At 65.5% G+C, this 57,671-nt stretch carries 45 protein-coding genes and 1 riboswitch (1 of these 46 running past the window's edge); of the genes, 24 read left to right on the forward strand and 21 right to left on the reverse strand.

Annotated features, from left to right (window positions below; genetic code table 11):
- Window positions 1–31: 31 nt before the first annotated feature.
- The 16 genes from RCO38_RS21215 to dnaA form a co-directional block, all read right to left on the reverse strand.
- Window positions 32–631: a hypothetical protein gene (locus tag RCO38_RS21215; protein WP_308330439.1), complete on the reverse strand. Its 600-nt coding sequence runs from the start codon at window positions 629–631 to the stop codon at window positions 32–34.
- Between the two features lie 557 nt (window positions 632–1,188).
- Window positions 1,189–2,151 carry a TniB family NTP-binding protein gene (locus RCO38_RS21220; RefSeq protein WP_308330440.1) on the reverse strand — a complete coding sequence of 321 codons (963 nt, stop codon included), beginning with the start codon at window positions 2,149–2,151 and terminating at the stop codon, window positions 1,189–1,191.
- A complete protein-coding gene (locus RCO38_RS21225) occupies window positions 2,148–4,133 on the reverse strand; it encodes a hypothetical protein (protein ID WP_308330441.1) in 1,986 nt (661 codons plus the stop codon). Before RCO38_RS21225 ends, RCO38_RS21220 begins: the two co-directional genes overlap by 4 nt.
- Entirely contained in the window at window positions 4,130–4,894 is a 765-nt protein-coding gene (locus RCO38_RS21230; protein WP_308330442.1) for a hypothetical protein, read from the reverse strand. Before RCO38_RS21230 ends, RCO38_RS21225 begins: the two co-directional genes overlap by 4 nt.
- 489 nt (window positions 4,895–5,383) lie before the next feature.
- On the reverse strand, window positions 5,384–5,629 hold the full coding sequence (locus tag RCO38_RS24295; protein WP_374694575.1) for a DUF6988 family protein: 246 nt from the start codon (window positions 5,627–5,629) through the stop codon (window positions 5,384–5,386).
- Window positions 5,581–6,009 (reverse strand): DUF6988 family protein, encoded by a 429-nt coding sequence (locus tag RCO38_RS21235; RefSeq protein WP_308330443.1) that lies wholly within the window; start codon window positions 6,007–6,009, stop codon window positions 5,581–5,583. The genes RCO38_RS24295 and RCO38_RS21235 overlap by 49 nt, the downstream gene beginning before the upstream one ends.
- Window positions 6,010–6,125: 116 nt before the next feature.
- Window positions 6,126–7,799, reverse strand: a complete 1,674-nt coding sequence (herA, locus tag RCO38_RS21240) for an anti-phage-associated helicase HerA (RefSeq protein WP_445297934.1) — start codon at window positions 7,797–7,799, stop codon at window positions 6,126–6,128.
- Window positions 7,800–7,867: 68 nt separating this feature from the next.
- Complete coding sequence (locus tag RCO38_RS21245; protein WP_308330445.1) at window positions 7,868–9,130, reverse strand: SIR2 family anti-phage-associated protein; 1,263 nt, start codon at window positions 9,128–9,130, stop codon at window positions 7,868–7,870.
- Between the two features lie 63 nt (window positions 9,131–9,193).
- Window positions 9,194–13,030: a helicase-related protein gene (locus RCO38_RS21250; protein WP_308330446.1), complete on the reverse strand. Its 3,837-nt coding sequence runs from the start codon at window positions 13,028–13,030 to the stop codon at window positions 9,194–9,196.
- The gene (locus tag RCO38_RS21255) at window positions 13,030–16,296 is read right to left on the reverse strand and encodes a DUF1156 domain-containing protein (protein WP_308330447.1); all 3,267 of its coding nucleotides are present in this window, start codon (window positions 16,294–16,296) and stop codon (window positions 13,030–13,032) included. The genes RCO38_RS21250 and RCO38_RS21255 overlap by 1 nt, the downstream gene beginning before the upstream one ends.
- Window positions 16,297–16,316: 20 nt before the next feature.
- Complete coding sequence (locus RCO38_RS21260) at window positions 16,317–16,901, reverse strand: DUF7680 family protein (protein ID WP_308330448.1); 585 nt, start codon at window positions 16,899–16,901, stop codon at window positions 16,317–16,319.
- A gap of 12 nt (window positions 16,902–16,913) precedes the next feature.
- Window positions 16,914–20,135 carry an ATP-binding protein gene (locus tag RCO38_RS21265; protein WP_308330449.1) on the reverse strand — a complete coding sequence of 1,074 codons (3,222 nt, stop codon included), beginning with the start codon at window positions 20,133–20,135 and terminating at the stop codon, window positions 16,914–16,916.
- Window positions 20,132–20,380 (reverse strand): hypothetical protein, encoded by a 249-nt coding sequence (locus RCO38_RS21270; protein ID WP_308330450.1) that lies wholly within the window; start codon window positions 20,378–20,380, stop codon window positions 20,132–20,134. The genes RCO38_RS21265 and RCO38_RS21270 overlap by 4 nt, the downstream gene beginning before the upstream one ends.
- Before the next feature lie 267 nt (window positions 20,381–20,647).
- The gene (gene gyrB, locus RCO38_RS21275; RefSeq protein ID WP_308330451.1) at window positions 20,648–23,266 is read right to left on the reverse strand and encodes a DNA topoisomerase (ATP-hydrolyzing) subunit B; all 2,619 of its coding nucleotides are present in this window, start codon (window positions 23,264–23,266) and stop codon (window positions 20,648–20,650) included.
- Window positions 23,267–23,347: 81 nt separating this feature from the next.
- Window positions 23,348–24,454: a DNA polymerase III subunit beta gene (dnaN, locus tag RCO38_RS21280; protein WP_308330452.1), complete on the reverse strand. Its 1,107-nt coding sequence runs from the start codon at window positions 24,452–24,454 to the stop codon at window positions 23,348–23,350.
- A 132-nt stretch (window positions 24,455–24,586) separates the two neighbouring features.
- On the reverse strand, window positions 24,587–25,993 hold the full coding sequence (dnaA, locus tag RCO38_RS21285) for a chromosomal replication initiator protein DnaA (protein WP_308330453.1): 1,407 nt from the start codon (window positions 25,991–25,993) through the stop codon (window positions 24,587–24,589).
- Between the two features lie 248 nt (window positions 25,994–26,241).
- Here dnaA and rpmH point away from each other — a divergent pair, with 248 nt between their 5' ends.
- The 8 genes from rpmH (at window position 26,242) to RCO38_RS21325 (ending at window position 33,097) form a co-directional block, all read left to right on the forward strand.
- Window positions 26,242–26,376, forward strand: a complete 135-nt coding sequence (rpmH, locus tag RCO38_RS21290; protein ID WP_066096666.1) for a 50S ribosomal protein L34 — start codon at window positions 26,242–26,244, stop codon at window positions 26,374–26,376.
- Window positions 26,377–26,458: 82 nt separating this feature from the next.
- Window positions 26,459–26,854, forward strand: coding sequence for a ribonuclease P protein component (locus tag RCO38_RS21295; RefSeq protein WP_308330454.1), 396 nt, complete (start codon window positions 26,459–26,461; stop codon window positions 26,852–26,854).
- Entirely contained in the window at window positions 26,851–27,138 is a 288-nt protein-coding gene (gene yidD, locus RCO38_RS21300; protein ID WP_308330455.1) for a membrane protein insertion efficiency factor YidD, read from the forward strand. Before RCO38_RS21295 ends, yidD begins: the two co-directional genes overlap by 4 nt.
- A complete protein-coding gene (gene yidC, locus RCO38_RS21305) occupies window positions 27,135–28,847 on the forward strand; it encodes a membrane protein insertase YidC (RefSeq protein WP_308330456.1) in 1,713 nt (570 codons plus the stop codon). Before yidD ends, yidC begins: the two co-directional genes overlap by 4 nt.
- Window positions 28,848–28,930: 83 nt before the next feature.
- On the forward strand, window positions 28,931–30,352 hold the full coding sequence (mnmE, locus tag RCO38_RS21310) for a tRNA uridine-5-carboxymethylaminomethyl(34) synthesis GTPase MnmE (protein WP_308330457.1): 1,422 nt from the start codon (window positions 28,931–28,933) through the stop codon (window positions 30,350–30,352).
- Between the two features lie 68 nt (window positions 30,353–30,420).
- Window positions 30,421–31,812: an LpqB family beta-propeller domain-containing protein gene (locus tag RCO38_RS21315; protein WP_308330458.1), complete on the forward strand. Its 1,392-nt coding sequence runs from the start codon at window positions 30,421–30,423 to the stop codon at window positions 31,810–31,812.
- A gap of 114 nt (window positions 31,813–31,926) precedes the next feature.
- Window positions 31,927–32,418, forward strand: coding sequence for a Crp/Fnr family transcriptional regulator (locus tag RCO38_RS21320; protein ID WP_308330459.1), 492 nt, complete (start codon window positions 31,927–31,929; stop codon window positions 32,416–32,418).
- 52 nt (window positions 32,419–32,470) lie between these two features.
- A complete protein-coding gene (locus RCO38_RS21325) occupies window positions 32,471–33,097 on the forward strand; it encodes a hypothetical protein (RefSeq protein WP_308330460.1) in 627 nt (208 codons plus the stop codon).
- A 22-nt stretch (window positions 33,098–33,119) separates the two neighbouring features.
- Here the strand turns inward: RCO38_RS21325 and RCO38_RS21330 are convergent, their stop codons facing one another.
- The 3 genes from RCO38_RS21330 to RCO38_RS21340 form a co-directional block, all read right to left on the reverse strand.
- Entirely contained in the window at window positions 33,120–33,665 is a 546-nt protein-coding gene (locus RCO38_RS21330) for an adenine phosphoribosyltransferase (RefSeq protein ID WP_308330461.1), read from the reverse strand.
- 106 nt (window positions 33,666–33,771) lie between these two features.
- Window positions 33,772–34,734 (reverse strand): MBL fold metallo-hydrolase, encoded by a 963-nt coding sequence (locus RCO38_RS21335; RefSeq protein WP_308330462.1) that lies wholly within the window; start codon window positions 34,732–34,734, stop codon window positions 33,772–33,774.
- An 87-nt stretch (window positions 34,735–34,821) separates the two neighbouring features.
- The gene (locus tag RCO38_RS21340; protein ID WP_308330463.1) at window positions 34,822–36,810 is read right to left on the reverse strand and encodes a cation:proton antiporter domain-containing protein; all 1,989 of its coding nucleotides are present in this window, start codon (window positions 36,808–36,810) and stop codon (window positions 34,822–34,824) included.
- A 41-nt stretch (window positions 36,811–36,851) separates the two neighbouring features.
- On the opposite strand from RCO38_RS21340, the gene RCO38_RS21345 reads away from it, so the two are divergent.
- The 4 genes from RCO38_RS21345 to RCO38_RS21360 are packed head-to-tail and all read left to right on the forward strand — an operon-like array spanning window position 36,852 to window position 39,889.
- Window positions 36,852–37,850 (forward strand): KpsF/GutQ family sugar-phosphate isomerase, encoded by a 999-nt coding sequence (locus tag RCO38_RS21345; protein WP_308330464.1) that lies wholly within the window; start codon window positions 36,852–36,854, stop codon window positions 37,848–37,850.
- Window positions 37,851–37,875: 25 nt separating this feature from the next.
- Window positions 37,876–38,442, forward strand: coding sequence for a KdsC family phosphatase (locus RCO38_RS21350; RefSeq protein ID WP_308330465.1), 567 nt, complete (start codon window positions 37,876–37,878; stop codon window positions 38,440–38,442).
- Window positions 38,439–39,083 carry an LPS export ABC transporter periplasmic protein LptC gene (gene lptC, locus RCO38_RS21355; protein WP_308330466.1) on the forward strand — a complete coding sequence of 215 codons (645 nt, stop codon included), beginning with the start codon at window positions 38,439–38,441 and terminating at the stop codon, window positions 39,081–39,083. Before RCO38_RS21350 ends, lptC begins: the two co-directional genes overlap by 4 nt.
- Window positions 39,080–39,889 (forward strand): SDR family oxidoreductase, encoded by an 810-nt coding sequence (locus RCO38_RS21360; RefSeq protein WP_308330467.1) that lies wholly within the window; start codon window positions 39,080–39,082, stop codon window positions 39,887–39,889. Before lptC ends, RCO38_RS21360 begins: the two co-directional genes overlap by 4 nt.
- Before the next feature lie 67 nt (window positions 39,890–39,956).
- Here RCO38_RS21360 and RCO38_RS21365 read toward each other — a convergent pair whose 3' ends face one another.
- Window positions 39,957–40,352, reverse strand: coding sequence for an RNA recognition motif domain-containing protein (locus RCO38_RS21365; protein ID WP_308330468.1), 396 nt, complete (start codon window positions 40,350–40,352; stop codon window positions 39,957–39,959).
- Window positions 40,353–40,613: 261 nt separating this feature from the next.
- Window positions 40,614–40,684, forward strand: a riboswitch (SAM riboswitch).
- Between the two features lie 61 nt (window positions 40,685–40,745).
- Between RCO38_RS21365 and metX the strand changes: the two genes are divergently transcribed.
- Both metX and metW read left to right on the forward strand, forming a co-directional pair.
- Complete coding sequence (gene metX, locus RCO38_RS21370) at window positions 40,746–41,915, forward strand: homoserine O-succinyltransferase MetX (protein ID WP_308330469.1); 1,170 nt, start codon at window positions 40,746–40,748, stop codon at window positions 41,913–41,915.
- Window positions 41,912–42,493 (forward strand): methionine biosynthesis protein MetW, encoded by a 582-nt coding sequence (gene metW, locus RCO38_RS21375; protein ID WP_308330470.1) that lies wholly within the window; start codon window positions 41,912–41,914, stop codon window positions 42,491–42,493. The genes metX and metW overlap by 4 nt, the downstream gene beginning before the upstream one ends.
- Window positions 42,494–42,517: 24 nt before the next feature.
- Here metW and RCO38_RS21380 read toward each other — a convergent pair whose 3' ends face one another.
- Window positions 42,518–43,186 carry a transglutaminase family protein gene (locus RCO38_RS21380; protein WP_308330471.1) on the reverse strand — a complete coding sequence of 223 codons (669 nt, stop codon included), beginning with the start codon at window positions 43,184–43,186 and terminating at the stop codon, window positions 42,518–42,520.
- 230 nt (window positions 43,187–43,416) lie between these two features.
- Here RCO38_RS21380 and RCO38_RS21385 point away from each other — a divergent pair, with 230 nt between their 5' ends.
- The 10 genes from RCO38_RS21385 to RCO38_RS21430 all read left to right on the forward strand — a co-directional run.
- Window positions 43,417–45,150, forward strand: a complete 1,734-nt coding sequence (locus RCO38_RS21385) for a methyl-accepting chemotaxis protein (RefSeq protein WP_308330472.1) — start codon at window positions 43,417–43,419, stop codon at window positions 45,148–45,150.
- A 19-nt stretch (window positions 45,151–45,169) separates the two neighbouring features.
- The gene (locus RCO38_RS21390) at window positions 45,170–45,694 is read left to right on the forward strand and encodes a chemotaxis protein CheW (protein ID WP_374694571.1); all 525 of its coding nucleotides are present in this window, start codon (window positions 45,170–45,172) and stop codon (window positions 45,692–45,694) included.
- Window positions 45,695–45,756: 62 nt separating this feature from the next.
- Entirely contained in the window at window positions 45,757–47,682 is a 1,926-nt protein-coding gene (locus tag RCO38_RS21395; protein WP_308330624.1) for a methyl-accepting chemotaxis protein, read from the forward strand.
- Between the two features lie 157 nt (window positions 47,683–47,839).
- Window positions 47,840–48,364, forward strand: a complete 525-nt coding sequence (locus tag RCO38_RS21400; protein ID WP_374694572.1) for a chemotaxis protein CheW — start codon at window positions 47,840–47,842, stop codon at window positions 48,362–48,364.
- Between the two features lie 3 nt (window positions 48,365–48,367).
- On the forward strand, window positions 48,368–50,323 hold the full coding sequence (locus RCO38_RS21405; protein WP_308330473.1) for a methyl-accepting chemotaxis protein: 1,956 nt from the start codon (window positions 48,368–48,370) through the stop codon (window positions 50,321–50,323).
- Between the two features lie 34 nt (window positions 50,324–50,357).
- Window positions 50,358–52,148 (forward strand): methyl-accepting chemotaxis protein, encoded by a 1,791-nt coding sequence (locus RCO38_RS21410; protein ID WP_308330474.1) that lies wholly within the window; start codon window positions 50,358–50,360, stop codon window positions 52,146–52,148.
- A gap of 51 nt (window positions 52,149–52,199) precedes the next feature.
- Window positions 52,200–53,750, forward strand: coding sequence for a methyl-accepting chemotaxis protein (locus RCO38_RS21415; RefSeq protein WP_308330475.1), 1,551 nt, complete (start codon window positions 52,200–52,202; stop codon window positions 53,748–53,750).
- A gap of 15 nt (window positions 53,751–53,765) precedes the next feature.
- Window positions 53,766–55,328, forward strand: coding sequence for a methyl-accepting chemotaxis protein (locus tag RCO38_RS21420; protein WP_308330476.1), 1,563 nt, complete (start codon window positions 53,766–53,768; stop codon window positions 55,326–55,328).
- Between the two features lie 88 nt (window positions 55,329–55,416).
- Entirely contained in the window at window positions 55,417–56,919 is a 1,503-nt protein-coding gene (locus tag RCO38_RS21425; RefSeq protein ID WP_308330477.1) for a M20/M25/M40 family metallo-hydrolase, read from the forward strand.
- Between the two features lie 13 nt (window positions 56,920–56,932).
- Window positions 56,933–57,671 carry the 5' portion of an alpha/beta hydrolase gene (locus tag RCO38_RS21430; RefSeq protein WP_308330478.1) on the forward strand. It continues 113 nt past the right edge of the window, so only the first 739 of its 852 coding nucleotides appear in the window; it begins with the start codon at window positions 56,933–56,935; its stop codon lies beyond the right edge, outside the window.

Here is a 57,671-nt window from a genome sequence, read left to right on the forward strand (position 1 = left end):
TGAAAACTGGTTCGACTTCTTGCTCATGGCTCTATCCTCTCAGGGAAAAGAGCCTCCTCAAAACCCGGGGCGGTTCAGCGTCAATAGAAATCCAGCGTTCGCGTTCCGACTTCAATCGACCAACTTCGTCCTTGGGCATTTCATAGCAAAGGCCCCGCGCGCCAAGGCGTCGAGTGCGGTAGTTGGCTTTGCCCTCCTTGAGGTGTTGAACCAGGCTGTCTCTGCCGATGCCAAGTTGTTTTGCTGCCTCTGCCACAGGGAGGTAGGAGTCCAAACCAACCTCAGCAGCAACCAGATGGTCGACGATGCCGTTGAAGTCACGAGCAGCCACCTCGATAACCACCTTGAGAAACACCTGTAGCGGACCGCTGGTGGTGACTGTCTTGAGTTGTTGGTACCAACGACCCAGCAGTGCGTTGAGCGTTCTTGCCTGCGGTGAGCCGGCGGCTATGCGCTCAGCGACATGTGTTTCAAAGCTGTACGGCCAGTCACTGAGCAATGCATCCAGTGGTCGCAAGAAGCTCACAGCGCCCTGGATGGAGCTTGGTGCCGCAGCTCTCTGCCTCGGGCCCGGAACCGTTGCATCGAACTGTTGGCACAAGACGCGGACCAACTGAGTGACATCGCTCATCTGAGCTCCGGCGATGCGCGGTTCTATGCCACCTGAGTGCGCTCCTGCCGTGCTCAGCAAACTCGCTAGCCACAGCTGCGCTGGGGTGGCGCTCGGAGTTTGAACGAAGCGCAAGTCATGTCCACACTGGCAGAGTTCGATTCGTTCGCGGCTGTGAGAAAGATAGTCTCCACACGCCGGGCATTGGTCGACAAGTTGCCTGCCATGGTGGTGACAGGCGACTGCATAGCAGTGTTCCCATACCGACCGCAGGTGGACAGAGGACATCAGGCATTGAGGACAAACGGCGTCATGACCGAATCGGTGATGACTGCGCCAGGTCCTTGCGGTCGCTTCACGCTCGGCAAGGCTCTGCGTCCAAGCTGAGTCAAGTTGGAGGGCGCTGGCCAAGTAGTCGGGTTGTGCAAGCAAGCCCGTTCGCGTTGGCGAGACGCCTGCCATTTGCGCGAGCTCCTTCCAGTTCCAGAGGGCGTTGTTGCAGGCCAGGCGGCGGTAGTAGCCCAAAGGGGCCTCGTCGCTAAGCGGTGGGAAAGTGACTGTGAGTTCCATGGTGATGCTTAAGAGACGGCGCGGCGAGCACCCATTTCGTTGAGGGTCAACACACTCCCGTGCGCCTGGTCAAACTCGATGGGGGTGATGTGTTCGTTGGCGAACGCTGGGTGATTGGGGTGACCCGCCGTTTCAATGGCGAGTGCAGCTTGCTGGCAATGGGTCAAACCCAGAGGTCCAGGTGGTATGTCTTCGGTCAACGCAGCCAGCTCCTGCATGAACGCTGCGACGATTCCGATGAGACCGCCGCTGAGCAGGTAGCAGTGACCAATCAACTTCTCCCGGGTCAGGTCTAGAGGCCATCCTGCTTCATCAAACATCTTGGCGTAGGTCAAGACACAGGTCGCAAATGCCCTGCGCTCCTCGTCGTCTTTCCAGCGGTAAGGGCGAAACTCTTTACAGGCGCTGGCACGGAGTCGCAACTGCTCGTTAGCTTCGAAGAGGCGCTTCAGGCGCGGGACGCCCAGAAGAATCAGGGTGATATTCAGTTCATCGTGTACTGCCTTGAACCAGTCTGCGGCAGCGCGCGGAGGAACTTTTGACCCGGGTTCCACCAGGTGACTGGCTTCTTCAAAGATGAGTACGCGAGTGCCGGCCAGCTTGAGCTGCTCGTACATGCGCGTCAGCATCACACCAGAGGCGAGGCCGCGCTGCGGCAGCGGCACGCCCAGTGCTTCCAAGACACTCAGTGGAAGCAGCTTGGGGGACACGCCTGGGGGCAGCGGAACGCGAAGGACGGGAACAGCACGTCGTCCGTTTTCTCGCTCAGCAGGAAATAGGCGTGCAAGCGCCTTACCCAGCATTGTTTTGCCGACTCGCGAAGGACCAACCAGCCACACGATGCGCGGAACAAATCCGCTCAAGGTGTCGTCGATGAGGCGTTTGAGCAGCGCGTGCAGATGCGCGAACTGAAGATGTTGCAGCTCACAGGACTCGACGCGTCGTCGCAGTTGTCTCGCTGGGTTGTTCATCCGGCCTCTCCCGAGCGTCGGTCAAGAACAGCCAACGTTTCCACGTCAGAAAAGTCTGCGACCACAGCGTCTGCACCAACGGCTTCTCCCGGCGCGGTAGTCTTCAACGGAGAGGCTTTTGCACGCGAAACTGCCGCTGTGTGCTTGGCTTTGGCCGAAGTCTCCTTTGTGGTCTCTGGCTTGCTGGCCTTCCTGGCGCCTTTGGCGGGCCTCGTCGGCTTGGAAGCAGAAAACTGGAACAACTCGAGTTGGAACTGAAGGCGCTCTGCGTCACTGGCACTGTCATCAATGTCCGCTTCCTTCAGCAGCTTCAAGGCCTGGTCAAAGCTGTACGCCGGCGTGGTCTCATCGGCGGCAACGTTGACCAGTTCGATGAGCTCTTCCGAAGGCCCCAGAACCAACACACGCCGAAAATCATCCGGGTCAACGAGTACGTCCACCGGGTTTTCTCCAACCAGGCTGACAAGCTTTGGCAGGTTCTCTCCCTTGAAAGAAAAGCCGCGGTATGTGATGCCCGTTTTGCGCGACACGGTGCGGCTCTCATAGACGTACATGGTCTTTTGCCACTCTTGGCGCGACGGAGGCAGCGAGACTGACTGACCACGCACGTCTGCGGCGTGATGCCACCTTTTCCAGGGCGTGTTGCCGCGGGCCTCAGGGTCGGTAAACACCGTCATGAGCAAGCGCTTGAGCTTGCGGTTGGCCCAGTCCTCGAAGTACCAGCGCACAATCCATTTCTCGATTTCCTCGAGTGTCATGGGCAGGTCGTTGAGCTTCTCTGGGTCTCTCTCTCCGTCAACATCGTCGAAGCGGGTGCATCCGGGCAAGGTCTGCAGTGCTTCCTTCAGGGCGCGATTGAGTCGCTCGATGTATGGCTTTTCTTGTGGCGTGTTGGCTTTGCAGTGCATCACGTCGATGAAGAGGTGCGCAAGCTTGGAGATGCGTTCTCCTTTGTTTTCTGGACCGTTGTCCAGCACGAGCAGCATGGGTGTGCCGAAGCAATCTTTCTCTGTCGAGAGGCCCAGACCGGACAGGTAGCCTTCTTTCGAATAGAGGATGGACTCAATGCATTGAAGCGTGTTTGTGACGTTGGGGGAACCCACTACGAGCTTCCACCCAACAGGCATGCCGGTATAGCAGTCAACCGCATGCAGCCAGTAGATGCTGTGGCTCACGCCGTCGGGTGTGACGATGCGCCAGGGCAAGTGCACGGCGTCTTGCTCCACGCGTTCCATGAGGTATGACGTGGTGATGGGCGTCTTGGCCACCGACTTGAACGAGTTCGCTGTCCTCGGGTCCATCCGGTCAATTTCAAGCTCAGGACCGAATTCCTCAAACAGGACGTTTCTTACGTACGTTCTGCTGATAGGGTCGTTGGCCGAGACATAGCCGTTCGCTGCAGCTACCGCGTTGATGCTTATGACCAAGTCGCGCAGCGTCCAGCGCGATTCGGACTGTAGAAACTGGTTCTTGGCCAAAGCGACGACGAGTTGACGTACCTCTCGAGAACGCTTGGGCAGGCGATTTCCCTTGTTTTTGTGTCCGCTGTAGAGCGGGAGGTCGTTTCGGTTGCGCGTGAGCAAGCGATAGATGGTGGGATTTGAGGGAAACCGTCCAGCAGCTCTGCCCTTGTTGTGGTTGGCACGTACTCGCTCGATAGCTTGCAGAACGGAAATGGAAGCTGACTTCGTCAGGCGTCTGATTTCTTGAACGATGCTCAGGATGTGCCTGGTCTTCTCGTCCAGTGCAGTGTCTTTTTGGACCTGGGGGCTGACTTTGGGCGGCCTGTAGCCTGGACGCTCGTGGACCCATTCGCCACTGGCGACATTCTTCTGGAGGTCGGATAGCTTGAAGAACACCTCCTTCTCTGAGCGTTCGTCGAACAGCCGTATGCGACCTGCGGTCGGGATTGCGTCTGTGACCACGTAGCGCATGTCATCGCCGCGGACATACAGGTGGTCGTTTCGAAGGAGGTGCTTCATGATTCGAACCCTCCAATCAACTGCAGGTGTTCCAGGCAGCCGTAGGCCGGCTGAGCAGACATTGACCAGCAGATGCGTGTTTTGAGAAGTTCAGCCGAGAGATATCCGCGCACAAGAAGTTGCGTCATGGCATGAGGTGGCACGCCCAACTCCTTACCGAAGTCGCCCAGCGTCACAGCGCCTTTCTGTTGAGCTGACTCCACAGCATCGCTCGCAAGAAGCTCAAGCGGCTGGAACCGAAATCCAGCTGCGCGCTTGAGCAACTGGACATTGACATACGCGGGATGAGCTCGGTTGTTGGGCAGGACAATCCTGCGCAGGCGATAGCCAAATCCATGCAGCACGCTGCGGGCCTCTTGCAGCTTGAATTGGTAGTAGCCATCCCCTTCAAAGGCCTCCAGCTTTACCTCAAGTGCTTCTGAGCAGCGATTGGCTAGCTGGATTTCGAAGTCAGGGGTGTAGAACACGTCACCATCTCGGAAGCAGTGCCGCACGCGAGCCTCTGCCACTTCTTCTCTGGTGCGCAAGATGCGCCGGTCGACGATGTCGACCGTGAACGGCTGCGTCTTAAACGACGCGACCGACGGGTCGATGCTGAGCATGTGAGCGACGATGCGCTCTGCTTGGCTCTCAGGTGCGACCAGCCCTCCTGCCTTGTCCGAATGTGTTGCAAACGACCGTTTGCCGTAGGTCGGCGCGACATCCCGCACGCCTGCTTCCAAAAGGCGCCGAAGCGGGCGCCGCGCGTAGGTGCGCTTCATGGTGATTTCCTCCGATTGCTGTCACAGGCCCAAACCAAGCCTGCGTGGACGTCTAGCAATCGGTGGTGACGTTCTAAAGTGGCGCGCGACTTTAGATTCGCAGCGAATCACGAGAAAAGCTGCAATAGAGACTGCATACGACGTTGGCCTCAGTCGAGTGACCTGTGGAGCGCCAGGCACAGACAAGCTGAACCCAACTGCATGCTGCGCGGCCTGTTCGCTTGGCTGGTGGGCAATGTGATGAGCAAGCTACGGGAAAGTGAGCACATGCTCGCACAAAACAGGTGCTTTGCTACCTCGTTTTCGAACCCTTGCTGCTGAATCCTTGCTCAACATTCCGCTCTCCTATCCAATTTCGTTTCAGGGGGATGGAAGTTAATGCAGTAGCACGAAACGGGTCAATCGAATTTATTGAATGAATAGCCCTTGCTTGATTGACTTTGGTGATTTAGATTAAAGTCATTTGGTATGACTTCCAGGGCTTTAAATTTAGAATCGTTGGCTTGATGCAGCTACAGGCCAATTAATTGGATGGAAGCAGTCCGAGAACTCATCGATAAGCTTGCGCCAGCGGGCCTGGTTTTCAGGAATGCCGTTCGAGTTGCTCAAGGAGTCGTAGACGAGCTTGGGGGGATAGCCCGTGACGAACTTGGACAACTGATGCATGCCGCCATGTGTGTAGCTGTTCAGGGTTTTCCACGCGATGTCTTTGTACGCTTGAAGCTGCGCGACGATGTGCTTCGGGGCTTCTGTACCACGTCCAGGCGTTTCAGCATGTCGGCCAGCATGGGCAGGTCGTCTCCGCGGCGTGCGGTCTCCACCGTCAGCGGCAAGGACAACTTTTCGACTTGAGATTCAGTGGCCGCGAACTTCAGCCAAATGCCACGCACCAGGGTCTCAAACTGAGGTCGCAAAAGCGTGATGGCCGAGGCAGGCATACCGCTTTGCATCAAGAGCATTGCTGCCGTTGCGTGCTCCAAAGAAAGGAGTCCTGACTGGAATGCGAGCTCAAAGCGCAGTTCAGGGTACGGCTCTAAGTCGTCGACCAAGTCATGCACAGTCTGGTGCAACTCCAGACTCTTCTCCAACGTCGTTTGGAGCTGCTCATCATTCATACTTTTCAGACCGCGTTGTTTCGCAGCTCTCTAGGGTGACGTAGTCTATAAAGTTGAGGTGCTTAAGCGACCAGTGCACCTATAACCCTGGAGAGAGTGAAAGCGTTCATTGCCATTCAAGGCAACGCCTGGCCCCATCCCGAGAAGTTGCCATCATCTGATTTCGGGCGTGGAACAGCATCGGGCGCTCTAAGCATTGTTGGCATGGAGATGCTTCCGCCAAAGACGATGGCGGTTTGTCGAGCAAGCCCGGCGATACGACGAACCTCTCGGCGGTCTGCCCACTCGCTGGCCGTTTGAACCGCGTTAAGGTCCTTCTCCGAGGTCAAACGGAACGTCACCCAGTTGTTGCATTGAGAGAGAACAGTTGGCGAAATCTCCGATGGTCGCTGTGTGCTCAACCAGAGGGCGAGACCGAACTTTCGTCCCTCTTTCGCGAGGCGCTCGTAGGCCAGTGAATTGACGTCGGCGTCTTCACCTGCCCCAACGGGTCGCATGTAGTGGTGAGCCTCCTCCAAGACCAACAAGGTAGGGGCGGCATGCTCCTGACCGCGGCGGAAGAGTTCGTAGGCATAAAGCTCGAGCAACGAGCCCAAGACAAACGGCGTCAAATCGTGCGAGACGCGACGCAGGTTGACGATGTGTACGCGCCAATCGACCTGGGCTCCGCCAAAGATTTCCTCGACGAGTGCCGTGGACTCCGCCCGCCAGTTCAGTCCTGCGGCTGTCGGCGGCCCTCCGCGAACGTCCACAACGTCTGTAAACATGGGGTCTTCGACGAAGCGGTGTATCCGCGTGAGCAAAGGTGAGACGTTTCCATAGAGGAACGCATCTCGGGTAAGGCCCCCGTTCTTATGCTGAATCGCATGACTCTCCGCGACAAGCGCGGCGAGCGCCACCATCGGAGGCCATTCCGTAACCGCTGGCAGTGCACCCCCTGCCCTCAGTCGCTTGAGGGCAGCATCTGCGGCGTCAGCGCCATGCGACCGGCAGTCATCGAACAGCACGGCCCGCGGACTATCGCCAAGGCCAGCACCTCGGTCTGCTGGGAACCATTTCAGCTTACTGATGTTTTCTAGGGCGAAGGAGAGCGCAGGACGTTGAGTCTTCTCGCTGGGGATAAGCAGTCGGTTGAGTCCAAACCGACCCAGGGCGTAGTACGGCACTTTCAACGAGTTCGCCTCCGTCCCTCCCAGGGTTGTCAGCTTCACTGCTCCGGCAGGAAGTTCTGGCAGGTCGAACGCCTCTGGGTACTCGCCGTTGATATCGAAGATGACGATGCGCGCTCCTGGCAGTCGAACCACCTGCTGCAGCACTGCTGCCGTAAAGCAGCTCTTGCCTTGTCCCGAGCTTCCCAGTACTGCGACATGCCTCGATATCAGGCTCTCCAGCCCGACGCGCAGCTGCCCGCCACCTCGCAAGTCCTCGCCCAAGGAAATAGGTAGGGCTGCATCGATAGGGTTGCCAAGCGCAGCCGACAGCTCAGAACTCGTCAACGGGAATGCCTCCGCCCCGAGGGGCGGTGTGGGCAGGGAGTCGCTGACGAATGTGGTGCCGCTGGCCTCACGGGCCAACCGCCCGACGACCACGCCCGTCACGTTCCGCAGAGGTTCAGACTGATGGGAGCTTGACCCCACGCCGAGCCGGTGAGCCTCCTTGGGCTCAGCGAAGCTCAGCGAGAGGACCTTCATCACTAGCAAGCGGCTCCCCGCGTCCAGTGCCAGCAGGCTGCCGACTTCGGTCACGGGCGAGACGCCCTGGAGGTGCGAGGCGAATTGACCGCGGTGCATGTCCAAGAGGTTCAGCGTTACCTCGGGACCGTCAATCTGCACCACATAGCCGATGGGCTGCCGGCTCCTCACACCAAGTCTCCCAGGCCGAGGTCATCCGGGCCGTCCAGACCTTCGGCAGGCTCACGCAGCGTCTTCTCAAGCTTGCGCATGTCCTCGTCGTACAGCAGCGGGTCGGGGAGTTGGGCAGCCAACTTGTCGAGATACGCCTCTGCGCTGCCACCGACCACTGTCACGCGCGGGTTCTTCAGCGACAGAAGCTTGCGCACGGCGTCGGGCAAGGTGGCAGCCTTCACATCCCCGTTAAATTCCGGGAAATAGATAACTAGCTGCAGCGTCGGATTCAGAAGTGCAGAGCGGAGCAGTCGATTGATGTGCTCATCGCCGAAACCGTAGCCACAGACCACAAGGGCTGCCTGCGGACGGGCGAGGAACTCCGAGAACCGGCGGAACAGCTCACCGAGCACGTAGCCCACGGTCTGCATGTACTTCGCCGCCCTGGGCATGACCATGAGGCCGAGCTCAGTCCTGCCTGCGTCAGTGAGGAACATGTGAATGCGCCTGGCTGCAAGGCGCGCCTGTACCTCGTAGACCTGGTCGGCCTCTTCACGCCAGCTCAGTGACCCGTGCAGCTTGGCCAAGTAGATGTTGTAGACACCAAAGCGAGCCTCGCCTCGCGCCTGGGTGTTGCGATACCCAAGGTCAAAGCTTTGAGGCGAGAACCGCCGTCCATGGACACCCAGGAAGCCATTGACGACCTGCAGGTCGATGGACTCTGCGGCCCACTCGATAGCAAGGTCATAGTTGGTCGTAAAAACCCAGGGTGCCGCCTGGCCGGGCTGACGTGCGGCCACGAGCTTCTGCAGCACTGAGCGGTGGTTCTCCAACTGCTCTGCGTCAGCTTCGGCGCCGCCTGGTGATGCCCACCAAGCTGGCTGTAGGAGCGCAGCGCGCACGACGGCGCGTGAAAGTTGGGCTCGAACTGCGGCGAGCCGGTCAGCCTCTGCATGTCCCTGGCGGCGCCATTCGACGTAGGCAATCTCCAACGCATCGCCCAACTCTTCAACGTTGGGAACCTCGCGCAGGCCCGGGTCGCCTTCCAGCGCGCCCTCTTTGACAAATTCTTGGTCGACGAGCCATTGGGCCTCGTCTGGAGACGTAGCCAGGAAGTCTCCCCATAGGCCTGCCATCGTCTTGCCACCGGCTGCCACGGAAGCTCCGGCACCCAGCAACAGGCCAACGTTCTCAAGGCGCAGCAGGGTCGCCAGATGCGCCCTCAGCTCGACTTCATCCTTCAGCGGGGTCGCCCCGCGGACAGCTACAAATGGCATTCAACGCTCCCTGAATTTGGTCTGCTTGGTTGTCTGAGCCGAAACCTTGAACACTGGCCTCGCTCAGCTAGCCTCCTTGGCTAACTTGACCATGCGCTGTACGAGGTCCGACAGCGGAATGTCATCGTCGCCACTGCCCCGCCTGGCCTTCTTCAGACCGACGCGCTCCTTCTTAAGCGTGTTAGCGATGTAGGGCTGATAAAAGGCGGGAACGTACAAAGACGCGCCTGATGCCTCCAGCAGCCCTAGGGCAACCTCAGCGTTCACCACGGTCGTTTCGAGCTTGGTCGTTCGCAGGGTTCTGCTTGCGTCGGGAAGGTACTGGCCCAGCTCGCTCAGCCGGGCTCCTGCTGGAGCGCTGGCAATCAATGAGCCGGCAGACTGCAAGTGGGCTCGCTGATGAGCCATGCCTGCCGTAGCGGAAACCTTTTCGGCGCGTGCCCACCGCTCGAGCTCTTGGCGCGCCTCCTGGGCCGAGCTGGCGGCCTGTGTGCTGGCAGCGCCGGCAACTGCCACCGCCGTCTCAGATACGGTCGCTGGCAGTTGCTCGAAGCGCTCGATGGGCACCTGTTGTCCATCCTCCAGCGCCAAAGACCACCTGACCACCGTTCCGCCCTGCGGCACGGCGATTTCGGACCGCTCCAGAGCGGTGCAGTCTTCTCGCAGCGAGACGATGAACTTGAGGACGCTCTCGAACTCTGGCACTCCCCAGGTGGCGAACTTCACCTGCTCCGAGTGCCCTGGCACACCGCGCTCATACAGCGCCCGCGAGGCTGTAAGGATGCAGGGCTCCAGCCCTGGGATGCCTCGAACCAGCAGCCCCTCGCCATGCTCGGTTTGAACAACCTCGGAGCCCAGTGCCTTCAGAGTCATCGACGACACCAATGCCCCGTACATCTCGTTCAGCGAGATGGGCAACTTTTCAGTAGCCGTCTCCTCGTCGAGAGACGCGTACACTGAGTAAAGCTCGTCCGGCGTCAGTTCCATCGCCTGGGCACGCTCCTGAGCTTGCTGCAGACGCTGCTTGACGCGCTGCTCCAGCTGGTCCCGGGTGATTTCCTTAGTCGCCAGCTGTCGCAGGTCGTTCGGCATCACAGGCAACAGGATGGTTTGCTGCGCACCGACAGTCCCCGCCGCCCCGCCTATGCGGCTTTGGAGCCTGACGTACAGCTCTTCCTCTGCTGTTCCGGGGTAAGCCAGGTTGGCAACGTAGATGACGTTGTGGCGTTGCCCGATGCGGTCGATGCGGCCGATGCGCTGTTCGACCTTCATCGGGTTCCAAGGCAGGTCAAAGTTGACTAGCAGGTCTGCAGTCTGCAGGTTCAAGCCTTCGGCGGCCGCGTCCGTGCACAGAAGCACGTCAATTTCACCAGCTACGAAGCGGCGCTTGACGTCCTCGCGCGTGGCACCGCGCCAGACAAGCGGTGACCCGGTCATGAACGCGCATCGCGGTCCGGCAAAGACGCCCAGACGAACCGCTGGAGCACTGCGCTCAATCCACGATTGGATGTCCAACAGCGTGTCGTAGAAGCGTGTGAACAGAACCAGCTGCCGAACACGACCATTGGCAAGCGAGCGGCTCTGCAATACCTGCAGCAGCGCACGGACCTTCGGTGAAGGCTTCTGAGCCAGCGGTTCCAGTTGCCCGATGAGCTTGGAGAGCTCGTTGCGCTCCCACTCGAGGTCGTTCTTGCTACGGGTGTGCAGGCCGGCGAAAGTCACACCCTCACTTGCGGCTTCGGCCTCGTCATCAACCTCTTCTTCCCACTCTTCTTCATCCAGGGCTAGCTGCTGCGGCAGCTGCCCTGCAATGGCTAGTTGCACCTTCTCATGCCGCCGGCGGAGTGTGTCCAGGATGGCCTTGTAGCTTGATGCGAATCGCAGGTTGAAGAAGCTCAGCATGAAGCCCACAGCCGTGCGCTGCTGGCTGTGGGTCTTCACCTGCTCCGAGAGCTCCTGGCAGTAGGGCTCGAAGGATTCGTAGACCGCCCGGTCTTCCGCGGTCAGTTCAACTGCCGGCAGCAGGACTCTGCGCTCGGCGAGATTTCCAGCAAGCTTTCCGTGCTCGCGATACTTCTGCAGCAGCCCTCGGTTGTGCCGCATCATCACCCGCGACAGGGGTGCTACAGCGAAGAGCAGACGGGTCACTGCCCGTCGGGCTGGGGCCACCGGCGCAGCAGGTGAGGACTCGATGGATTTCAACCACTGTTCGAGGTCACGGCGGTCCCGCCCGCGCAGCATCGTCCGGCGGATGAAACCAGCGACCGCGTCGTCGTTGGCCATCACGTGCCGCACCACGCGGCACATGAACGCCCATTCAAGCTCCTCGAGGTTTGCCCCTCGACGAAGCTTGCCGAGCAGGTGGTAGTAGGCCAGCGCCACCTGCGTCTGCTGTCCGAATGGGCCAAGGCGGCGAGTCAGCGAGGCCAAGTCCACAGCCTCAATCGGCTCAATCTGCATCGGCGTGGCAGTGGCGAGCCACAGGCTCCGTGCCTTGGGTCGCAGCACCTCTTTGGTGACTCCGAAGAGCTTGTTCCACTCAGCACCACGTTCCGCCCACTGTGTGGGGTTCGAGCGCCGGGCGTAGTGAGCTTCATCCAGAAGCACAACATCCCAGTCGGCAGACGCTTTCAAGTCCTGCTGACGTTGGTCGCGGACCAGCAGGCCCGTGGAGACGATGTTCAGGTCAACCGAGAAGAGAGACTCAGCGGGAATCTCGACCTCTTGCGGCCAAAGCAGCTTGTGGCGGTTCTTGTTACCAGTCAGCGCTCGTGAGAAGGGTAAAAAAAACTTTTCAGCCAGCTCTCGCTGCCACTGTGGAGCCACGCTGGCAGGGGCAGCAATCAGGACGCGCTTGACCTTGCCCGAAAGCACCAGCGACCGGAGGGCAAGACCGGTCTCAATCGTCTTGCCCAGGCCGACCTCATCACAGAGCATCCACGAGAGCGGCCAGCCGTCAACCAAGCGGCGCGCCACGATGCGTTGGTGCGGCCAAGCCTCAATCGGGGCTGTCTCGATGCCCAGGTACTGCCCGTTGCGCATGAACGGTGCGTCCTGGATGAATTTAAAGGAGAGCCACTCAGCCAGCGTCGGCTTGAGGTCGACTGGCGCCGCGCTGGTGCCGTCCACTTCAGTCGGCGGGTAGCTTGGCGGCAGCAGACCGGTCGACGTACCTTCGGCGAACGAGACCAATTTCGCTCGAACTGCGTCTGGCAGCGTAAGGACTCGGAACGCAGGATGCTCGCTGGCCCAGAGCGTTGCGAACTCTTCCTCGGCCTCGTCCGCACGCTGGCGTGCGTCTTCGCTCCGCCAGGCGCAGTGAACGTCGATGTTCTCGGCGTTCAGAACGAGGGCAGTCTTGGACTCGTTGAGCGAGCCGGAGATGTACATCCGGTCGCCAGCCGCATCAGCCAGCACCGCCCACTTTTCATGCACGTACCCGTCGACCTGCGACTCCAGCGGGATGGCCTTGCCGGTCTGGACGTGCACCCGCAAGGCAACGCGCACCTCCAGCAGGCCAGCCTTGACCATCCAAGCCAGGAGCTCCACCCCCCGTGCTTCAGGCTCTGACCAATTGGTAGGCTCGCCCAGTGATGCCTCGAGCCCCTTGACCAACCGTTCCTGCTCGCCCTGCAGGATGGCCTCGACGTCGTGGGCCTCCAGGTCAGCGCCTACCAAAAGACGCATCTTTCCCTGACGCTCAGCGAACGCCGAAAAGCCTTGGGAAGCGGCAGCCAGCGAGGTGGACCTGAAGTAACCCGCCACCCGGTCGTAGCGAGTGGCGCGCTGCAGAACCGGGATGTAAAAGTCATGCAGGATGCTGACGGCCTTCAGCCCGGAGGTCTTGTAAGACAGCCTCCAGTTCCAGTCACGGAAATTTCCGGGGGCCGTAACCATCATCACACCACCGCAGCAGACCGCATCCGGAGGCCGAACAGCAGACCATCGGCAGCCTTCTTCAGAGCTCGGTCACCGCACTCCAGGGCCCACACCTCGAGCAGGTCTGTCACTCGCTCGATGTTGTCCTTCGCATGTGTCTCCAGGTACGCGCGGGCCACCGGAATGTCGCCCTGCTCGTACTTGACCAAGGCCCCCTGCATCACATCCCAGAGGCTCTGTGGTTTGTCCAACCGCTTGACGGAACGCTCGGAAGGCAGTGTCAGGCGAAGCTTGGAGCCCTTGCGCACCACGGGGGCGTGGTATCCGACGTCATCCGATGCTTGCGCTTGGCCACGGCGACCCGTCGCCTCTTGGTTGTACCCGAGCATGCGGTCGCCGTCCTCCAATCGATAGCCAGCAGCCTTGGCTTCCATGCGAACGTTGAGAGACTTGGCTACGTTGTTGGCTTCGTCAAAGGCCATCGCACCCAGGCCGAAGATGCCGAACAGCGTCAGGGCCATGGAGGTCTCCGGGTCCAAGTCGTCCACAGATAGGCGGCCGTGCGTGATGCGGCTGATTTCCTGAGCGGCGACAACGCGGGCGGCCTCGTTCATGGCGCGGACCGGGCCCACCGGCTCGTTGCCATCCACAACGGGCCAGGCCTCCGACAGCACCTGCAGTGCGCGCCCGTAAGAGGCCACCATCCGGTCAACTGGGTTGAGCTGCAGTGGCTCGAAATCGTGCAGCGCTTGCCGCACGGACTCGCGGACCTTGTTGGCCACACCGGTACCGCCAATGCCGGTCCAAGTGGACGGCAGGCGGTCTTCAATCGGGCGCTTGCGGCAGGTGATGAAGATGGAGCTGGCAGCCGCGGCCACGTCCTTCTGATGCATCGAGTTCTCGCCCTCGGATTCGACCGGGAAACTGGAAGTGATTTCCCACCCGGACTCGATAAGTGAACGCGTCAGCGTCTCCCATGCCTCCTGCTGCTTGTGGGTGAACATCATCGTCATGAGTCCGTCGTCGCGTAGCACGCGGCGACAGTCTCGGAAGATGTCGGTCATCAGGCGCTCGTAGGCCGTCGAAGCAGCCGAAGCAGACCCATCGCGGACTGGATTGGCCACTGCCTCGTCGGCCTTGTTGGTCATGCGCCGAGTGAACAAGGAGGGATACTGGTCAGCAAGGGTGCGCTTCTGCCAGACATAGAAGAAGTCAGACAGTTCTGCGTACTGCACGTTGTTGTAGTACGGCGGGTCAAGCGCCAAGAGGTCGACGCTCCCGTCCGCAACAGCCGTCATAGAGGCGGCAGAGCCGTTGTTAATGGTGACTGGGGGCTTGCCGCCGGTGGCCTCGAAAACCGGCTTCACGAGCTCGGAAATCCCGCGGTATGCGTCCAGAACCTGCGACAGACCCCAGGCTGCGCCAGAGTTCGGCCCAGAGAAAATCATCTCCCCGAAAGTCCACTTCATTGAGAAGTCATGGCGCGAGAAGGTCCCTTTGATGACTCCTCGCGTGAATTCCCATCGGGTGTAGGCGCTGTTGTAGTCGATTCCCTTGTCCAGCGCGAACTGGAGGTACGTGATGACTGCGCGCGCGCGCTCAGTCCCGAGCTCTTCGATGATGGTCGGCTGGAGGCGATTCAGTTCCTCCGTCAAGACCAGGTGCCCAAGCAACTGGCGTGGCGTGAACATGTCGCACCACCGGGTAATGCCGTAGAGGCGGTGCCCCCGGTTGTAGTTGCTCTGCTCAGGAATGCTCTCGGTCGGAATTAGGCCGGCCTCATCCCAGCGCTCCCAGTTCTCTTTCAGCTTGGCTTCAGCCAAACGCAGACCTTCGAAGTCGCACTCGTTTGGCGCCCTGAAGTAGCGAACCTTTTCCACCTTGAGTTGACCCGCACGCGCACCTGTCGAGAACCGCTGCAAGTTGCCGTGCTTGTCGAGCTTGGGTTGCAGGCGGATGGCCACGACGCTGTAGAGCCGGTCCGTCCATTTGCCTTGCGGCGACTCGCCTCGGGCTTGCGCCTTGATTTCGTCGCCGTCGATGGCTTGCTTGCAGTGCACGCACTGGCCAACGCCGTCACTGACGGTGTATCCATCCGGGTCTTCACCTCGCGGCCCGCGTCCGTTCTTCACGCGGTATGTCTCAAAGTGGACTTTGCCCTGCTTGGAAGCGCCGTTGGGAACCACCCGCACGCCCCATGGGTCGCCCGCCTCTTTAGATAGCCAGTAGGTGTTCAGCAGCGGGGCTTCTCCGCCGCAGTGGGGGCACGTGACTTGACGGGTGTACAGAAACCCCATGAAGTCGTGCTCTCTGGAGAACTGAGCAACAAGGTCCTCATTGTCCTTCACGCAAGACTTCAGCGACTGGAGCTCGCTTTCGGGGATATCCGAGAACTCGCAGTACGGCGCCATTTGGCCTTCAACCCGGGAAAGCAGGCGCTTCCCCCAATGTTCTATGTCCGCAAAGAGGCCGGGGCCAAAGCGCGCGGGGTAGTCCAAGGTGGCATGAAGAATGGTGGTCGCTACGGGGTTGAGCTCGTTCGCGACCACTGTGTGCCCGAGTCGCAGTGCCTCGAACGGGATGGAACCGCCACCTGAGGTTGGGTCCAGCACGACCAAGCCACTTGCTTTCGGTGGATGGTCATTGGCGAAGGCACGGCCGTAGGCATACAAGTCTTCGGAGGACCAGCGTAGCTCTCCTCCGAGGAGTTGCTTCACCTCAGGCAACTTGGCGAACTCGATGCGAGCTGCGACATGGGCCGGGTCGCCCATGATGCGAGAGACGGGCCATGCATCACCCAAACTGAAGTCAGTGACGGTGAGAGGCTTGGTTTCGGCTTCCCATCGCTTCAGCACCGGATGGTTCGCAATTTCATCGCTGCCGGTACGAAGCAGCGCGATGGTTTGGCGCGCCTCGGCCCGTCTCAGGTTTTCGGCCTCAAATGCGCGCTGCGTGACAGCAGTGATTGGCAACCATTCCTTGCCCTGGCTAACCTCAATGCGCTCCAGCAGCGTGCCGGTCAAGGCCCATGCCTGGTCTCCGAATTTGACGACTTTGCGCTCGATGCCAAGCTCCCGAACGAAGGTATCCGGGTCGGTATCAGCTGGTGCCAGAGATGCAACGATGGCAGCCCGAGATGGCGTCAACGGGCGACGTGCCCACCAGACGTGCAGGAAATAGAGCGGCGGCAGCGCCGAACTCGCGCCGCGTTCGCGCTGGGTTTCAGCTCCCACTTGGTGGCATGGGAATCCTGCCTCAATCAGACGAAGGTCAGTGCGATTGGTCATCGTTGATTTCTTGCTGATGGTCACTTCGACCGCATGGCGTCGAGCATGCGCACGACACCCTCATCGTTTGGTTGGCCAGCTAGGAATAATCGCAGCCCAGAGACGGCCCAGCGGTTGGCATCTGGGCCGAAATCAGTGATGCGCGACAGCCAGTAGAGGGCTTCCTCACGCGAGAACAGCAGGACTCGCCGGGTCAGCAGTTCGACACGCTCGGCGTCCGGCAGTCGCTCTTGAAGGCGGAAGATGAGGGCCAGCTTGGCCCCCGCCTCTTCATCCAGCGGCAGCGTGACCCGTTGGCGCAGACCCTCTTGGGTCAAGAAGCGGTCCACTTGTGTCGGCACACCCGAAGCGTCGACCCCCGAGGAGCACGCCTTCTTCAGCAGGGGCAGCAGGCGGCGCAGCGTCTCTCCCTTGACGAAGCCGCGCTCCACCCAGTTCTCCCCCCGGCGCTGCTCGGCCTCGTCGCGGCTGACGCGCTCCTTGACAACAAGGATGGGCGGCGGCTGGTCTTTCCACTCGGTGATGCGCAGGACGAACGGCGCCGATTTGACCAGGCCCTTGAGCTGCCGGTCATAGTGGTCTTGCAGTGAGGCTTTCGTGGCCATGGGCTTGTGCCGTCAGGCACCCTTCAACTTTTTGATGAGACCGCAGTCGGCAACCGGGCCCTTGACCTCAAGCTCAGCGGCAGTGTTGGGGCCCACCTTGGCGACGCTCATCAGCACTTCGAACAGCTCCTGCAGAGCCTTCATGTCTGCCGCGCTGACGTCGTTGAGCTGCAGGCGAACGGTGCCACCATCGGGTAGGACCAGGTCGAAGACGTCGAGGTAGTCCACCTTGGACTTGCCGCCCTCGGACGTGTACACGTTGCCCATACGCTTCAGCAAAGGTAGAAGCTTGGTACGAGACTGGTCGGCTTCCACCCGGAAGCCTGGCTTCGCGGCGGCCGTGAGCCATCCTCGCTCGGCAGCTTTTGCGCGGGTGATGATGCTGTGCTCAGGCGTTACCTGGTCGAGCAGCGTGTTGCCGCCGGACTTCAGCTCGGGCTTGTAGTTCTGCTCGGGTTCGCCGACGTAGTACGCGATGGCTTCCTCGCTTGCCAGCGTGTGCAGAGCGTCGAGCACCAGGTTCTGGGGAACATTCCCGTGCTGTGTCGTGATGACCGTGACGACGTCCGCGACCTTGGCGGCGCCTTGGTTGATGACAGCCTCGCGAGTCCAGTCCTTGACTTTGGCAGGGCTGATGCTGCCAGCCATCCAATCGCGCTTCTTGGCACCTGGCTCCGTGACGATGCCCCAGCCCGCCTCCTCAAGGTTGACGTCCATGGGCACGCCACCTTGTTCGCGTGCAAAGAATTTGTCGGGCTTGTCGTTGTTGTCCTGCAGGCGGTAGACACACCAGTAGCCTTGCACTGCACCCTGGCGAAGGATGCGGTCTAGTAGGTCGGCGCGCTCCAGCATCGGCCAGTTGCGGCGCTGGTTGAAATTGTCCCGAACCGTTTTGACTTGAAGAGCATCCACGGCGTCGAAGAACAACTTGTTCAGCTGGAGCAACTTCTCCTGGGTGAGCGCGTCGTCTTGGGTGACGAGCTCGCCGTCACTGCGCAGGACCTCGCGGACCTTTTGCACCACGGCGATACCCGATTCGCCGCTGGAGGTGCGGACCTCCTTGCGAGCCAAGTTGCCCGAGGCAGAGGGGTACCAAAGGGTGTCGTAGAGCCGAACGGTTTCCGTCTCGAGGGCCTTTTCGCGTTCGGCACGCTGGGCACGGAAGTTGTCCGCCTCCAGGTGCTTCTCGGTCAGGCCATACGCGCCCGGTTGCTCGGCCAGGCGACGCATCGCAATGACCTGCTTGGCAATGCCGAGCAGCTTTTCAAAGGCTTGCGCCGTGCGTTGTGTCTTGTCCTCGTTCCAGGGGCCGTCCTGCACGGCCTTGCAGGTCTGAGGCAGCAATAGCAGCAGAAGGTTCTGGTTTCGCCGCGGGCCGGCGGCGGCCTCAGTGACCATCCGTTCAACATCGACGCTGCTAGTGCCCAGTGCCACCACGGCAAGCTGGGGTTGTCCGGGCTTGTCCTCGACATGGCCCGGCTCAAAAACGTCGTGGACGATACGAAAGACTCCGGCTCCATCTTTGATGGCCGACCGGACGATGCCTGACACGTACTCCTGCGCAAGCGCATCGGTGACACCGTTGCGGATGCTGCCCAGGGCGCGATTCACCGACGGGTCCAGGCTTGCGTAGTAGCGACCGTCGCGTTCGCGCAGGTAGAAGGCCTCGTCCTTCAAGGCCTTCAAGGCCATCTCAACTTGCGGACCGGACATTTCCGGCATCACGCAGGTGAGCTGAGCCTCCTGCTGGTTGATGCCAAAAAGATTGGAGGCGAGCCCCTCAGCACGGCCGGCGAGGCTGTGCAGGAAGACGGCACGCCACACCACGACGTGCATTGGGATGCCTGCAGGGTGTGGATTGGCGCGGTCGCACAGTTCAGCCCGGCTGTAGCCCGCTTCCATCTCGGAGGACCCGGGGCCGCCAACGTCGGTGTTGACGACGACCTGGAGCTCACCCGTGCCAGTTCGGCCCAGTAGCTCGTTGAGGATGCGCTCGTCCTTCAGGTCTATATCGCCGGTCTGCACAATCGACAGAGGACGCTGCTTCTCCCAAAGGTTGCGGATGACCAGCGACAGCATCCGCAGCACACCGCGGGTGCCTTGGAAGTTCTCGACCGAGGCGAGCTTCTGGTTCAGGAACTCGATGAAGGTCGGGTGGAACGGATAGAAGTTCTGGATGCGCTCGACATAGTCATTGCCTTGCGCGTGCGCCGGCAGGTAGCTGGACGACGCTTTGTAGGCCTGACCAAACTCTTTCGCGACCTCGGCTGCCTTGGCCGTGTCGATGCTGGTGAAGAGCCGACGGGCGAGCAGGCGTGAAAGCTCGGAGGCTGCTACGGGCACGACCGTGGTGGCGGCACGTGCGACCACGCTGTTGGTGCCTTCCGCAGCCTTCTCTGCAAGCGCAACTGCCTCGGCCTCAGTGACCTCCTTGCCCATCACCTTGCCCACGACGTCCTTCAGGGACTTGGCCTGGCGAGAGAAGGCGTCCGTCGAACCAGAGAGCGTGATGACCACCGACAGGCCTTCGTTGGTCTGTGCGTAGTTCAGCAGCGTCATCAAGAAGGCCTGGAGTTGCTCGGCGCCGTTGGCTCGCGCCGCTTCAAGACGGGTGGCGTACTGAGCCATCTCGTCCAGCATCACCAGCACCTTGTTGCCGGCGAACACTGCCTTCATGAACTCCTTGCCCGGGGCCGAGAAGCTGGTCACTTCGTCCTGCAGGGACTTGTAGAGCGCCTCGCCGCCTACCTGGTAGGCCATCTCGCCCCAGAGGGTGTACGGCTGAACCTTCGCGCCCTTGACCGCCTGAACCGGAAGCTCATCGCCGACGATGCCCACGACGATGACGCTGCCAGGTGCCGGCAATAGCTTGTCGTCCAACAGCGCCGTTGTGACTCCCGCCAGAGCGGTGCCGTGCTTGCCGATGTGCGTGAGACCAATCAGGGTGTGGGTCTTGCCGCCCCCGAAGCCGGTTTCCAGCCTGTGAACTGCGGGCGCGGACAGGTCGCCGGACAGGCGTCGGTAGACGTCCCCCAGCACCTGACGCATGCCGTTGGTGGGGTAGGTCGCCTGTCCGAAGAATGTCTTCGGGTCCGTGTAGACGGCGCTCGCGGCCGCCGCACCACCTTGGTAGTGCTCCAGCACGGCAGACAGACTCGCCGTGAAGACTTCAGGGTTGAAGCTCCCGGTAATCAGGTCCGGGCGGGGTTGGCAGACTTGGTAGATGGTGGTCATGGGCGTCCCTGGCTGGTCGGTTCTTCTGGCACTGTTGAAATCTCCTCCTCCGTCGGCATCGTCAGCCCGTGTCGCGCGTAGTAGTCCATCACCAGCGCCTCAAGCATGTTGGCCATGCTCCGGTGCTCTCGTTCGCCCATCTGTCGAAGAGCGACCTTGAATGTCTTGGTTGTTTTGATAGACAAAACTTCTGTTTTTCTGGACGTGGCCATAGCTCGCCCCGGTGGTAAGTAGATGTATTCCATCATACTTACGAATCACCGAGGCGTTGAAAATCTAACTTCCGCATTCTTTCGCTGGATAGATGCGTGGGTTAAGAGCTTGATTGTTGGCCCGTATATCCCAACGAGCTATGACCCATGTATGGGGCTGACACTCAATGTGCCGGCTAGCGTAACCAGGACCAGGGTAAAGCTAGAAAGCTAGGCAACAGCTACCGAAGCGAAGAGGCCCATAAATTTCTCAATTTATGGGCCTCGGTTTCTCAGCTTATGGGTCGCTCTACACTTACATTAAACGTCGATGTTGCCAGCCCGCAGCGCGTTTGTCTCGATGAAATCCCGCCGCGGTTCCACCTCATCCCCCATCAGCATCGTGAACACGCGGTCGGCTTCGATGGCGTCGTCGATCTGCACGCGCAGCAGGCGGCGGACCTGCGGGTCCATGGTGGTTTCCCACAGCTGCTCGGGGTTCATTTCGCCCAGGCCTTTGTAGCGCTGGCGGCTGGTGGTGCGCTCGGCTTCGCTGATCAGCCATTGCATGGCCTGGCGGAAGTCGCTCACGCGCTCTTCCTTCTGCTTGTCGCCTTCGCCGCGGAGGGCCTTGGCGCCTTCGCCGAGCAGGCCGCGGAAGGTGTCGGCCGCGGTGGCCAGGGCCGCGTAGTCGGCGCCGTGCACGAAGTCCTGCGTGAGGATGCTGCTCTTGACGTTGCCGTGGTGGCGGCGGCTGATGCGCAAGATGGGCTTGTCGCTGCGCGCGTCGAACTCGCCGGCCACTTCGGGCGGCACGCCGGTGGTGCTCAGCTCGGCCAGCTTGGCCTGCATCGCGACGGCGCTGGCCTCGGCCTCTTCCACGGTGTCGAGCTTGACGCTCACGCCGTCGGCGATGGCGCGCAGGGCCTCGGCGTCCATGAAGTTGGACAGGCGGTCGATCACGCGCTCGGCGGCCTGGTGCTTGCGCGCCAGCTCGGCCAGAGTGTCGCCCTCGAGCACGGTGTTGGCCGCACCGCCGGTCTGCACCTTGGCGCCGTTCAGCGCGATGCGCAGCAGGTACTGGTCCAGTGCAGCGGCGTCCTTCAGGTACAGCTCTTCCTTGCCGCTCTTGACCTTGTACAGCGGCGGCTGCGCAATGTAGATGTGGCCGCGCTCGACCAGCTCGGGCATCTGGCGGTAGAAGAAGGTCAGCAGCAGGGTGCGGATGTGGGCGCCGTCGACGTCGGCGTCGGTCATGATGATGATGCGGTGGTAGCGCAGCTTGGCGACGTCGAAGTCGTCCTTGCCCTCGCCGCCCGCGCCTTCACCGCCGCCGGCCTTGCCGATGCCGGTGCCCAGCGCGGTGATGAGGGTCAGGATTTCGTTGGACGACAGCAGCTTCTCGTAGCGCGCCTTCTCCACGTTCAGGATCTTGCCGCGCAGCGGCAGGATCGCCTGGAACTTGCGGTCGCGCCCCTGCTTGGCCGAGCCACCGGCGGAGTCGCCCTCCACGATGTAGATCTCGCACAGGGCGGGGTCTTTTTCCTGGCAGTCGGCCAGCTTGCCGGGCAGGCCCATGCCGTCGAGCACGCCCTTGCGGCGCGTCATCTCGCGCGCCTTGCGGGCGGCTTCGCGGGCCTTGGCGGCCTCGACGATCTTGCCGCAGATGATCTTGGCGTCGTTGGGCTTTTCCTGCAGGTAGTCGGTCAGCAGACGGGCCACCACGTCTTCCACCGGGCCGCGCACTTCGCTGGAGACCAGCTTGTCCTTGGTCTGGCTGCTGAACTTGGGCTCGGGCACCTTGACGGAGAGCACGCAGCACAGGCCTTCGCGCATGTCGTCGCCGGTCACTTCCACCTTGGCCTTCTTGGCCAGGTCGTTCTCTTCGATGTACTTGTTGATGACGCGGGTCATCGCGGCGCGCAGGCCGGTCAGGTGGGTGCCGCCGTCGCGCTGCGGGATGTTGTTGGTGAAGCAGAGCACCTGTTCGTTGTAGCCGCTGTTCCACTGCATGGCCACCTCGACGCCGATGTTGGTGCCCTGGTCGCTCTGGCGGTCGCCGATGGCGTGGAAGCAGTTCGGGTGCAGGACCTGCTTGCCCTTGTTGATGAACTCCACGAAGCCCTTGACGCCGCCCGCGCCGGAGAAGTCGTCTTCCTTGCCGCTGCGCTCGTCCTTGAGGCGGATGCGCACGCCGTTGTTCAGGAACGAGAGTTCGCGCAGGCGCTTGGCCAGGATGTCGTAGTGGAAGTCGTTGTTCTCTTTGAAGATCTCGGTGTCGGGCAGGAAGTGCACCTCGGTGCCGCGCTTCTCGGTCTGGCCGATCACCTTCATCGGCGAAATCTCGACGCCGTCGCGCTGCTCGACGATGCGGTTCTGCACGAAGCCGCGCGCGAACTCGATCTGGTGCATCTGGCCTTCGCGGCGCACAGTCAGGCGCAGCCACACGGACAGCGCGTTCACGCAGGACACGCCCACGCCGTGCAGGCCGCCCGAGACCTTGTAGGAATTCTGGTTGAACTTGCCGCCCGCGTGCAGCTCGGTCAGCGCGATTTCGGCCGCCGAGCGCTTGGGCTCGTGCTTGTCGTCCATCTTCACGCCGGTCGGGATGCCGCGGCCGTTGTCCACCACGCTGATGGAGTTGTCGGTGTGGATGGTGACGACGATGTCGTCGCAATGGCCGGCCAGCGCTTCGTCGATGGAGTTGTCGACCACCTCGAACACCAGGTGGTGCAGGCCGGTGCCGTCGGACGTGTCGCCGATGTACATGCCCGGGCGCTTGCGCACCGCCTCCAGGCCTTCCAGGATCTGGATCGCGCCTTCGCCATAACCCTCGCTCGCGCCGGCCTGGTGGGCGTCGATCTTGGGCTGGAAATTGGAGCTGTCGGGGTGGGCGGCACCGTTTTCGGACGGGTCAACGGGCTTGCTGGCTTCGGACATGGTGGAAATTTCTCTGACTCAGTAAACGCCAAACCCGCGTGGCTCGCGGGTTTGGAAGGTGTATCGCTTGGTGTCAGCGGATCAGATCCGCATGGGCATCACGACGTACTTGAACGCGTTGTCTTCGGGGTTGGTGATCAGCGCGGAGCTGTTGCCGTCCTGCAGTTCGATGCGGACCATCTCCTGGCCCATGTTCTGCAGCGCGTCAATCAGGTAGGTGACGTTGAAACCGATCTCGATCGCGTCACCGCCGTAGTCGATGTCGAGCTCGTCGACCGCCTCTTCCTGCTCGGCGTTGCTGGAGGCGACGCGCAGCGTGCCCGGCTCGACGTTCAGGCGCACGCCCTTGAACTTCTCGCTGGTCATGATCGCGGTGCGCTGCAGGCTGGCCAGCAGCGGCTGGCGACCCAGCGTGACGATGTTCTTGTGGTTTTTCGGGATGACGCGGTTGTAGTCGGGGAACTTGCCCTCGACCAGCTTGGTGACGAACTCCATGCCGTCGAAGCTGAACTTGGCCTGGTTGGCGGCGAACTGCATCTCGATCGCGCCTTCCTTGTCAGACAGCAGGCGCTGCAGTTCGAGCACGGTCTTGCGCGGCAGGATGACCTCCTGCTTGGGCACCTCCACGTCGAGTTCGGCGCTGGCGAATGCCAGGCGGTGGCCGTCGGTGGCGACCAGCGAGAGCTTCTGGCCTTCGGCCACGAACAGGATGCCGTTGAGGTAGTAGCGGATGTCGTGCACCGCCATCGCGAACGAGACCTGGCCCAGCAGACTCTTGAGCGTCTTCTGCGGCACGCTGAACACGGGGCCGAAGCTGGCCGATTCCTGCACCAGCGGGAAGTCCTCGGGCGGCATGCTCTGGAGCGTGAAGCGGCTCTTGCCTCCCTTGAGAATGGTCTTGCCTCCGGTGTGCTCCAGGCTCACGGCCTGGTCGGCCGGCATGGTGCGCAGGATGTCGATCAGCTTGCGGGCGCCGATCGTGGTGGCAAAGCTGCCGTCGTCGCCGCCCAGCTCGGCCGTGGTGCGGATCTGGATTTCGAGGTCGCTGGTGGTCAGCTGGACCTGCGAGCCGGTCTTGCGCAGCAACACGTTGGCCAGGATGGGCAGCGTGTGGCGCCGCTCGACGATGCCGGCGACCGACTGCAGTGCGGCCAGCACCTGGGCCTGGGAAGACTTCAAAACGATCATGTCAGACTCTTTCGTCACTGGTTGACTGGCGCTTTGTCACGGCGCTCTCCTCGGGCGTTCCTCGCAGCCCCCTCGAAACCCAAAACGTGCCTATTTTCACCTGTTTTTACAGACCACCCCTGGCGCCCACGGTCAGCCTTTCAGGGTCTGCTCCAGCACGTGCAACTGCTGGTTCAGCTCGGTGTTGGTCTGGCGTTCGGCGGCGATCTTGCGCACCGCGTGCAGCACGGTCGTGTGGTCCCGGCCACCGAACAGCTCGCCGATCTCGGGCAGGCTCTTCTGGGTCAGCTCCTTGGCCAGGAACATCGCGATCTGGCGCGGCCGCGCAATGCTGGCCGGGCGCTTCTTCGAATACATGTCCGCGACCTTGATCTTGTAGTAGTCGGCCACGGTTTTCTGGATGTTCTCGACCGAGATCTGGCGGTTCTGGATCGACAGCAAATCCTTGAGTGCGTCGCGCGCCAGCTGGATCGAGATGTCCTTCTGGTTGAAGCGGCTGTAGGCCAGGATCTTGCGCAGCGCGCCTTCGAGCTCGCGCACGTTCGAGCGCACGTTCTTGGCGACGAAGAAGGCCACTTCCTCGGGCATCACGGCGTTCTCGGCCGCGGCCTTGTTGATCAGGATCGCCACCCGCATCTCCAGCTCGGGCGGCTCGATGGCCACCGTCAGGCCCGAATCAAAGCGCGAGACCAGCCGCTCATGGATGTCGGCCAGGCCCTTGGGGTAGGTGTCGCTGGTCAGCACGATATGGCTCTTGCGGGCCAGCAGCGCCTCGAAGGCGTTGAAGAACTCCTCCTGCGTGCGCTCCTTGTTGGCGAAGAACTGCACGTCGTCGATCAGCAGCAGATCGAGCGAGTGGTAGCGCTCCTTGAATTCGTCGAAGGTCTTGCGCTGGTAGGACTTGACCACATCCGAGACGAACTGTTCGGCGTGGATGTACAGAACCTTGGCCTGCGGCTTGTCGGCCAGCAGCTGGTTGCCGATCGCGTGCACCAGGTGGGTCTTGCCCAGACCGACGCCGCCGTAGATGAACAGCGGGTTGTAGAGCTGGCCCAGACTACCGGCCACGTGCATCGCCGCGGCGCGCGCCATGCGGTTGGCCGAGCCTTCGACCAGGGTGGTGAAGGTCAGTGCCGGGTTCAGGCGGCTGCGTGGCCCGGTGGTGGCGGTCGGCTCAGTGGGCGCCACGTCGGGCAGCTCGGCCAGCACCTGCTCCTGCACGGTGCGAGAAGACGGCACAGTCCGGCTCGGCGTTTCGCGCGGAGCAAGCGCTAACTCCAAAAGAACCGGAGCACCCTGGATGCCTTCCAGCAAGGCGGAGATGCGGGCGGCGTACTGGGCCCGGATCCAGTCCATCTTGAAGCGGTTGGCGACGGCCACGGTCACCCGCGAACCATCGGGGGCGACGGTGGCCGAAAGGGGGCGGATCCAGGTATTGAACTGCTGCTCGGGAATTTCCTGGGCCAGACGGTCGACGCAGGACAGCCAGAGCGACGAGGCGTCGCTGGCAGCAGAAAGGGGGGAATGGCCCTCGATCATGAAACGGGAAAGGAAGGTTGTTCTTGTGGACAAACGGCTCGGGGCTGGACCGGCATTGTAGGCCCGCAGAAAAGTTATCCACACCCTTGGGGCGACTGTTACAAGTTCGGTCCCCGGACGGCCAGACCGGTCGGGAATGGGGTTCGAGACGGCTGCGCTTGCTGGTTTCAGGCTTTCTCGGCGATAATTGCGGGTTTCCCTCCAACTTGAAATAGCCCTGGCCTTGCCTGGGCCGCACTGCCATGGCAATGAAACGCACCTACCAGCCTTCGAAGATCAAGCGCGCCCGTACCCACGGTTTCCTCGTGCGCATGAAGACCCGCGGTGGCCGCGCCGTCATCAACGCACGCCGCGCCAAGGGCCGCAAGCGTCTGGCCGTCTGAGCCTGATACGCCCTGCCGCATCGATCGGTTGTTGGTCGGCCGGGCCCACGCTCTCCAGCGCGCCTGTGACTCCGGTCGTCTGATGCAGCGCATCCGGACCCGGCCCCAGTTCCAGGCCGCCATGGCGGGTGCCATCGTGGCCAAAACCCCTCATTTCGCCCTGCACCGGTTGGCATTGCCCGGACCGGAGCACGGGCGTTTGCTGTTTCCGGTGTCCGACACCTGGGTGGGGGTCGTGCTGCCCAAACGCTGGGCCAAGCGGGCCGTCACGCGCAACGCTATCCGGCGTCAGGTGTACGAGGCCGCCCGCCTGGTTGCGGACCGGTTGCCGCCGGCGGCGCTGGTCGTGCGCCTGCGCAGCGGCTTCAGCCGGGAGCAGTTTGTGAGCGCCACGTCCGACCTGCTCAAGCAGGCGGTGCGCACCGAGCTGACCCAGTTGCTCGGGCGCGTCGCCGCACGGCCGGAGGTTGCGGCATGATGCGCGACTGGCCGCGTCAGGCCCTGATCGGACTGGTCAGGGGCTACCGCCTGTTCCTCAGTCCCTGGTTGGGCGGCAGCTGCCGCTTCGAGCCCACCTGTTCGGTCTACGCGCTGGGGGCGTTGCAGCGCCATGGCGCCCTGGCCGGTGGTTACCTGATGCTCAGGCGCATCGGCCGCTGTGGTCCCTGGTGCGAGGGAGGCTGCGACCCGGTGCCCGACACGACACCCGCACTGTTCTCTCACCTGATTCCTGTTTCCTCAGAAAAGAAGAACCCTTCATGAACGACATCCGCCGTTCCATCCTCTGGGTGGTCTTTGGTTTTTCGATGGTCCTGATCTGGGACAAGTGGCAGATCCACAACGGCAAGGCGCCCACCTTCTTCCCTTCGTCGGCTGCGACTGCGCCGGCTGAGCAGAAAGCAGCGCCAGCGCCCGATGCCAGCGTGCCGGCTGCCACATCGGCCAGCGCGCCTGCAGTGGCCGGTGCAGCTGTCGCGCCCGACGCGGGCGCGCCCGCGCCCACGGCCATGCGCCACGAGGTGACCACCGATGTGTTCAAGCTCGCCTTCAACAGCGAAGGCGGTTCGCTGATCGGCGCCACGCTGCTGCAGCACGCCAGCAAGCAGCTCGGTTCCGAGCCGTTCCAGCTGCTGGCCCAGAACGACCAGCACACCTACGTCGCGCAGACCGGCCTCATCGGCGGCAGCTTCCCGACGCACAAGACGCCCATGACCCTGGTGCCCGGGGCCACATCGCTGGCGGACGGCCAGGACACGCTGGCGGTGAAGTTCGAGTCGGCCGACGTCGGTGGCGTCAAGCTCATCAAGACCTACACGCTCAAGCGCGGCAGCTACACCATCGATGTGGCGCACGAGGTGGTCAACACCGGCGCCGCGCCTGTCACCCCGCAGCTGTATGTGCAGCTGGTGCGCGACGGCAACAAGACCGACAGCGAGACGCCGTTCTATTCGACCTTCACCGGCCCGGCGGTCTACACCTCGGCCCAGAAGTACCAGAAGATCGAATTCGGCCAGATCACCGACAACAAGGCCACCTTCGAGAAGAGCGCCACGGACGGCTACGTGGCCATGGTGCAGCACTACTTCACCTCGGCCTGGCTGCTGCCCGAGGGCACCGCGCGCGAGAACTTCGCCCGCCGCATCGACAACAACCTGTTCTCCATCGGCGCCATCAGCACCCTGCCCGCCATCGCGCCGGGACAGAGCCAGAAGCTCGATGCCCGGCTCTTTGTCGGACCGCAGCTGGAGAAGGTGCTCGAAACCACGGCCCCCGGCCTGGAACTGGTGAAAGACTACGGCTGGCTGACCATCATCGCCAAGCCGCTGTACTGGCTGCTGGAAAAGATCCACAGCTTCGTGGGCAACTGGGGCTGGGCGATCGTGCTGCTGGTGGTGCTGCTCAAGGCGGCGTTCTACTGGCTCAACGCGAGCGCCTACCGTTCGATGGCCAAGATGAAGGCCATCAACCCGCGCATCATGGAAATGCGCGAGCGCCTGAAGAACAACCCGCAGCTGATGCAGCAGGAGATGATGAAGATTTACCGGGAAGAGAAGGTCAACCCGCTGGGTGGCTGCTTCCCGATCCTGATCCAGATCCCGGTGTTCATCGCGCTGTACTGGGTGTTGCTGTCGTCGGTGGAGATGCGAAATGCTCCCTGGATCGGCTGGATCACCGACCTCTCCACGCTCGACCCGTTCTACGTGCTACCGGCGGTGATGACGCTGACCACCATCGTGCAGACCGCGCTGAATCCGCTGCCGCCCGACCCGCTGCAGGCCAAGATGATGTGGCTGATGCCGCTGATGTTCTCGGTCATGTTCTTCTTCTTCCCGGCCGGTCTGGTGCTGTACTGGATCACCAACAACCTGCTGACCATCGCCCAGCAGGCGTTCATCAACCACAAGATGGGCGTGCCGCTGAAGATCACGAACCCGTTCGAACTGTTCAGGGGCAAGCCGGCCGCCAAGTAAACGGCTTGCCTGTCAGCCCCAAGGGCCGCCGCACCTCCGGCGGCCCTTGCTGTTTCTGAAGTGCCTTGACGCAGAATCCGACCATGCTCGCCGCCGCCCTTGACCCCATTGCTGCCATCGCCACCGCGCCCGGCCGTGGCGCGGTGGGCATCGTGCGGGTGTCCGGCCAAGGCCTGGCGCCGTTCGTGCAGGCCCTGCTGGGGCGCATGCCCAAGGCCCGAGAAGCGACCTACCTGCCCTTCCCCGACGCCGCCGGCCAGCCCATCGACCACGGGCTCGCACTGTGGTTTCCCGGTCCACATTCCTACACAGGCGAGGACGTGCTGGAACTGCAGGGCCATGGCGGTCCGGTGGTGCTGCAGCTGCTGCTGGCGCGTTGCCTGCAGGTGGCGCAGTCCGCGGCCGCCGACCGTCAGCCGTTGCTGCGCGGCCTGCGCCCGGCGCGCGCCGGCGAATTCACCGAACGCGCGTTTCTGAACGACAAGCTCGACCTGGCCCAGGCCGAAGCGGTGGCCGACCTGATCGATGCCAGCACCGAGGCAGCAGCGCGCAGCGCCAGCCGTTCGCTCGCCGGGGTGTTCTCCGAGCGCATCCATGCGTTGCGCGACGCGCTGGTGCACCTGCGCATGCTGGTTGAGGCGACGCTGGACTTTCCCGAAGAGGAAATCGACTTCCTGCAGAAGGCCGACGCCAGCGGCCAGCTCGTGCGCCTGCGCGCCGGGCTGGATGCGGTGCTGGGCGAGGCGCGCCAGGGCGCGCTGCTGCGCGATGGTCTGAAGGTGGTGATCGCCGGCCAGCCCAACGCCGGCAAGAGCTCGCTGCTCAACGCGCTGGCCGGCGCCGAGCTGGCCATCGTCACGCCCATTGCCGGCACCACGCGGGACCTGGTACAGCAGACCATCCAGATCGAGGGCGTGCCACTGCACGTGATCGACACGGCCGGCCTGCGCCAGGGCGCCGACGTGGACGAGGTGGAGCAGATCGGCATACAGCGCGCCTGGGGGCAGATCGAACAGGCCGACGCCGTGCTGTTCCTGCACGACCTCAGCCGCGCCGACCGGGCCGACTACCAGGCCGCCGACGCTGCGATCGCCGCCGAACTGCCCTCCGGCGTGGCGCTGCTGCCGGTGTGGAACAAGCGCGACCAGTGCAGTGCGGGCGCGTCGGCCCTGATGGCGCGTGCGCAGGCGGCGGGCGAGCTGGTGATCTCGGCCAAGCAGGGCGAAGGCCTGGAGGCACTGCGTCAGCGCCTGCTTGATCTGGCCGGCTGGCAGCACGCGGGCGACGGCCTGTTCATGGCGCGCGAGCGGCACCTGCAGGCGCTGCGCCGCGTGGGCGAGCACCTGGCGCTGGCCGATGGCCACCTGGCCGCGCAGGCCGAACACCTGGACCTGCTGGCCGAGGAGCTGCGGCTGGCGCAGGGGGCGCTGGGCGAGATCACCGGCGAGTTCAGCGCCGACGACCTGCTCGGCGAAATCTTTTCCCGCTTCTGCATCGGGAAGTGAGCGTCTCTGGGGCCGGTGGAGAGGGTACAAAATGACACATCTTTGTTCACCCACCGGGCAGGCCCGCAATGACCGTTATTGAACCGGACGCCGCCACGGCGGCCACCGCATCACCGCTGGAGGCGGTGCGCCTGCCTGTGGTGTATGGCCCCGGCGTGGCCTCGGCTCTGGCGGAGCTGGGCCGAACCGAGGACGTGCACCTGTCCCCTGACAACCGGCGGCTGGCCATTGCCGGCCACCTGTGCAACCGCGTGCTGGTTCTGGGCATCGACATCGTTTGGGGCGGAGACGCGCCGCAAGTGCGGCTGCACAGCCCCCAGCCGCTGGTGTCGCGCGAGTTCGCGTACCCCCACGGCCTTTGCTGGAGCAGCGACGATACCCTGCTGGTGGCCAATCGCCAGGGCGGTGTGCCGGTGTTTCGCATACCACCGCCCGCGGTGGACGCCGCCCCCTGCGAGCTGCAGCCGCTGGTCCGCCTCGAGGCGGCTCAACCGGGGCTGGTGGAGACGCCCGGGTCGGTCAGCGTCCGTCCCCTGAGCTGCGGCTGCCTCGATGTGCTGGTGTGCAACAACTTCACACACCAGGTGACCCAGCACCTGGTGGACCCGGACGGTGCGTCACCACGCGCCGTCGCCGGCTCACCCCTTCTGGCCCGGGGACTGGACATTCCCGACGGGGTGGCCCACAGCCCCGACGGACGCTGGATCGCCGTCAGCAACCACAACGAACAATGCGTGCGCCTTTACGACGCTAGCCGAGCGCTCGGGCCGGACGCCGAGCCCGATGCCCGGCTGCCGGGCGCGGACTATCCCCATGGCCTGCGCTTTGCCGCCGCGTCGCGCCGCCTGCTGGTGGCCGACGCCGGCGCGCCGTTCGTGCATGTCTACAGCTGCCCCGACGGGCGCTGGCAGGACGGGGGGTGGGAGCACCGCCGACTGCGGGTGCTGGACGAAGACACCTTTCTCCAAGGGCGGTCCAACCCCCAGGAGGGCGGCCCCAAGGGGCTCGATCTTGACCGGCAGGGGCGCCTGCTGATCATCACCAACGAACAGGTGCCGCTGGCATTCTTCGACCTGCGGCCCCTGCTCGGCCCACTGTCCGATGGCGGCGGGGCCGATTCACAGCAGAAGGCGGACCGTGCGGTGCGGGACGCCCAGGTCTGGCGTCGCCAGATACAGGGGCTCGCGCTCCAGCTGGAGCGCAAGCAAGGGCAACTGCAGGTGGAGACCGCCCGCGCGGGGGCCGGTGCCGTGGACCTGGCACGGAAGGATGCGCTGCTGGCCCAGCAGGAGGACCGACTGCGGCATGCCGAGCGGGCGCTGGACGAGGCGCGCGCCGCGCTGCGGGACAGCCAGCAGGGCATGACCGCGCTCACGAGCAGCCGGTCCTGGCGACTCATGGCGCCTTACCGCGGCGCCGGCCGCTGGCTCCGGGGCTGGCTGCCGAACTCGAAAGTGTGACCGGGAGTTAACCGGAGCGCCGCTGACCACCATTGCGGCGCCACTGGGAACCGAAACGTAAGCAACCGTAACTGCGCCTTGTGTGGGCTGGCTCCCGGCCGTTATGGTGCGGGGATGAACGCCCGAGTTCCCACCGATGCGCGGTTCGACGTGCTGGCGCTGGCGCAGGCCATGCGCACCAGCAATGCGCTGGACGCTGTTCCGGCGAATCTGTCGGACGCGCAATGGCAGGTGCTGAGCGACTACCTGCAGCCGGTATCACTGAGCCAGGGGCAGGTGCTCATCGAACAGGGCGTGAAGGACCGTACGGTCTATTTTGTCGAGAGCGGCAGCCTCACCGTGCACTACGAGGACGACAAGGACCGGGTGCGCCTCGCCATGGTCGGTGCGGGATCGGTGTTGGGCGAGGGCGCTTTCTTCAGCCACCTGCCCCGCAGCGCGACTGTGAACGCGGGGGGGCACAGCCGGCTGTGGTGCCTGACCCCGCTGCGGTTCCGCGAGCTGTCCACCCGCCATCCCGCCATCGCGCTCGAACTGACCGTGGCCATGGCGGCGGTGCTCGCCCGGCGCATGTACAACAAGCCCAAGCGGGTCGCGGTCACCTGATCGCCCCATGGGGCCCGTCTCAAGTCCTCGTTCCTGAAGGCATACTCCGCCCATGTCCCTCCTACGCTGGTTGCAAGCCAAGAAGTCCGATGCCGGAGCCAATGGCGGCCGCAAGCCCCGCCGCTCTTTCGGCCAGACCACATTGCCCCTGATCTCGCCGCGACGGGGGCGGCGCATCCTGCGCCGCGAGCAGTTGTTTTCGGTGGTGCGTGAGTCCTTGATCCGCGCCGGCGTACTGTCCTCCAGCTACGAGTTCAAGGTGCTGGCCCTGGACTCCACCGGCGACGGCTTCCTGGTGCTCATCAACCTCACCCTGCCGGCCGACGTGATGCCCGACGAGTACCTGCTGGAGATCGAGCGCTGGATCCAGGGCAGCGCCCGCTCGCGCCATTCGATGCAGGTGCAGGCGGTGTACTGGCGCCGTCAGCCGGTGCACGATCTGCGGGGCGTGGCGCTCAAGGCCTCGGTGGCGGCACAGACCCGGCGCGGAAGTGCGGCGGCGCCCGGCACTGCGCGCGCGCTGGCGCCCGAGGAGGTGGCGGCCTTCCGTTCGGCGCTGGAGACCCCGGCGATGCCTGCGCACCGCATGGAGTCCCCGGCCGCGGCCCAGATGGAACGGCCGCCGGAGGTGCACAGCGATTTCGCCGAACTGAGCGAAACCCAGTACGGCAAGCTCTGAGACTGCTCCGGGGGGGCGGCGCTCAGTGCCCTTCGAAGTGAACCAGCGTGAAGAGGGGCAGGCCCGAGTCGCGCAGCTTCTGCGAGCCGCCCAGCTCGGGCAGATCCACGATCGCCGCTCCTTCGATCACCTCGGCGCCGAGCTTCTCCAGCAGGCGGCGCCCGGCCATCATGGTGCCACCGGTGGCAATCAGGTCGTCGATCAGCAGCACGCGGTCGCCGGACTTCACCGCGTCGGTGTGCAGCTCGACCGTGGCACTGCCGTACTCGAGTTCGTAGGTTTCCTCGACCGTGGTGAAGGGCAGCTTGCCCTTCTTGCGGATCGGCACGAAGCCGACGCCCAGCTCATAGGCCAGCACCGAGCCGATGATGAAGCCGCGTGCGTCCAGACCCGCGACCACGGTCGGCCTCAGGGCCGGGTCCATGTAGCGGTGCACGAAGGTGTCGATCAGCACCCGGAAGACCCGCGGGTCCTGCAGCAGCGGCGTGATGTCGCGGAACTGCACGCCCGGCGCGGGCCAGTCGGGCACGGTGCGGATGTGGCTCTTGAGGAAGGCGGTGGTGTCCATGGGTGGATTATGGAGACACCCCTGCTCCGCCTGCGGCATCACCCCCTCAAGGGGCGATGCGAGTGGCCCGGCAAAGCCGGTTCCACCGCATCTCTGGAGGGGGCGTTCAGGCCACCGGTTTGAACTGGTAGCCGCTGCCCGCGGCTTCGATGATGCCAAAGGCGGGGAACGGGAAGTGATAGCCGCCAGCCATGACCTTGTCCCGGACCAGCATGTCGAACACCCGCCGGCGTGTCTGGCGCGCCATCTCGGCGTCCATGTCGAACTGCACCGCCCAGTCGGGGCTGCGCGCGAACAGCGAGGGCACGTTGGTCAGGTCGGCCACGTACATGAACCTCTGTCCTTCCGATTGCACCGAAACCATGCTCATGCCGGGGGTGTGGCCGAACGCCGCCTCGGCCCGGATGCCGGGCGCCAGCTCCTGGCCCGGCTCGTACTTCATCAGAATGTCGGCCGGGATGCTGCCGATGACCTTGCGCGCCGCCTCGAAGCCGCCCTTGAGCGCAGGCGGCGCTGCGTTCATCTTGGCGTCGTCGAACCAGAACGCGTGCTCCGGCGCAGGCACATGCACCTTGGCCCTGGGGAAGGCCAGTGAACCGTCCTTCTTGCGCAGGCCGTTGATGTGGTCGCCGTGGTAGTGGCTGATGACCACGTGGTCGACGTCCTCGGGCTTGAAGCCGGCGGCACCGAGCTGGCCAGCGAGCTTGCCGGTGGTCGGCGGGCCGTTGTCCGCAAAGCCGGTGTCGAACAGGAACCGGCCCGCCGGGCCGACCACCAGGAAGGGGGTGAACGGGATGTCGACGTAGTCGGTGGGCAGGTTCTGCGAGGCCAGCAGCGACTTGACCTGCTCCAGCGGCACGTTGCGCACGAACTCCTCGCCCAGCGGCCGACGCAGCGCGCCGTCGTTGAGCGCGATGACCTCCATGGCCCCCAGCTTCAGGCGCTTGGCGCCGTTGGCCGGCAGGGCCGGCGGTCCGAAGTTCGGCGTGGCCTGCTGCGACCACACGGATGAAAAGGTCAGGGCGGTGGCACCGGCCATGCCGGCGCCCAGGAAAGCGCGTCGATCCATCAGCAAATCCTCCAGCGGGTTGAAAGGGGATGCGATGCCATCGCCGCGAGAGGGTTCCCGGCCGGTGGACTGGGACAAACCCGGGGTTCAGCCGCCGCCCAGCAGCTTCTCTTCGGCCAGCGCCAGCGCGGGCGCCTTGCCGCTGAGCACAAGGGTGTCGCCGCCGTCGAGCACGGTGTCGTCGTCGAACGGGGCGTTCTGGCCACCGGCGCGGCGCAGGCTGGCCACGCGCACGCCCATCGCTTCCAGTGCCACGCTGCCCAGCGTGCGACCCACCTTGCGCCCGCCCGGCGGGATGGTCACGGTCGAGAGCCGCTCGTGTTCGGCCTCCTCCACCCCGTCGTCGTCGGCGCCGTGGAAGTAGCCCTTGAGCAGGTGGTAGCGTGCGTCGCGCTGGTCCTGCACCACCCGGATCACGCGCCGCATCGGCACGCCCACCAGCGCCAGCGCGTGGCTGGCCAGCATCAGGCTGGCCTCGATGGCCTCGGGCACCACCTCGGTGGCACCTGCTGCGCGCAGCCGGCCGTCGTCCACATCGTCGATGGTGCGCACCACCACCGGCACTTGTGGCGCGTGTTCGTGCGCGTGGTGCAGCACCTTGAGCGCACTGGCGGTCTCGATGTAGGTGATCACCACGGCGCTGGCGCGGTGCAGGCCGGCGGCCATGAGCGCCTGCAGGCGCGCGGCGTCGCCGAACACCACGGAATGGCCGGCGGCGGCGGCCTGGCGCACCCGGTCGGGGTCCAGGTCCAGCGCCATGTAGGGAATGCCTTCGGCTTCCAGCAGCCGCGCCAGGTTCTGGCCGCAGCGGCCGTAGCCGCAGATGATCACGTGCTTGTCGGCGTTGATCGAGCGGCGGGCGATGCTGGTCATCTGCACCGACTGCATCAGCCAGTCGCTGCCCACCACGCGGGTGACGATGTCGTTGGTGTACTGGATGATGAAGGGCGTGGCGAGCATGGAGATCACCATGCTCGCCAGGATGGGGTTGAACAGCGCGGGGGGCACCAGTTGGTGCTGCCCGGCCAGCGACAGCAGCACCAGACCGAACTCGCCGGCCTGGCACAGGTAGAGGCCGGTGCGCAGCGCAGTGCCCATGGGGGCGCCGAACAGCCGCGTCAGGCTGGTGATCATCGCCAGCTTGAATCCGACCGACAGCGTGAACAGCAGCAGCACGAGCGGCCAGCGCTCGAGCACCAGGCGCCAGTCCAGCAGCATGCCGATGGTGATGAAGAACAGGCCGAGCAGCACGTCGTGGAAGGGCCGGATGTCGGTCTCCACCTGGTGCTTGTATTCGGTCTCTGAGATCAGCATGCCGGCGACGAAGGCGCCCAGCGCCAGCGACAGGCCGGCGTGTTCCGTCATCCAGGCCAGGCCCAGCGTGATCAGCAGCAGGTTGAGCATGAACAGCTCGTCGCTCTTGCGCCGCGCCACCAGGGTCAGCCACCACCGCATCAGCCGCTGTCCGCCGGTCAGCAGGATGCCCAGCAGCAGCGTGGCCTTGAGCAGGGCGATGCCCAGGGCCTTGAGCAGCTCGTCGGGCGGCGAGCCCAGCGCCGGGATCAGCACCAGCAGCGGCACGACCGCCAAGTCCTGGAACAGCAGGATGCCGACCACCCGCTTGCCGTGTTCGGACTCCAGCTCCAGCCGCTCGGCCACCAGCTTGATCACGATGGCGGTGCTGCTCATGGCCATCACGCCGCCCAGGGCCAGCGCCATCTGCCACTCCATCTGCCACCAGGTCGGCAGGAACCAGCCCAGCGCCAGCGAAGCCAGCGTGGTCAGCAGCACCGTCAGCACCACCTGGGACAGGCCCAGCCCGAACACGTGGCGCTTCATGGCGCGCAGCTTGGGCAGGCTGAACTCCAGCCCGATCACGAACATCAGGAACACCACACCGAACTCGGCCAGGTAGCGCAGACCCTGGGAGTTCTGGGCCAGGGCCAGCGCGTTCGGACCGATCACCACGCCGACCACCAGGTAGCCCAGCATGGGCGGCAACCGGAGCATGCGGCAGCCGACCACGCCGAGCACAGCCGCCAGCAGGTACAGCAGGGTGATGTCCAGGGAATTCATGCGCCCTGATGGTAATGGGTGCCCCACGCGATAATTCGCCCATGAGCACGGCCCTTTCCCCAGATGCCGCGCGCCTGCTGGCGATGGCGCGCGAAACCCTTCAGATCGAGGCCGAGGCCGTGACGGCGCTGGCCGGCCGGCTCGACGAGCGCTTTGCCGACGCGGTGCGCTGCCTGCTGGCCTGCACCGGCCGCGTGGTGGTCACGGGCATGGGCAAGAGCGGCCACATCGGCCGCAAGCTCGCCGCCACCCTGGCCTCGACCGGCACGCCCGCCATGTTCGTGCACCCGGCCGAAGCCAGCCATGGCGACCTGGGCATGATCACCGCCGCCGACGTGGTGCTGGGCATCAGCAACAGCGGCGAGAGCGACGAGCTGTCGGCCATCCTGCCGCTGATCAAGCGCATGGGCGTGCCCCTGGTCGCGTTCACCGGGCGGCCGGAATCGACCCTGGCGCGCCACGCCGACGTGGTGCTGGACACCGCCGTCGCGCGGGAGGCCTGTCCGCACAACCTTGCGCCCACAGCCAGCACCACCGCGCAGCTGGCACTGGGGGATGCGCTGGCGGTGGCGCTGCTGAACGCCCGGGGCTTCAAGGCCGACGACTTCGCCCGCTCCCATCCGGGCGGCTCGCTCGGCCGCAAGCTGCTCACCCATGTCAGTGACGTCATGCGCAGCGGCGACGATGTGCCGCGTGTGACCACCGACGTGCCGCTGATGGGCCTGATGCGCGAGATGAGCGCCAAGGGACTGGGCATGAGCGCGGTGGTCGACGGGGCCGGGCGGGTGCTGGGCATCTTCACCGACGGCGATCTGCGGCGCGTCATCGAGCGCTCCGGCAACAGCACCGACCTGCGGGCGCTGAGCGCCGGGGACGTGATGCATGCCAACCCGCGCACCGTGCGCGCCGACGCGCTGGCGGTCGAAGCGGCCGACCTGATGGAAGCCAGCCGCATCACCAGCGTGCTGGTGGTCGACGGCAGCGGCGCGCTGGTGGGCGCCCTCAACAGCAACGACCTCATGCGGGCGAAAGTCATCTGAGCCGGTCACCCGTTAGGATTGCCGGATGTCCCTGAACCTGCCGCCCTTGCGCCCTGTGCTGAACTTCGACCCCGAGCTGTTGCTGCGGGCGCAGCCGGTGCGCGTGGTGTTCTTCGACGTCGACGGGGTACTCACGGACGGCGGCCTGTATTTCGGCGAGTCGGGCGAAGCGCTCAAGCGCTTCCACACGCTCGACGGCCACGGCATCAAGCTGCTGCAGCGCGCGGGCATCACGCCGGCGGTGGTCAGCGGCCGCGACTCCCTCGCACTGCGGGCCCGGCTGTCCGCGCTGGGCGTGCGCCACACGCGCTTTGGCACCGAGGACAAGCGTCCCGCGGCCGAAGCGATCCTGCTCGAGCTGGGCCTGGACTGGTCGGCCGCCGCCGCCATGGGCGACGACTGGCCCGATCTGCCGATGCTGCGCCGGGCGGCCCTCGCCTGCACCCCGCCCACCGCCCATCCCGAACTGCTGGCGCTGGCCCACCACGTGACGCAGCGCCTGCCCGGTGCCGGTGCGGTGCGCGAGCTGTGCGACCTGTTGCTGGTGGCGCGTGGCGCCTATGCGGCGGAGCTGGAGGCGGCGGCGCGATGAGCACCGCAGCCCTGCCCGGCACCGCCCGGGGCCGCCGCAGTTTCTGGCGCTGGTGGGACCGCATGTCCATCTACCTGCCGGTGCTGCTCATGATGCTGCTGGCGCTCGCGTCGTACTGGCTGCTGCGGGCGACGCCGATTCCGGAAGAGCCCGGTCCCAAGCCCGAGGTGACCCACGAGCCCGACTATTTCATGCACCGCTTTTCGGTCAAGGTGTTCGAGCCGACCGGGGTGCTGAAGACCGAGCTCTACGGCACGGCGGCGCGGCACCATCCCGACGTGGGCACCCTGGTGGTGGATGCGGCCCGCGTGCGCTCCTTCGGGCCGCAGCGCCAGCTCTCCACCGCCACGGCGCGGCAGATCACCAGCAACGACGAAGGCACGGTGTTCGTGCTGGAGGGCGACGCCGCGGTGGTGCGCCAGGCCGGCAAGGGCGCCAACGGGGAACCGCTGCCTCGGCTGGAGTTTCACGGCGAGTACCTGCGGGTGAGCACCGAGCCGGAGCACATCATGTCCGACCAGCCCGTTCTGCTGGTGCGCGACCTGGACCAGATCAGGGCCGACAGCCTCGACTATGTGGGCGACACCCGCGTGGCGGTGCTCAACGGCCATGTGCGCGCGCTGTTCGCGCCCCGCCCATGAGCGCCGTGCCCGCCGCCAGCGCCCCGCTGGCGTTCATCACCGGCGCCTCCAGCGGCATCGGCCAGGCGCTTGCCGTGCGCTGTGCCCGTGCAGGCTACCGGCTGGCCCTGGTGGCGCGCCGCAGCGAAGAGCTGCAAGCCTGGGTGGATGCGCAGGGCTGGGACGCCGAGCGCTGCCGCGTCTACCGCGCCGACGTGGCCGACACCGACAGCATCGTGCAGGCGGGTCTGAGCTGTCTGCAGCAGCAGGGCGTGCCCGAGGTCGTGGTGGCCAACGCCGGCATCAGCATCGGCATGGACACGGCCGAGCGCGACGATCTGGCGGTGATGGCCCGCACCTTTGCCACCAACAACACCGGGCTGGCCGCCACCTTCCATCCCTTCGTCGCGGCCATGCGCGCGCGCGGTCACGGGCGGCTGGTGGGCATCGCCAGCGTGGCGGCGATCCGGGGCCTCCCGGGGCACGGCGCCTATTGCGCCAGCAAGGCCGCCGTGGTGGCCTACTGTGAAAGCCTGCGGGGTGAGTTGCGGGGCAGCGGTGTGCGGGTGGTGACCCTGCTGCCGGGTTACGTGGACACGCCGCTGACGCGCGAAAACCGCTATGCGATGCCCTTCCTGCTCAGTCCCGAGGTGTTTGCCGACCGGGCCTTCGCGGCCATCGAGGAAGGCAGCAGCTACCGCGTGATTCCGTGGCAGATGGGGGTGGTGGCCAAGCTGTTGAGGTTGCTGCCGAACGCCTGGTTCGACCGGTTGCTGTCTGGGCGTGCCCGCAAGCACCGCCAGGGCCAGGGCCGACCCGCGTCCTGACCGGTTTTTCATTGGGGGCCAGAAACAAAAAAGCCCCTCGACGAGGGGCTTTTCAGGGGAGCGGGGATCAGTAACCGCCGCGACCGCCGCCGCCTTCACGACGGCCACCGTTGCCGTAGGGGCTGCGGAAGCCACCGTCGCCACCGCCGCCGCCATAACCGCCTTCACGACGGCCACCGCCGAAACCGCCGCCACCGGTCCGGGGCGGGCGCGGCTCCATGGGACGGGCTTCGTTGACCACCAGGCTGCGGCCGCCCAGCGACTGGCCGTTCATGCCCTGGATGGCGGCCTGAGCTTCGGCATCGCTGCCCATCTCGACAAAGCCGAAACCCTTGGAGCGACCGGTGTCGCGCTCCATCATGACCTTGGCGCTGTTGACAGAGCCGAAGGCGCTGAAGGACTGTTGCAGGTCTTCGTCGCGCACGCTGTAGGGCAGGTTGCCCACGTACAGTTTGTTGCCCATGGTCGGGACTCCTAGAAACACAGAAAAAGATAGCGATGGAGCCCCGGCAGCAAACAAATCTGTAGCACGCGAAACCAACCGATCACTTGTTGTGCGAGCGTCCAGGACGTTCGCCGGGCCATTATGCGCCGTTTGCCTCAAAGCAAGTCTTTTTTTTGGTGCTGCGTCAAGGCGCTTCAGGCGCTGGTGCGCATTTGCAACACCAAGCCCGGCGCGCGGCAAGGCGCGTTCCCGAACCCGGGCCGGGACCTTCCCTCTATACTGTTCCCCAGCGCCGATTTGTCCGGATTGCGGGCGCTTTACAAATACCGCTAAAGGGGGGACTCCCGGTCTCGCACCTTGCGGCACCGGGATTTCTGTTTTTGGGGCTTGCCGGCCCCGAGGTGAACCACCGTGATCGTCACGCCACGTACCCAGCGCTTTGATGAGCCTTTGCCGCTCCGGAGCGGCGCGGTCCTGCCGGCCTATGAGCTGGTCTATGAAACCTACGGCACGCTCAACGCCGACCGCTCCAACGCGGTGCTGATCTGCCACGCCCTGAATGCCAGCCACCACGTGGCCGGCCTCCATGCCGATGCGCAGGGCCAGCCGCAGGCCCGCAGCGAGGGGTGGTGGCACAACATGATCGGCCCGGGCAAGTCAGTGGACACGAACCGCTGGTTCGTCATTGGCGTCAACAACATCGGGTCGTGCTTCGGCAGCACCGGCCCCACCCACACCAACCCCGTCACCGGCCAGCCCTGGGGCGCGGACTTCCCGGTGGTCACCGTGGAGGACTGGGTCGATGCCCAGGCCCGCCTGCTGGATGCGCTGGGTGTTCAGCAGCTGGCGGCCGTGATGGGCGGCAGCCTGGGCGGCATGCAGACGCTGTCGTGGACTCTGCAGTACCCCGACCGTGTGCGCCATGCGGTGGTGGTGGCCAGTGCGCCCAACCTCACCGCGGAGAACATCGCCTTCAACGAGGTGGCGCGCCGCGCCATCGTGACCGACCCGGATTTCCACGGTGGCCACTACCTGCGCGAAGGCACATTGCCGCGCCGCGGCCTTCGCATCGCGCGCATGATCGGCCACATCACGTACCTGAGCGACGACGTGATGAACGAGAAGTTCGGACGCACGCTGCGGGCCGCCGATGGTGAGGATCCGGCGGCCGCCGCCGAACTGGCCTACCGGTACTCCACTCAAGACGTGGAGTTCCAGATCGAGAGCTACCTGCGCTACCAGGGCGACAAGTTCAGCGAGTACTTCGACGCCAACACCTACCTGCTCATCACGCGCGCGCTGGACTACTTCGACCCGGCGCGAGAATTCGACGGCGACCTCAGCGCCGCACTCGCCCGCGCGAAAGCCAAGTTCCTGCTGGTGAGCTTCACCACCGACTGGCGCTTCTCGCCCGCGCGCAGCCGCGAGATTGTCAAAGCGCTGCTGGAGAACCGGCGCGACGTGAGCTACGCCGAGATCGACGCACCACACGGCCACGACGCCTTCCTGCTCGATGACCCGCGGTACCACGCGGCCGTGAAGAGCTACTTTGAACAGACCATCGCCGGAGGTGTGCAATGAGCGAACGCCACCTGCTCGAATCCATCGCCCGGCTGGTGCCACCGGGCTCGCGCGTGCTGGACCTGGGCTGCGGGGACGGCGCGCTGCTGGCCCACCTGCAGGCCTCGCGCCAGTGCAGCGGCTACGGCGTCGAGATCGACGACGCCAAGGTGCACGCCTGCATCCGCCGCGGCGTCAACGTGCTGCAGCTCAACCTGGAGGACGGCCTCTCCATGTTTGGCGACGACGCGTTCGACGTGGTGCTGCAGATCGACACCCTGCAACACCTGCGCAACGCCGAGACCATGCTGCGCGAGACCGCGCGTGTGGGCCGCATCGGCATCGTGGCCTTTCCCAACTTCGCCCACTGGCCCAACCGGCTGGCGGTGCTGCAGGGCCGCATGCCCGTGACCCGGCGCCTGCCCTACCAGTGGTACGACACGCCCAACATCCGGGTCGGCACCTACGCAGACTTCGAGGTGCTGGCGCGCAGCTGCGGCCTGACGGTGGACGACAGCTTCGGCCTGCAGGAGGACCGCGAAGTGCGTTTCGCGCCCAATCTGCTGGCCAGCACGGCGGTCTTCAAGTTCTCCAACTGAGCCCCCGGGCCGGTGCTGGCCGGCTCAGGCGCCGCTTTCCCGGGCCGCGTCCAGCGCGAAGTCGGCCGTGCCCACGTCCCGGCCCTGGGTCCAGAACGGATACAACTCGGCAAACGTGGCCTTGAGGGCCTCCAGTGGCAGGTCGTCGAACTGCCCGCGCTCGTTCACGTACTCCATGTGCCGCTGTCCCGCGCGGTCGTAGGGGTGGTAGAGCGAGTCGCTGACGCCGTCGAACTCCAGCGGCAGCAGGCCGAATTTCTCGCACAGCGAGAGGTTGAAGGCCGGGGTCGCCTTGCGCCAGGCGCCGTCGATCCAGAGCGCGGTGTAGCCATGCCAGGCGAAGACGTCGGTTTTCATGGTCTGGCGCAGGCGCTCGGTAGACAGGTGGTTGCGCACGTCGGCAAATCCGAGCCGGGCCGGGATGCCCGCGGCGCGCGCCACCGCCGCCAGCGCCACCGCCTTGGGCACGCACCAGCCGAAGCCCTGCGACAGCGCCGTGCTGGCGCGCATGCCCTGGGCCGAGAGGTCGATGCGGTAGGGGTCGTAACGCAGGCCGTCCCGCACCGCCAGGTAGAGCGAGACCGCGCGTTGGCGGTCGGTCTGGCCGGTGGCGTGCTCACGGGCAAAGGCCTTCACGGCGGGGTGGTCGCTGTCGATGGCGTCGGTCGGGGCAAGGTTGCAGGCGAGGTCCATGGCCGTCTTGTACCAGAGCCCTGTCCGCTGGCCAGCAGCCCGTGTGACGGAGGGGTGTCTCGCCATTGACCGAAAAGCATTCATTTCATATGGGGCCGCAAAAGCCCTCTTTTCTGTCCTACAGACGCAGGGGCGTTTGCCGATAGTGAACGGGACGCCGTGTGTTCTTTGGGGAGGCGGTTCCGCATGCCGTTGGCGTAACAACGGTCCCCATATTTCCGATAACCATCATGGACAAGAGCATTGGCTTCGGTATCGCCAAGCGGCTGTACCTCATCAGTGGACTGATCACTTCGGCGCTGATCGCGCTGGCGGTGTACGCGCATTTCAGCCTCAACGACGCGGCGGCGCAGGCTGACCACACCAAGACCGACCGGGTGCCCCAGCTGCAGGCCATGGCCGAGCTGGAGCTGAATGTGACGCGGGTGTCGCTGCAGATCCGGCACGCCATGCTGGCGCGCAACCCCCAGGAGCTGAACGACACGCTGAACTACATCGGCGAGAAGCACAAGCACATGGACGAGGTGCTGGCCGCGTTCGAAAAGCGCCTGTTCTCTCCACAAGGCAAGGCCCACTTCGTCAAGCTCCCGCCCGCGGTGGCCGAGTTCTGGAAGGTGGGCGAGGCCAACATCGCCCTGATCAAGGAAGGCAAAAAAGACGAGGCCTTCGTCTTTCTGGTGGACAAGACCATTCCCACCCGCAACGCGCTGCTGAAGCTGTTCGCCGAGGGGCGCGAAATCCAGCAGGCGGGGCTGGAGGCCGACATCGCCGGCGTTGAAAAAAGCACCGAGACCACCGCGCTGATGCTGACCGCGGTGGCGGGGGCGATTGCCGTGGCCCTGATGGCCTTTTCCTGGTACTTCGCGCAGCTGCTGCGCCGCCGGGTGCGGGTGACCCAGCAGGTGGCGGAGCGCGTGCGCGACGGTGATCTGACGGTCGCGGTGGTCGACAACGCCCGCGATGAGTTCTCGCCCCTGCTGGCCGCCATGGGCGAGATGCAGGCCTCCCTGACACGCGTGGTCAGCAACGTTCGCCACGGTGCCGACAGCGTGGCCACCGCCAGCGTGCAGATTGCCCAGGGCAACAGCGATCTCTCATCCCGCACCGAACAACAGGCTTCTGCGCTGGAAGAAACTTCCGCGTCAATGGAGGAAATGGGCTCGACCGCGCAGCAGAACGCCGACAACGCCCGCCAGGCCAGCCAGCTGGCGGCCAGCGCCAGCGGCGTGGCCATCCAGGGCGGCGAAGTGGTCAACCAGGTGGTGCAGACCATGAAGGAGATCAACGAGAGCAGCCGCAAGATCAGCGACATCATCGGCGTGATCGACGGCATCGCCTTCCAGACCAACATCCTGGCGCTCAACGCCGCGGTGGAAGCGGCGCGGGCGGGTGAACAGGGACGCGGCTTCGCCGTGGTGGCCGGCGAGGTGCGCAACCTGGCCCAGCGCTCGGCGGAGGCGGCCAAGGAAATCAAGGGCCTGATCAATGCCAGCGTCGAACGCGTGGAGCAGGGCACGGCCCTGGTGGACCAGGCCGGAACCACCATGCAGGAGGTCGTGCAGTCGATCCAGCGCGTGACCGACATCGTCGGTGAGATCAGCAGCGCCAGCCAGGAGCAGAACGCCGGCGTGAACCAGGTCAGCGAAGCGGTCAGCAACATGGACCAGACCACGCAGCAGAACGCGGCCCTGGTGGAAGAAAGCGCGGCGGCCGCGTCGAGCCTGCAGCAGCAGGCCCAGCAGCTGGTGCAGGCGGTGTCGGTGTTCAAGCTGTCTGGCACCACGTCTCACATGTCTTCCAGGGCCCCTCTGACCCCGAGCCCCGCGCCAGTGGTCAAGCCGGCGCCCGCCCTCCGCCCTCCTGCGGCAAGCACCGCGCGCAAGCCTGCGGCCCTGCCGCAAACCCCCAAGCCGATGTCGGTGGCGCCTGCCGCCGGTGACGGCGACAGCTGGGAAAGCTTCTGACTTTTCCGAAGACACGACCATGGACATGCACAAAGACACCAGCCACCCCGACCAGGGCCGCTCCGTCGCCGGCCAGCCCGCCAGCGCCAGCGAATTTCTGACCTTCCGCCTGGGTGCGGAGGAATACGGGATCGACATCCTGCGGGTGCAGGAGATCCGCTCCTACGAGGAGCCGACGCGGATTGCGAACGCGCCGCACTTCATCAAGGGGGTGGTGAACCTGCGCGGGGTGATCGTGCCGGTGGTGGACCTGCGCATCAAGCTGGGTTGCGAGAAGGTGGAATACAACGGGTTCACGGTGGTGATCGTGCTGAACGTGCACGGCCGAGTGGTGGGGGCGGTGGTGGACTCGGTCTCGGACGTGCTGGAGCTGGCGCGCGAGCTGATCAAGCCGGCGCCGGAGATGAACACCACGATGGACACCAGCTTCATCACCGGGATTGCCAGTGTGGGCGAGCGCATGCTGATCCTGATGGACATCGAGGCCCTGATGAGCAGTCCCGACATGGGCCTGATGGACAGCGGCTCGCAGAACCTGCAGTGAGAAGGTAGCGCCACCGAGATGGCGCTGTCGGTGTTTTTTTTCAGGGAGTGAACGTGTTTCGAATGCTTGCCCAGCTGCGGCTGGCCCAGAAGTTTCTGGTTCTGGGCGGAATCGCCCTGCTGATGATGGCCCTGCCCGCCACCGTGGCGGTGCGCGACGGTCTGGATGTCTGGCGCGCGGCGCGCAGCGAGGCGGTGGGCATCGAGCCGGCCGGCCACATCCTCAAGCTGGTGCAGCTGACGCAGCAGCACCGCGGTCTGTCGGCCAACCTGCTCGGTGGCAACGAGGCGCTCAAGGGCGACCGCGAGGCGCGCCAGGCGGCGGTGGACCAACTGCTGCCGCAGGCCGGCCAGAGTCTGGACGGGTTGGGGGCATCGGCGCTGCAGGCCGAGCTCGTGGTCATCGGCCAGGAATGGTCGGCCCTGGCCCGTGCCGTGTCCGAACGCAGCATCAACGGCCCGCAGAGCTTCGCCCGCCACACCGCGCTCATCGAACGCCAGCTCAACCTGCTGGAAGGTGTGGCCGAGGCCTCGGGCATGAGCCTGGACCCGCACGCCCACAGCTACTTCCTGATCCAGTCGGTGCTGGTGCACCTGCCACGCCTGACCGAAACCCTGGGTCAGACGCGGGCCCAGGGCTCGCTCACGCTGGCGCGGGGCGAGGTGGGTATGGCACAGCGCGCCCAGCTGGCGGCGCTGGCGGACCTGTCGCGCCTGCACCTGCGGCAGGCCCGCCGCAGCCTGGACAAGGCCATGGCTTCTGACAGGGGCTATGAACAGCGCCTGGGTGGCACCGCCGGCCAGGCCTGGGGCCAGGCGGAGGCCGCCTTTGCCCTGACCGACCAGGCCATCATCAAGGCCGAGCAACCCAGCATGCCGGCCAGTGAGTTCTTCGCCACCACCACCCGCCAGATCGACGCCCAGTTCGCCCTGATCACCGCGGCCTTTGACGAACTGTCGACCACCCTGCGCGAGCGCGAAAGCGCCATGGCCCGGGGTCTTCTGAGCATGCTGGGCGGTCTGGCGCTGCTGGCCCTGGCGGGCGCCGCCCTCATGTGGACCATCTCCCGCAGCACCACCTCGGCCATCGCACGGGCGGTGAAGGTGGCGCAGACCGTGGCCGGCGGCGACCTGACGTCCCGCATCGAGGTGCAGGGCCGCGACGAGACGGCCCAGTTGCTGGCCGCGCTCAGGGACATGAACGACGGGCTGGCGCAGGTGGTGTCTGAAGTGCGGCAGGGCAGCGACCACATCGCCACCGGCAGCAGCCAGATCGCCACCGGCAACGCCGACCTCTCGCAGCGCACCGAAGAGCAGGCCAGCAACCTGCAGCAGACCGCGGCCAGCATGGAGCAACTGACCAGCACCGTGCAGCACAACGCCGCGACCGCGCGCCAGGCCAGCGACATCGTGCGCGGCGCGACCGAGGCCGCGCGCGAGGGCGGCGAGACGGTGGGCCAGGTGGTGACCACCATGGAGGCCATCAACCAGAGCAGCCGCAAGATCCACGACATCATCGGCGTGATCGACGGCATCGCCTTCCAGACCAACATCCTGGCGCTCAACGCGGCGGTGGAAGCCGCGCGTGCCGGCGAGCAGGGCCGGGGCTTTGCCGTGGTGGCGGCCGAGGTGCGCAGTCTGGCGCAGCGCAGCGCGGGTGCGGCCAGGGAAATCAAGCAGCTCATCGGCGAGAGCGTGGACCGGGTGGAGAGCGGCACCGCGCTGGTGGCCGAGGCCGGCGCCAGTGTGGGCCGCATCGTGGACCAGGTGGCGCAGGTCAACCGCCTGATCGAGACCATCGCCACGGCCAGCGCCGAGCAGTCCGAGGGCATCGCCCAGGTGGGCAATGCGGTGGCGCAGCTGGACCAGGTGACCCAGCAGAACGCGGCCCTGGTGGAGGAGAGCGCGGCGGCGGCCGACAGCCTGCAGAACCAGGCACAGCGCATGGCCCAGCTGGTCGGGCGGTTTCGCCTTCCTTCGGGCGTCTGAGGCACCTGCCCTCCAGCGGAAAAAGGCGGACGAAAGTCCGCCTTTGTGCGTGTAGCCAAGGGTCTGCCCTGACTTTGTGGCCTTTTTCCGGACTTCAGGAAGGGGCTGTCCGGCCGATAGTCCATGAACCTCCATTCGTGTTTCAAGGACGGCCTTCATGGACATGCACTCTTCCTCCGGCGCTGCCGGCGATGCCCGCCACGTGGCGGGCCAGCAAGGCGCCCACGCCGAGTACCTCACCTTCCGCCTGGGTGCGGAGGAATACGGGATCGACATCCTGCGGGTGCAGGAGATCCGCTCCTACGAGGAGCCGACGCGGATTGCGAACGCGCCGCACTTCATCAAGGGGGTGGTGAACCTGCGCGGGGTGATCGTGCCGGTGGTGGACCTGCGCATCAAGCTGGGTTGCGAGAAGGTGGAATACAACGGGTTCACGGTGGTGATCGTGCTGAACGTGCACGGCCGAGTGGTGGGGGCGGTGGTGGACTCGGTCTCGGACGTGCTGGAGCTGGCGCGCGAGCTGATCAAGCCGGCGCCGGAGATGAACACCACGATGGACACCAGCTTCATCACCGGGATTGCCAGTGTGGGCGAGCGCATGCTGATCCTGATGGACATCGAGGCCCTGATGAGCAGTCCCGACATGGGCCTGATGGACAGCGGTTCGCAGAACCTGCAATAAGCCATGAAGACCCCCACCATCAACAACCGCTCGCTGGCACGGCGCGTCGCGCTGCTGGCCGTCGCCATGCTCTCGGGTGTGCTCGTCACCATCAGCGTCGCCATGAGTCTGGTGGCCGAGGAGCGCTCCCGCGAGCGCGTCGTGCAGTGGGTGGGCGACAAGACCCAGTCGGTCGCCGATTCGGTGGACGCTTTCGACGCCACCGCGCGCCTGATGACCGACCGCGCCTACCGGCCGTTCCGGGCGAAGTTCTCCCAGTTCTTCGAGCTCGACGAGGCCAGCGGCCTGATCAAGAGCTGGTCGTTCCGCCTCAACGGCGAAACGGGTGACGTGGACGACTTCAACAAGATGACCGGCGGTGTGGCCACCGTGTTCATGCGCAAGGGCGAAGACTTCGAACGGGTGACCACCTCGCTCAAGAAGGAAAACGGCGAGCGCGCCGTCGGCACCCTGCTGACGCGCGACCACCCGGCCTACCCGCTGATGCTGCAGGGCCAGAACTACACCGGCCGCGCCGTGCTGTTCGGCAAGCCCTACATGACGCACTACGAGGCGCTGAAGGACCACACCGGCAAGGTGGTGGGCATCCTGTTCATCGGCTTCGATCTTTCAGACTTCCAGACCGCGCTGCAGAAGCTGGTGAGCGAGGCCCGCTTCTTCGACCACGGCACCACCGTGATCATCGACCCGCGCAAGAGCGACGCGGAGGCGGTGTTCGTGGTGCACCCGACGGCGGCGGGCAAGAAGGTCCTGGAGGCCTACCCCTCGGCCGGCCCGCTGCTGGCCAGCCTGCGCGCCACGCCCGAGGCGTTCGTGGCGGACACCACCCCGCTGGTCTCGGACGAGCTGACCAGCCCCTGGGTGGTCAAACGCCCCACCAAGGCCGGGGGCTGGTGGGTGGTGGCCGAGGTCTCGGACGACGAGGCCATGGCCTCTCACTGGGCCACCATGTACGCCTTCTGGGGCCTGCTGGCTGCGGCCACCGCGCTGCTGGGCCTGGGCCTGTACTGGCTGGTGCGGCGCAACGTCAGCCGCCCGCTGGGCGACCTGACCGCCGCGGTCACGGCCGTCGCCCAGGGTGATCTGACCCAGCGCTTCAGCACCGACCGCCGCGATGAAATCGGCCGGCTGGTGCTGGAGGTGGAAGACATGCGCCAGCGCTTTGTCGCCATGCTGGGCGACCTGCGCACGGCCAGCGACAGCATCGGGACGGCGAGCGCGGAGATTGCGTCGGGCAACCACGACCTCTCCAGCCGCACCGAACAGGCGGCCTCGAACCTGCAGCAGACGGCGGCCTCGATGGAGCAGCTGACCAGCACGGTCAGGAACAGCGCCGATGCGGCGCGCCAGGCCAACCAGCTGGCCGCCAGCGCCTCGGAGATCGCGGTGCGCGGCGGACAGGTGGTGGACCAGGTGGTGCACACCATGCAGGAGATCCACCACAGCAGCCAGAAGATCAACGACATCATCGGCGTGATCGACGGCATCGCCTTCCAGACCAACATCCTGGCGCTGAACGCGGCGGTGGAGGCGGCGCGCGCGGGCGAGCAGGGCCGTGGTTTTGCGGTGGTGGCGGCCGAGGTGCGCAGCCTGGCGCAGCGCAGCGCGGAGGCGGCGCGCGAGATCAAGGGGCTGATCGGCACCAGCGTGGACAAGGTGGAGACGGGCAGCCGCCTGGTGGGCGATGCGGGCCAGACGATGGGCGAAGTGGTGGCCAGTGTGCAGCGGGTGACGGACATCATCGGTGAGATCAGTGCGGCGGCGGGCGAGCAGAGCGACGGCATCGGCCAGGTGAACGTGGCGGTGACGCAGCTGGACCAGATGACGCAGCAGAACGCGGCGCTGGTCGAAGAGAGTGCGGCCGCGGCCCAGAGCCTCAAGGACCAGGCCGCCCGCCTGGCCCAGGTCGTCGCCACCTTCAAGGTGGACACATCGGCGGCCGCCGGTGCCGCCCGCTGAGTTTTCGTTCAGAAAAACAACCACGGAGTTCAACATGGGACTGAGCAACCTCAAGATCGGTCAGCGGCTGGGCATGGGCTTCGGCGCGGTGCTGGTGCTGCTGGGCGTGATGACGGCCGGCGCGTTCTACAGCCTCAGCGCGGCGCAGAAGGACCAGGTCCGCCTGGTGGAGATGGAGCGCCGCGCGATGATGGTGGACGAATGGGTGGCCAGCACCCAGCTGAACATCACCCGTGTGATGGCGCTGGCCAAGTCGGGCAACCACCCCGAGGTGGACGCCTACTTCAAGCCGCTGATCGCGCAGACCACCGAGCGGATCAACACCTTGCAGAAGGACCTGGAGGCTTCGATCGAAGCACCCGAGGCCAAGGCCATGCTGGCCGACATCGCGACCCGGCGCAAGGAGTACATCGAGGTGCGCAAAGGCTTCTTCGACACGCTCAAGGGCGGTGATGCCGCCGCGGCCGCCGGGCAGCTGGAAGGGGCCCTGTTGCCGGCGGCGCAGCGCTACCTGGGCGCCATGCAGGGGCTTCAGAGCTACGAACACGGCCTGGTGGTCGAGGCCATCAAACGGGCCGAGACCAATGTGCAGCTGGAACTGCAGGTGCTGGGTGCGCTGGCCGTGCTGGCTGCCGTGACCTGCCTGGGCGTGGCCTGGCGCGTGACACGGTCCATCGTGGCGCCGCTGCGAGAGGCGGTGCAGGCGGCGGGTCGGGTGGCCGAGGGCGACCTGACCTACAGCGTGGGTTCGCGCCGTCGCGACGAGCTGGGCGATCTGCTCAACTCGCTCGCAGCGATGAAGGACGCCCTGCTCAAGACGGTGCAGCAGGTGCGCCAGGCCAGCGACAGCATCGGGACGGCGAGCGCGGAGATTGCGTCGGGCAACCACGACCTCTCCAGCCGCACCGAACAGGCGGCCTCGAACCTGCAGCAGACGGCGGCCTCGATGGAGCAGCTGACCAGCACGGTCAGGAACAGCGCCGATGCGGCGCGCCAGGCCAACCAGCTGGCCGCCAGCGCCTCGGAGATCGCGGTGCGCGGCGGACAGGTGGTGGACCAGGTGGTGCACACCATGCAGGAGATCCACCACAGCAGCCAGAAGATCAACGACATCATCGGCGTGATCGACGGCATCGCCTTCCAGACCAACATCCTGGCGCTGAACGCGGCGGTGGAGGCGGCGCGCGCGGGCGAGCAGGGCCGTGGTTTTGCGGTGGTGGCGGCCGAGGTGCGCAGCCTGGCGCAGCGCAGCGCGGAGGCGGCGCGCGAGATCAAGGGGCTGATCGGCACCAGCGTGGACAAGGTGGAGACGGGCAGCCGCCTGGTGGGCGATGCGGGCCAGACGATGGGCGAAGTGGTGGCCAGTGTGCAGCGGGTGACGGACATCATCGGTGAGATCAGTGCGGCGGCGGGCGAGCAGAGCGACGGCATCGGCCAGGTGAACGTGGCGGTGACGCAGCTGGACCAGATGACGCAGCAGAACGCGGCGCTGGTCGAAGAGAGTGCGGCCGCGGCCCAGAGCCTCAAGGACCAGGCCGCCCGCCTGGCCCAGGTCGTCGCCACCTTCAAGGTCGACGGCGCAGTGCGCGCCCCGGCCACGCCCACACCGCCCGTGGTCCGTGCGGCCGCCACGCCAGTGGCCCGGGCGCCGGCCCCGGCGCCGGTCAAGGCTGCGGCAACCAAGCCAGCGACGACCAACCGGGTGGTGCGCGAACCGGCGTCCAGGGCTCCGGCCGCCACGCCTGCGCCCGCGACGTTCTCACCCTCGGCTCCGGCCCGGGTGGTGGCCAGCGCCAGCGCCGAGGGCGACTGGGAAAGTTTCTGAAGTCATTTCCAACCATTACCGGCGAGTCTCATCATGTGGATCCGGTCTTTCATGCGTCACTTTTCCATCCGTTTCAGAATGATCGGCGCCATCGGCGTTGTGCTGGCCCTGCTGTTCATGGTGGGCAGCGCGGGCCTCTGGGGCATGCAGCGTCTGCAGACCCTGAGCCAGCAGTTCGTGGACCACGCGTTCCAGGAAACTGTCGAACTCTCCCAGTTGCGTCTGGCCATGGCGGACCTCAGCCGCCATGAGAAAGACATGGTGATCCAGTACGAGTCGCCCGAGCAGCTGTCCCTGGCCTACATGAAGTGGGAGAAGACCCGCAACGAGATCGGCAAGCTGATGGAGGCCCTGCAGCAGGGGGAGGCCGACGAGGACAACCTCGTGCTGCAGCAGATGAGCGCCAAGCTCAAGGACTATTCGGCGGCGGTCGAGCCCACGGTGGCCAACATCAAGGCCGGCGGCTACGACAGCGCCACCGTGGCCAACCGCATGCTGGCCCGGGCCCATGACCGCTACGCCGAACTGCTGGCCGACATGAAGAAGATCGAAACCATCATCGCGGCCGAAGCGGCGGCGGTGCAGGCCGAAGAGGCCGCCGCCTCGCAGCAGACCATGCTGCTGTTCGGCATCGCGGTGGCGGTGGCCGTGCTGGTGGTGGTGCCCACCACGCTGGCCAACATGCAGAGCATCTGCCGCCCGCTTGACGAGGCGCAGCGGCTGGCTGTGGCCATCACGCGTGGCGACCTGACCCAGCCGGTGGCGGTGCAGGGCAAGGACGAGCTCACCAAGCTGATGGCGGCTCTGGGCGAGATGCAGGCCTCGCTCTCGCGCATCGTCAGCGAGGTGCGCCAGACCACCGACAGCATCAGTGTGGCCAGCGCCGAGATCGCTTCGGGCAACCAGGACCTGTCCGGCCGCACCGAGCAGGCCGCCTCCAGCCTGCAGCAGACCGCCAGCAGCATCGACCAGATCAACGGCACGGTGCAGCAGGGCGCCGAGTCGGCGCGCCAGGCCAGCGAGATGGCCCAGGCCAATGCCGCGGTGGCGGCGCGCGGCGGCGAGGTGGTGAGCGAGGTGGTCGCGACCATGCAGGAGATCAACCACCGCAGCCACAAGATCAGCGACATCATCGGCGTGATCGACGGCATCGCCTTCCAGACCAACATCCTGGCGCTGAACGCTGCGGTGGAAGCCGCGCGGGCGGGCGAGCAGGGCCGCGGCTTCGCCGTGGTGGCCGGCGAGGTGCGCAGCCTGGCGCAGCGCAGCGCCGAGGCGGCACGCGAGATCAAGAGCCTGATCGGTGCCAGCGTCGAAAAGGTCGAGGCCGGCACGCGCCAGGTGGCCGAGGCCGGCGCCACCATCGGCGAGATCGTGGCGAACGCGCAGAAGATCTCCGATCTGGTCGGCCACATCACGGCCGCCGCCAACGAGCAGAGCCAGGGCATCGGCCAGGTCAACGGCGCGGTGGGACAGCTGGACCAGATGACGCAGCAGAACGCGGCGCTGGTGGAAGAGAGTGCCGCCGCGGCCCAGAGCCTGCAGGACCAGGCACAGAAGCTCGCCGGCGTGGTGGCGACGTTCCGGCTGAGCACCGGCTGACCAGGGGAGCACGAGATGTTGAAGCAGATGAGTCTTCGGGGCCGCATCGTGCTGCTGGTGGTGGTGGCCGTGCTGGGCATCGCGATCATGGGCGCACTGTCCGTGGCGCAGGCCAAGCGGCAGCTCACCGAAGCCCGCCACGGCCAACTGGTGACGGCGGTCGAATCGGCGCATTCCATCGTCGAGGGCTTCCAGGCCCTGGAGAAGTCCGGCAAGCTCGGCACCGACGCCGCGCAGGCGGCGGCCAAGGCCGCGGTCGCCCATGCGCGCTATGGCAAGGGCGGCAAGGAGTACCTCTACATCTGGTCGCTCGACGGCGTCGGCGTGATGCATCCGATCAAGCCCGAGTGGCAGGGCCAGAACATGCTTGGCAAGGTCAAGGACGGCGGGGGCACCGACGTCATCGCTGCCCTGGTCGACGGCATGCGCCAGAGCCCCGACGGCCGGGCCTTCGTGCAGACCAACTTCCCGCGCCCGGGCGAGACCAGGCCGGTGCCCAAGCTGCAGTACATCATGAAGGTCGACGGCTGGAACTGGATGGTGGGCTCGGGCCTGTACACCGACGACCTGGACGCCATGGTGTGGCGCACCCTGCTGGTCAATGGCGCGCTGGCGCTGTCGGGCCTGCTGGTGATCGGCGCCATCGGCTGGCTGACGTTGCGCAGCGTGATGCGCCAGATCGGCGGCGAGCCGGCGCTGGCGGTGTCGGCCATGCGCTCGGTGGCCGGCGGCGACCTCACCGTCACCCTGCCCCGCGTGCCCGCGGGCAGCCTGCTCTCGGCGCTGGCGGACATGATCGCCTCGCTGCGCGGCACCGTGGGCCAGGTGCGCCTGGCGACCGACAGCATCGGCACCGCCAGCAGCGAGATCGCCACCGGCAACCAGGACCTGTCCACCCGCACCGAACACACGGCCAGCAACCTGCAGGAAACCGCGGCCAGCATGGAAGAGCTGACCGGCACCGTGCGCCAGAGCGCCGAGTCGGCGCGCATGGCCACCCAGCTGGCCGAAGCCGCCGCCGGCACCGCGCGACGCGGCGGCACGGTGGTCGGCGAGGTGGTGAACACCATGCGCGAGATCAACGACAGCAGCCGCCGGATCAGCGACATCATCGGCGTGATCGACGGCATCGCCTTCCAGACCAACATCCTGGCGCTGAACGCCGCGGTGGAGGCCGCGCGGGCGGGTGAACAGGGCCGCGGCTTCGCCGTGGTGGCCGGCGAGGTGCGCAGCCTGGCGCAGCGCAGCGCCGAGGCCGCGAAGGAGATCAAGGGCCTGATCGGCACCAGCGTGGACCGGGTGGACGCGGGCACGAAGCTGGTCAGCGAGGCGGGCCAGACCATGGACGAGATCGTGGCCAGCGTGCAGCGGGTGACCGACGTGATCAGCGAGATCGGCGCCGCCACCGGAGAGCAGAGCCAGGGCATCGCCCAGGTGGGCGCGGCGGTGGCCCAGCTGGACCACATGACGCAGCAGAACGCGGCGCTGGTGGAACAGAGCGCGGCCGCGGCCCAGAGCATGAAGGAACAGGCGCAGCGCCTGGCCGGCGTGGTCGCCACCTTCCGCCTGTCGGCCTGAGGGTTTCCCCGGCGGGGCAGCGCTGTCCGGCGGTGCGGCCTGCCTATACTGGTCCCTTGCTGCGCCGCGCGCGCCCAGAGGACCGCCCATGAACGCCCGCCTGCCCGCTTCGGCCCTGCCGCTGGAGCCCCAAACCCTTCAATCGCACGTCGACGCCGCCTGGCGCGACACCATCGTGCCCGAGCTGCAGCGCTACATCGCGGTGCCGGCCAAATCGCCGATGTTCGACCCCGACTGGGCGGCCCACGGCCTGCTCGAGCGGGTGCTGCAGAACGCCGCCGACTGGGTGCGCGCGCAGCAGGTGCCGGGCCTGCAGCTGGAGATCGCGCGTCTGAACGACGCCCAGGGCCGGCCGCGCACGCCGGTGCTGTTCTTCGAACTGCCGGCCAGTGGCGGCGCCGATGGTTCGCCAGCCCCCGCGTCGGGGCAAACGGTCTTGATGTACGGCCACCTGGACAAGCAGCCCGAGTTCAACGGCTGGCGCAGCGACCTGGGGCCGTGGACCCCGGTGATCGACGACGGCAAGCTCTACGGTCGTGGTGGCGCCGACGACGGTTACGCCGTCTACGCCAGCATCGCCGCCATCCAGGCGCTCAAGGCCCAGGGCGTCGCGCATCCGCGCATCGTCGGCCTGATCGAAACCTGCGAAGAAAGCGGCTCGGCCGACCTGCTGCCCTATGTCGATGCACTGAAGGCGCGCCTGGGCGATGTGGGCCTTGTGATCTGCCTGGACAGCGGCGCCGGCAACTACGACCAGCTGTGGCTGACCACCAGCCTGCGCGGCATGGCCAGCGGCGTGCTCAAGGTCGAGATCCTCACCGAAGGCATCCACTCGGGCGATGCGTCCGGCCTGGTGCCGTCGAGCTTCCGCATCATGCGGCAGGTGCTCGACCGGCTCGAAGACAGCGGCACCGGCCGCCTGCTGCCCGCGAGTTTTCACTGCGAGGTGCCGGCCGAACGTCTGGCGCAGGCGCGGGCCACGGCCGCCATCCTGGGCGACGAGCTGTTCAAGCGCTTCCCCTGGGCGCACCACGACTGCGGCGGTGCCACCGTGTCCGCCCTGCCCACCACCACCGACCCGGTCGAGGCGCTGCTGGCGCGCACCTGGCGGCCCACACTGAGTGTCACGGGCGCCGACGGTTTTCCGGACATCGCCAACGCCGGCAACGTGCTGCGGCCCTACACCGCCTTCAAGCTCAGCCTGCGTCTGCCGCCGCTGGTCGAGGCGGCGCCCGCTGTTCAGCAGCTCAAGGCCCTGCTCGAAGACAACGCGCCTTACCAGGCCAAGGTGACGTTCGAGGGCCTGAGTTCGGCCACCGGCTGGAATGCGCCGGCCACCACGCCCTGGTTCGAGCAGGCGCTGCAGGACGCCTCGCAGGCGCACTACGGCGCGGCCTGCGCCACCATCGGCCAGGGCGGCACCATCCCGCTGATGAACATGCTCAGCCAGGGCTTTCCCACCGCGCAGATGATGGTCTGCGGCGTGCTGGGCCCGCGCAGCAATGCGCACGGCCCCAACGAGTTCCTGCACCTGGACTATGCGCGCCGCCTGACGGCCTCGGTGGCCCAGGTCATCGCCCGCATGCCCTGACCGCGCACCGCCCATGTCCGACACCACCCAGGCGCCTTTCACCCTGCGCGACGGCCTGAACATCGCGCTCTACGACTGGCCCCTGCAGTCGCGGCAGCGGCCCCGCGCCGTCGTGCTCATCGTGCACGGGCTGGGGGAACACGCCTGGCGCTACGACGCGGTGGCGCAGCGCCTGAACGAATGGGGCTTCTGCGTGCGCGCCTACGACCAGCGCGGCCATGGCGACTCGGGTGGTGATCAAGGGGTGCTGTCCGACGACGACGACCTGCTGGCGGATCTGGAGGAACTGGTGGACGACACGCGCCGCCACATCGCGGAACCCTGGGCCTGCCCCCTGGTGCTGCTGGGCCACAGCATGGGCGGACTGGTGGCGGCCACCTTCGTGCAGCGCAGGATCGCACCGGTGGACGCCCTGGTGCTTTCGTCGCCCGCGCTGGACACCGGCATGAACGCCTTCCAGCGCGCACTGACCCGGCTGCTCTACCGCTGGGCACCCGACCTCACCGTGCCGAACGGGCTGGACCCGCGCGGCATCTCCCACGACCCGGCGCAGGTGGCGGCCTACCAGCGGGACCGGCTGGTGCACAACCGCATTTCGGCGCGGCTGGCGCGCTTCATCGACGGCAACGGGCCCCGCGTGGTCGCGGCCGCACCGAACTGGTCCGTGCCCACGCTGCTGATGTACGCCGGTGCCGACCGGCTGGTGCGACCCGACGGCAGCCGCGCCTTTGCCGCCGTCGCCCCGGCGGCAC

This window comes from Hydrogenophaga pseudoflava (genome assembly GCF_031020795.1).
Lineage (GTDB): Bacteria > Pseudomonadota > Gammaproteobacteria > Burkholderiales > Burkholderiaceae_C > Hydrogenophaga > Hydrogenophaga pseudoflava_A.

Bases quoted from the DNA above. Each gene is read 5' to 3' on its own strand.
- RCO38_RS21220 (WP_308330440.1), bottom strand. From the start codon at position 2,151: ATGAACAACCCAGCGAGACAACTGCGACGACGCGTCGAGTCCTGTGAG.
- RCO38_RS21225 (WP_308330441.1), bottom strand. From the start codon at position 4,133: ATGAAGCACCTCCTTCGAAACGACCACCTGTATGTCCGCGGCGATGAC.
- RCO38_RS21360 (WP_308330467.1), top strand. From the start codon at position 39,080: ATGAGCGCCGTGCCCGCCGCCAGCGCCCCGCTGGCGTTCATCACCGGC.
- RCO38_RS21420 (WP_308330476.1), top strand. From the start codon at position 53,766: ATGTTGAAGCAGATGAGTCTTCGGGGCCGCATCGTGCTGCTGGTGGTG.
- RCO38_RS21415 (WP_308330475.1), top strand. From the start codon at position 52,200: ATGCGTCACTTTTCCATCCGTTTCAGAATGATCGGCGCCATCGGCGTT.
- RCO38_RS21320 (WP_308330459.1), top strand. From the start codon at position 31,927: ATGAACGCCCGAGTTCCCACCGATGCGCGGTTCGACGTGCTGGCGCTG.
- RCO38_RS21250 (WP_308330446.1), bottom strand. From the start codon at position 13,030: ATGATGGTTACGGCCCCCGGAAATTTCCGTGACTGGAACTGGAGGCTG.
- RCO38_RS21425 (WP_308330477.1), top strand. From the start codon at position 55,417: ATGAACGCCCGCCTGCCCGCTTCGGCCCTGCCGCTGGAGCCCCAAACC.
- RCO38_RS21330 (WP_308330461.1), bottom strand. From the start codon at position 33,665: ATGGACACCACCGCCTTCCTCAAGAGCCACATCCGCACCGTGCCCGAC.
- lptC (WP_308330466.1), top strand. From the start codon at position 38,439: ATGAGCACCGCAGCCCTGCCCGGCACCGCCCGGGGCCGCCGCAGTTTC.
- RCO38_RS21215 (WP_308330439.1), bottom strand. From the start codon at position 631: ATGAGCGATGTCACTCAGTTGGTCCGCGTCTTGTGCCAACAGTTCGAT.
- RCO38_RS21410 (WP_308330474.1), top strand. From the start codon at position 50,358: ATGGGACTGAGCAACCTCAAGATCGGTCAGCGGCTGGGCATGGGCTTC.
- dnaA (WP_308330453.1), bottom strand. From the start codon at position 25,993: ATGATCGAGGGCCATTCCCCCCTTTCTGCTGCCAGCGACGCCTCGTCG.
- RCO38_RS21365 (WP_308330468.1), bottom strand. From the start codon at position 40,352: ATGGGCAACAAACTGTACGTGGGCAACCTGCCCTACAGCGTGCGCGAC.
- herA (WP_445297934.1), bottom strand. From the start codon at position 7,799: ATGCACCGCGGTCAATTCGCCTCGCACCTCCAGGGCGTCTCGCCCGTG.
- RCO38_RS21350 (WP_308330465.1), top strand. From the start codon at position 37,876: ATGTCCCTGAACCTGCCGCCCTTGCGCCCTGTGCTGAACTTCGACCCC.
- yidC (WP_308330456.1), top strand. From the start codon at position 27,135: ATGAACGACATCCGCCGTTCCATCCTCTGGGTGGTCTTTGGTTTTTCG.
- RCO38_RS21395 (WP_308330624.1), top strand. From the start codon at position 45,757: ATGCTTGCCCAGCTGCGGCTGGCCCAGAAGTTTCTGGTTCTGGGCGGA.
- RCO38_RS21295 (WP_308330454.1), top strand. From the start codon at position 26,459: ATGCAGCGCATCCGGACCCGGCCCCAGTTCCAGGCCGCCATGGCGGGT.
- gyrB (WP_308330451.1), bottom strand. From the start codon at position 23,266: ATGTCCGAAGCCAGCAAGCCCGTTGACCCGTCCGAAAACGGTGCCGCC.
- RCO38_RS21255 (WP_308330447.1), bottom strand. From the start codon at position 16,296: ATGACCAATCGCACTGACCTTCGTCTGATTGAGGCAGGATTCCCATGC.
- RCO38_RS21265 (WP_308330449.1), bottom strand. From the start codon at position 20,135: ATGACCACCATCTACCAAGTCTGCCAACCCCGCCCGGACCTGATTACC.
- RCO38_RS21235 (WP_308330443.1), bottom strand. From the start codon at position 6,009: ATGAATGATGAGCAGCTCCAAACGACGTTGGAGAAGAGTCTGGAGTTG.
- RCO38_RS21405 (WP_308330473.1), top strand. From the start codon at position 48,368: ATGAAGACCCCCACCATCAACAACCGCTCGCTGGCACGGCGCGTCGCG.
- RCO38_RS21400 (WP_374694572.1), top strand. From the start codon at position 47,840: ATGGACATGCACTCTTCCTCCGGCGCTGCCGGCGATGCCCGCCACGTG.
- RCO38_RS21230 (WP_308330442.1), bottom strand. From the start codon at position 4,894: ATGAAGCGCACCTACGCGCGGCGCCCGCTTCGGCGCCTTTTGGAAGCA.
- rpmH (WP_066096666.1), top strand. From the start codon at position 26,242: ATGAAACGCACCTACCAGCCTTCGAAGATCAAGCGCGCCCGTACCCAC.
- RCO38_RS21335 (WP_308330462.1), bottom strand. From the start codon at position 34,734: ATGGATCGACGCGCTTTCCTGGGCGCCGGCATGGCCGGTGCCACCGCC.
- RCO38_RS21260 (WP_308330448.1), bottom strand. From the start codon at position 16,901: ATGGCCACGAAAGCCTCACTGCAAGACCACTATGACCGGCAGCTCAAG.
- RCO38_RS21325 (WP_308330460.1), top strand. From the start codon at position 32,471: ATGTCCCTCCTACGCTGGTTGCAAGCCAAGAAGTCCGATGCCGGAGCC.
- dnaN (WP_308330452.1), bottom strand. From the start codon at position 24,454: ATGATCGTTTTGAAGTCTTCCCAGGCCCAGGTGCTGGCCGCACTGCAG.
- metW (WP_308330470.1), top strand. From the start codon at position 41,912: ATGAGCGAACGCCACCTGCTCGAATCCATCGCCCGGCTGGTGCCACCG.
- RCO38_RS21245 (WP_308330445.1), bottom strand. From the start codon at position 9,130: ATGCCATTTGTAGCTGTCCGCGGGGCGACCCCGCTGAAGGATGAAGTC.
- RCO38_RS21345 (WP_308330464.1), top strand. From the start codon at position 36,852: ATGAGCACGGCCCTTTCCCCAGATGCCGCGCGCCTGCTGGCGATGGCG.
- RCO38_RS21390 (WP_374694571.1), top strand. From the start codon at position 45,170: ATGGACATGCACAAAGACACCAGCCACCCCGACCAGGGCCGCTCCGTC.
- mnmE (WP_308330457.1), top strand. From the start codon at position 28,931: ATGCTCGCCGCCGCCCTTGACCCCATTGCTGCCATCGCCACCGCGCCC.
- RCO38_RS21315 (WP_308330458.1), top strand. From the start codon at position 30,421: ATGACCGTTATTGAACCGGACGCCGCCACGGCGGCCACCGCATCACCG.
- RCO38_RS21270 (WP_308330450.1), bottom strand. From the start codon at position 20,380: ATGGAATACATCTACTTACCACCGGGGCGAGCTATGGCCACGTCCAGA.
- RCO38_RS21340 (WP_308330463.1), bottom strand. From the start codon at position 36,810: ATGAATTCCCTGGACATCACCCTGCTGTACCTGCTGGCGGCTGTGCTC.
- RCO38_RS21380 (WP_308330471.1), bottom strand. From the start codon at position 43,186: ATGGACCTCGCCTGCAACCTTGCCCCGACCGACGCCATCGACAGCGAC.
- yidD (WP_308330455.1), top strand. From the start codon at position 26,851: ATGATGCGCGACTGGCCGCGTCAGGCCCTGATCGGACTGGTCAGGGGC.
- RCO38_RS21385 (WP_308330472.1), top strand. From the start codon at position 43,417: ATGGACAAGAGCATTGGCTTCGGTATCGCCAAGCGGCTGTACCTCATC.